At 68.5% G+C, this 56,940-nt stretch carries 56 protein-coding genes and 1 pseudogene; 27 read left to right on the plus strand and 30 right to left on the minus strand.

Translation table 11 applies throughout. From position 1 onward, the window contains the following. From A5681_RS12570 to A5681_RS12585, 4 genes are all read left to right on the plus strand, one after another. Positions 1-385: DUF2867 domain-containing protein (locus A5681_RS12570; RefSeq protein ID WP_156737954.1), on the plus strand; the 385-nt coding region annotated here is incomplete at its 5' end. 12 nt (positions 386-397) lie between these two features. After that, positions 398-613, plus strand: coding sequence for a DUF2945 domain-containing protein (locus A5681_RS12575; RefSeq protein ID WP_067274634.1), 216 nt, complete (start codon positions 398-400; stop codon positions 611-613). A 3-nt stretch (positions 614-616) separates the two neighbouring features. Beyond that, the gene (locus A5681_RS12580) at positions 617-949 is read left to right on the plus strand and encodes a DUF3140 domain-containing protein (protein WP_067274637.1); all 333 of its coding nucleotides are present in this window, start codon (positions 617-619) and stop codon (positions 947-949) included. Between the two features lie 144 nt (positions 950-1,093). Continuing rightward, positions 1,094-1,675 carry a MarR family winged helix-turn-helix transcriptional regulator gene (locus tag A5681_RS12585; RefSeq protein ID WP_067274640.1) on the plus strand — a complete coding sequence of 194 codons (582 nt, stop codon included), beginning with the start codon at positions 1,094-1,096 and terminating at the stop codon, positions 1,673-1,675. On the opposite strand, the gene A5681_RS12590 is transcribed toward A5681_RS12585, so the two are convergent. Then, entirely contained in the window at positions 1,672-2,922 is a 1,251-nt protein-coding gene (locus A5681_RS12590) for a glycosyltransferase (protein ID WP_067274641.1), read from the minus strand. The two genes, A5681_RS12585 and A5681_RS12590, sit on opposite strands and share 4 nt — an antisense overlap. A gap of 11 nt (positions 2,923-2,933) precedes the next feature. Further along, the gene (gene fni / locus A5681_RS12595; protein ID WP_197498590.1) at positions 2,934-3,959 is read right to left on the minus strand and encodes a type 2 isopentenyl-diphosphate Delta-isomerase; all 1,026 of its coding nucleotides are present in this window, start codon (positions 3,957-3,959) and stop codon (positions 2,934-2,936) included. A 158-nt stretch (positions 3,960-4,117) separates the two neighbouring features. Between fni and A5681_RS12600 the strand changes: the two genes are divergently transcribed. From A5681_RS12600 to A5681_RS12615, 4 genes are all read left to right on the plus strand, one after another. Continuing rightward, positions 4,118-6,217 carry an MMPL family transporter gene (locus A5681_RS12600; RefSeq protein WP_067274643.1) on the plus strand — a complete coding sequence of 700 codons (2,100 nt, stop codon included), beginning with the start codon at positions 4,118-4,120 and terminating at the stop codon, positions 6,215-6,217. Next, positions 6,214-6,693: a TspO/MBR family protein gene (locus A5681_RS12605; protein WP_067274644.1), complete on the plus strand. Its 480-nt coding sequence runs from the start codon at positions 6,214-6,216 to the stop codon at positions 6,691-6,693. Before A5681_RS12600 ends, A5681_RS12605 begins: the two co-directional genes overlap by 4 nt. Positions 6,694-6,708: 15 nt before the next feature. Beyond that, complete coding sequence (locus A5681_RS12610) at positions 6,709-8,037, plus strand: cryptochrome/photolyase family protein (protein WP_067274646.1); 1,329 nt, start codon at positions 6,709-6,711, stop codon at positions 8,035-8,037. Positions 8,038-8,156: 119 nt separating this feature from the next. Then, on the plus strand, positions 8,157-8,708 hold the full coding sequence (locus A5681_RS12615) for a DUF4333 domain-containing protein (RefSeq protein WP_067274650.1): 552 nt from the start codon (positions 8,157-8,159) through the stop codon (positions 8,706-8,708). Positions 8,709-8,718: 10 nt separating this feature from the next. Here A5681_RS12615 and A5681_RS12620 read toward each other — a convergent pair whose 3' ends face one another. Further along, positions 8,719-9,456, minus strand: a complete 738-nt coding sequence (locus A5681_RS12620) for an acyltransferase (protein WP_067274653.1) — start codon at positions 9,454-9,456, stop codon at positions 8,719-8,721. Positions 9,457-9,558: 102 nt separating this feature from the next. Between A5681_RS12620 and A5681_RS12625 the strand changes: the two genes are divergently transcribed. Together A5681_RS12625 and A5681_RS12630 are read left to right on the plus strand one after the other, a co-directional pair. Continuing rightward, a complete protein-coding gene (locus tag A5681_RS12625; protein WP_419866320.1) occupies positions 9,559-10,917 on the plus strand; it encodes a PQQ-binding-like beta-propeller repeat protein in 1,359 nt (452 codons plus the stop codon). Between the two features lie 18 nt (positions 10,918-10,935). Further along, positions 10,936-11,325 (plus strand): DUF6264 family protein, encoded by a 390-nt coding sequence (locus A5681_RS12630; protein ID WP_067274655.1) that lies wholly within the window; start codon positions 10,936-10,938, stop codon positions 11,323-11,325. 171 nt (positions 11,326-11,496) lie between these two features. Here the strand turns inward: A5681_RS12630 and A5681_RS12635 are convergent, their stop codons facing one another. The 8 genes from A5681_RS12635 to ctaD form a co-directional block, all read right to left on the minus strand. Further along, positions 11,497-12,180: an esterase gene (locus tag A5681_RS12635; protein WP_067274657.1), complete on the minus strand. Its 684-nt coding sequence runs from the start codon at positions 12,178-12,180 to the stop codon at positions 11,497-11,499. A 71-nt stretch (positions 12,181-12,251) separates the two neighbouring features. Then, positions 12,252-13,550 (minus strand): THUMP-like domain-containing protein, encoded by a 1,299-nt coding sequence (locus tag A5681_RS12640; protein ID WP_231996301.1) that lies wholly within the window; start codon positions 13,548-13,550, stop codon positions 12,252-12,254. Further along, complete coding sequence (locus A5681_RS12645; protein WP_067274661.1) at positions 13,451-14,425, minus strand: class I SAM-dependent methyltransferase; 975 nt, start codon at positions 14,423-14,425, stop codon at positions 13,451-13,453. The genes A5681_RS12640 and A5681_RS12645 overlap by 100 nt, the downstream gene beginning before the upstream one ends. A 10-nt stretch (positions 14,426-14,435) precedes the next feature. Next, positions 14,436-15,200, minus strand: coding sequence for an enoyl-CoA hydratase (locus tag A5681_RS12650; protein ID WP_067274765.1), 765 nt, complete (start codon positions 15,198-15,200; stop codon positions 14,436-14,438). Beyond that, positions 15,197-16,030 carry an NUDIX hydrolase gene (locus A5681_RS12655; protein WP_067274664.1) on the minus strand — a complete coding sequence of 278 codons (834 nt, stop codon included), beginning with the start codon at positions 16,028-16,030 and terminating at the stop codon, positions 15,197-15,199. The genes A5681_RS12650 and A5681_RS12655 overlap by 4 nt, the downstream gene beginning before the upstream one ends. Next, entirely contained in the window at positions 16,027-16,890 is an 864-nt protein-coding gene (locus tag A5681_RS12660; RefSeq protein ID WP_082968339.1) for an ABC transporter ATP-binding protein, read from the minus strand. Before A5681_RS12660 ends, A5681_RS12655 begins: the two co-directional genes overlap by 4 nt. A gap of 155 nt (positions 16,891-17,045) precedes the next feature. Then, on the minus strand, positions 17,046-18,284 hold the full coding sequence (serB, locus tag A5681_RS12665) for a phosphoserine phosphatase SerB (protein ID WP_067274670.1): 1,239 nt from the start codon (positions 18,282-18,284) through the stop codon (positions 17,046-17,048). 15 nt (positions 18,285-18,299) lie between these two features. Further along, positions 18,300-20,060: a cytochrome c oxidase subunit I gene (gene ctaD, locus A5681_RS12670; protein WP_067274769.1), complete on the minus strand. Its 1,761-nt coding sequence runs from the start codon at positions 20,058-20,060 to the stop codon at positions 18,300-18,302. A gap of 186 nt (positions 20,061-20,246) precedes the next feature. On the opposite strand from ctaD, the gene A5681_RS12675 reads away from it, so the two are divergent. Together A5681_RS12675 and A5681_RS12680 are read left to right on the plus strand one after the other, a co-directional pair. Then, complete coding sequence (locus A5681_RS12675; RefSeq protein ID WP_419866321.1) at positions 20,247-21,341, plus strand: iron-siderophore ABC transporter substrate-binding protein; 1,095 nt, start codon at positions 20,247-20,249, stop codon at positions 21,339-21,341. A gap of 79 nt (positions 21,342-21,420) precedes the next feature. Beyond that, positions 21,421-22,461 carry an NAD(P)-dependent alcohol dehydrogenase gene (locus A5681_RS12680; protein WP_067274675.1) on the plus strand — a complete coding sequence of 347 codons (1,041 nt, stop codon included), beginning with the start codon at positions 21,421-21,423 and terminating at the stop codon, positions 22,459-22,461. Here A5681_RS12680 and A5681_RS12685 read toward each other — a convergent pair. After that, positions 22,456-22,893 (minus strand): DUF3349 domain-containing protein, encoded by a 438-nt coding sequence (locus A5681_RS12685; protein ID WP_067274772.1) that lies wholly within the window; start codon positions 22,891-22,893, stop codon positions 22,456-22,458. The genes A5681_RS12680 and A5681_RS12685 overlap by 6 nt on opposite strands. A gap of 154 nt (positions 22,894-23,047) precedes the next feature. On the opposite strand from A5681_RS12685, the gene A5681_RS12690 reads away from it, so the two are divergent. Beyond that, positions 23,048-23,623, plus strand: coding sequence for a restriction endonuclease (locus tag A5681_RS12690; protein ID WP_067274677.1), 576 nt, complete (start codon positions 23,048-23,050; stop codon positions 23,621-23,623). 605 nt (positions 23,624-24,228) lie between these two features. Here A5681_RS12690 and nrdF read toward each other — a convergent pair. Beyond that, positions 24,229-25,203: a class 1b ribonucleoside-diphosphate reductase subunit beta gene (nrdF, locus tag A5681_RS12695; RefSeq protein WP_197498588.1), complete on the minus strand. Its 975-nt coding sequence runs from the start codon at positions 25,201-25,203 to the stop codon at positions 24,229-24,231. A gap of 204 nt (positions 25,204-25,407) precedes the next feature. Here nrdF and A5681_RS12700 point away from each other — a divergent pair, with 204 nt between their 5' ends. Both A5681_RS12700 and A5681_RS12705 read left to right on the plus strand, forming a co-directional pair. Further along, on the plus strand, positions 25,408-25,854 hold the full coding sequence (locus tag A5681_RS12700) for an SRPBCC family protein (RefSeq protein ID WP_067274680.1): 447 nt from the start codon (positions 25,408-25,410) through the stop codon (positions 25,852-25,854). Continuing rightward, positions 25,838-26,380, plus strand: coding sequence for a TetR/AcrR family transcriptional regulator (locus tag A5681_RS12705; protein WP_067274683.1), 543 nt, complete (start codon positions 25,838-25,840; stop codon positions 26,378-26,380). The genes A5681_RS12700 and A5681_RS12705 overlap by 17 nt, the downstream gene beginning before the upstream one ends. Before the next feature lie 6 nt (positions 26,381-26,386). Here A5681_RS12705 and A5681_RS12710 read toward each other — a convergent pair whose 3' ends face one another. Then, complete coding sequence (locus A5681_RS12710) at positions 26,387-26,962, minus strand: TetR/AcrR family transcriptional regulator (protein WP_067274686.1); 576 nt, start codon at positions 26,960-26,962, stop codon at positions 26,387-26,389. Positions 26,963-27,054: 92 nt separating this feature from the next. On the opposite strand from A5681_RS12710, the gene A5681_RS12715 reads away from it, so the two are divergent. Continuing rightward, positions 27,055-27,963, plus strand: a complete 909-nt coding sequence (locus A5681_RS12715) for an SDR family oxidoreductase (protein ID WP_067274689.1) — start codon at positions 27,055-27,057, stop codon at positions 27,961-27,963. A 20-nt stretch (positions 27,964-27,983) separates the two neighbouring features. On the opposite strand, the gene A5681_RS12720 is transcribed toward A5681_RS12715, so the two are convergent. The 7 genes from A5681_RS12720 to A5681_RS12750 form a co-directional block, all read right to left on the minus strand. After that, entirely contained in the window at positions 27,984-28,442 is a 459-nt protein-coding gene (locus A5681_RS12720; protein ID WP_067274691.1) for a universal stress protein, read from the minus strand. Between the two features lie 92 nt (positions 28,443-28,534). Further along, entirely contained in the window at positions 28,535-30,082 is a 1,548-nt protein-coding gene (locus tag A5681_RS12725; protein ID WP_067274693.1) for a flavin-containing monooxygenase, read from the minus strand. Positions 30,083-30,186: 104 nt separating this feature from the next. Then, positions 30,187-30,921, minus strand: coding sequence for a TetR/AcrR family transcriptional regulator (locus A5681_RS12730; protein WP_156737955.1), 735 nt, complete (start codon positions 30,919-30,921; stop codon positions 30,187-30,189). 79 nt (positions 30,922-31,000) lie between these two features. After that, positions 31,001-33,166 carry a class 1b ribonucleoside-diphosphate reductase subunit alpha gene (gene nrdE / locus A5681_RS12735; protein ID WP_067274696.1) on the minus strand — a complete coding sequence of 722 codons (2,166 nt, stop codon included), beginning with the start codon at positions 33,164-33,166 and terminating at the stop codon, positions 31,001-31,003. Next, positions 33,136-33,582 (minus strand): class Ib ribonucleoside-diphosphate reductase assembly flavoprotein NrdI, encoded by a 447-nt coding sequence (gene nrdI / locus A5681_RS12740; RefSeq protein ID WP_067274699.1) that lies wholly within the window; start codon positions 33,580-33,582, stop codon positions 33,136-33,138. Before nrdI ends, nrdE begins: the two co-directional genes overlap by 31 nt. Positions 33,583-33,621: 39 nt before the next feature. Continuing rightward, positions 33,622-33,861, minus strand: coding sequence for a redoxin NrdH (locus tag A5681_RS12745; RefSeq protein ID WP_067274703.1), 240 nt, complete (start codon positions 33,859-33,861; stop codon positions 33,622-33,624). A 527-nt stretch (positions 33,862-34,388) separates the two neighbouring features. Next, positions 34,389-34,949 (minus strand): NAD(P)H-dependent oxidoreductase, encoded by a 561-nt coding sequence (locus A5681_RS12750; RefSeq protein ID WP_197498589.1) that lies wholly within the window; start codon positions 34,947-34,949, stop codon positions 34,389-34,391. Positions 34,950-35,040: 91 nt separating this feature from the next. Here A5681_RS12750 and A5681_RS12755 point away from each other — a divergent pair, with 91 nt between their 5' ends. Together A5681_RS12755 and A5681_RS12760 are read left to right on the plus strand one after the other, a co-directional pair. Then, positions 35,041-35,655, plus strand: coding sequence for a TetR/AcrR family transcriptional regulator (locus A5681_RS12755; RefSeq protein WP_067274707.1), 615 nt, complete (start codon positions 35,041-35,043; stop codon positions 35,653-35,655). A 4-nt stretch (positions 35,656-35,659) separates the two neighbouring features. Then, the gene (locus A5681_RS12760) at positions 35,660-36,703 is read left to right on the plus strand and encodes a DNA polymerase IV (protein WP_067274710.1); all 1,044 of its coding nucleotides are present in this window, start codon (positions 35,660-35,662) and stop codon (positions 36,701-36,703) included. On the opposite strand, the gene A5681_RS12765 is transcribed toward A5681_RS12760, so the two are convergent. Next, positions 36,638-37,561 (minus strand): SDR family oxidoreductase, encoded by a 924-nt coding sequence (locus tag A5681_RS12765; protein ID WP_067274713.1) that lies wholly within the window; start codon positions 37,559-37,561, stop codon positions 36,638-36,640. The genes A5681_RS12760 and A5681_RS12765 overlap by 66 nt on opposite strands. A 27-nt stretch (positions 37,562-37,588) precedes the next feature. Continuing rightward, entirely contained in the window at positions 37,589-38,224 is a 636-nt protein-coding gene (locus A5681_RS12770; protein WP_067274716.1) for a TetR/AcrR family transcriptional regulator, read from the minus strand. A 114-nt stretch (positions 38,225-38,338) separates the two neighbouring features. Here A5681_RS12770 and A5681_RS12775 point away from each other — a divergent pair, with 114 nt between their 5' ends. Beyond that, positions 38,339-39,817: a cytochrome P450 gene (locus A5681_RS12775; RefSeq protein WP_067274718.1), complete on the plus strand. Its 1,479-nt coding sequence runs from the start codon at positions 38,339-38,341 to the stop codon at positions 39,815-39,817. Positions 39,818-39,820: 3 nt separating this feature from the next. Here the strand turns inward: A5681_RS12775 and A5681_RS12780 are convergent, their stop codons facing one another. Beyond that, positions 39,821-40,324 carry a homocitrate synthase gene (locus A5681_RS12780; RefSeq protein ID WP_067274721.1) on the minus strand — a complete coding sequence of 168 codons (504 nt, stop codon included), beginning with the start codon at positions 40,322-40,324 and terminating at the stop codon, positions 39,821-39,823. Between the two features lie 315 nt (positions 40,325-40,639). Between A5681_RS12780 and A5681_RS26525 the strand changes: the two genes are divergently transcribed. Further along, on the plus strand, positions 40,640-40,825 hold the full coding sequence (locus A5681_RS26525) for a hypothetical protein (RefSeq protein WP_082968337.1): 186 nt from the start codon (positions 40,640-40,642) through the stop codon (positions 40,823-40,825). 45 nt (positions 40,826-40,870) lie between these two features. Here A5681_RS26525 and A5681_RS12785 read toward each other — a convergent pair whose 3' ends face one another. The 3 genes from A5681_RS12785 to A5681_RS12795 all read right to left on the minus strand — a co-directional run bounded on the left by A5681_RS12785 (position 40,871) and on the right by A5681_RS12795 (position 44,627). Beyond that, entirely contained in the window at positions 40,871-41,860 is a 990-nt protein-coding gene (locus tag A5681_RS12785; protein WP_067274724.1) for a sensor histidine kinase, read from the minus strand. Between the two features lie 109 nt (positions 41,861-41,969). Then, complete coding sequence (locus tag A5681_RS12790) at positions 41,970-43,400, minus strand: FadR/GntR family transcriptional regulator (RefSeq protein WP_067274727.1); 1,431 nt, start codon at positions 43,398-43,400, stop codon at positions 41,970-41,972. Between the two features lie 33 nt (positions 43,401-43,433). Next, a complete protein-coding gene (locus A5681_RS12795; protein ID WP_067274730.1) occupies positions 43,434-44,627 on the minus strand; it encodes a thiolase family protein in 1,194 nt (397 codons plus the stop codon). Positions 44,628-44,676: 49 nt separating this feature from the next. Between A5681_RS12795 and A5681_RS12800 the strand changes: the two genes are divergently transcribed. After that, the gene (locus A5681_RS12800) at positions 44,677-45,012 is read left to right on the plus strand and encodes a Zn-ribbon domain-containing OB-fold protein (RefSeq protein ID WP_067274733.1); all 336 of its coding nucleotides are present in this window, start codon (positions 44,677-44,679) and stop codon (positions 45,010-45,012) included. 9 nt (positions 45,013-45,021) lie between these two features. Here A5681_RS12800 and A5681_RS12805 read toward each other — a convergent pair whose 3' ends face one another. Together A5681_RS12805 and A5681_RS12810 are read right to left on the minus strand one after the other, a co-directional pair. Continuing rightward, entirely contained in the window at positions 45,022-47,184 is a 2,163-nt protein-coding gene (locus A5681_RS12805; RefSeq protein ID WP_067274736.1) for an acyl-CoA dehydrogenase, read from the minus strand. 110 nt (positions 47,185-47,294) lie between these two features. Continuing rightward, on the minus strand, positions 47,295-48,053 hold the full coding sequence (locus A5681_RS12810; RefSeq protein ID WP_067274739.1) for an SDR family NAD(P)-dependent oxidoreductase: 759 nt from the start codon (positions 48,051-48,053) through the stop codon (positions 47,295-47,297). 122 nt (positions 48,054-48,175) lie between these two features. Between A5681_RS12810 and A5681_RS12815 the strand changes: the two genes are divergently transcribed. From A5681_RS12815 to A5681_RS12840, 6 genes and pseudogenes are all read left to right on the plus strand, one after another. Further along, positions 48,176-49,705, plus strand: coding sequence for an ATP-dependent DNA ligase (locus A5681_RS12815; protein WP_067274743.1), 1,530 nt, complete (start codon positions 48,176-48,178; stop codon positions 49,703-49,705). Between the two features lie 42 nt (positions 49,706-49,747). Then, positions 49,748-52,015, plus strand: coding sequence for a carbon starvation CstA family protein (locus A5681_RS12820; protein WP_067274746.1), 2,268 nt, complete (start codon positions 49,748-49,750; stop codon positions 52,013-52,015). Between the two features lie 144 nt (positions 52,016-52,159). Beyond that, complete coding sequence (locus tag A5681_RS12825) at positions 52,160-52,468, plus strand: hypothetical protein (protein WP_067274749.1); 309 nt, start codon at positions 52,160-52,162, stop codon at positions 52,466-52,468. A 179-nt stretch (positions 52,469-52,647) separates the two neighbouring features. Further along, on the plus strand, positions 52,648-54,177 hold the full coding sequence (locus A5681_RS12830) for an Hsp70 family protein (RefSeq protein WP_067274751.1): 1,530 nt from the start codon (positions 52,648-52,650) through the stop codon (positions 54,175-54,177). A 7-nt stretch (positions 54,178-54,184) separates the two neighbouring features. Continuing rightward, positions 54,185-54,850: a nitroreductase family protein gene (locus tag A5681_RS12835; RefSeq protein WP_067274754.1), complete on the plus strand. Its 666-nt coding sequence runs from the start codon at positions 54,185-54,187 to the stop codon at positions 54,848-54,850. A gap of 8 nt (positions 54,851-54,858) precedes the next feature. After that, positions 54,859-55,690, plus strand: a pseudogene (locus tag A5681_RS12840) (oxidoreductase). 12 nt (positions 55,691-55,702) lie between these two features. Here the strand turns inward: A5681_RS12840 and A5681_RS12845 are convergent. Further along, a complete protein-coding gene (locus A5681_RS12845; RefSeq protein ID WP_067274757.1) occupies positions 55,703-56,809 on the minus strand; it encodes an NDMA-dependent alcohol dehydrogenase in 1,107 nt (368 codons plus the stop codon). Positions 56,810-56,940: the final 131 nt, after the last annotated feature.

The following is a 56,940-nucleotide window of genomic DNA, read 5'->3' on the forward strand; positions in this document are numbered from 1 at the left end:
GGAATGGCCACTGCGCGGTTGGGTCAACGGCGCGCTCGGGGCCGTGCGGCCGCGACGCCGGCCGCGCGACGGGCAGGAGTTGCACGAAGGCGAGGCGCTGGACTGGTGGCGGGTGGAGCGCATCGACACGCCCCGGCTGCTCCGGTTGCGCGCCGATATCCCCCTGCCCGGGCGGCTGTGGCTGGAGCTGTCGGCGAGCGCTGACGACAATGGCGGCTCCCGGTACCGGCAACGGGCGCTGTTTCAGCCCTATGGGCTTGCGGGGCAACTTTTTTGGAGCGCGTCGGCACCGTATCGCGATGTGGTGTTCGGCGGCATCGCGCGCGACGTCACGGGCACCGCCCGTGGCGGCGTGATCCGAGAGGCGGCACCGTCGCATTGCTGAAGGGAGAGCGACATGAGTGACAAGGAATTTCACAAGGGCGACAAGGTCGAGTGGAAGAGCCACGGCAGCACCGTCCGTGGGACGGTGGAAGCCGAAATCACCTCCGACACCGAGGCCGCCGGGCGCACCGTGCGGGCATCCAAGAACGAGCCTCAATACCAGGTTCGCAGCGACAAGACCGGCGCTGACGCGGTGCACAAGCCGAGCGCGCTACGCCGAGCGGACTGACCGATGGCCGACGACGACGAAGCCACCTGGGATCGCTTCAAGCAGACGGTCAACATGACCGCGGGCGAGCTGGAGAAATGGCTTGCCACTGATGAGTCGCGGAGCGTGGGACAAAAGCGGGGCGGCGACGAGTCGACCGGGCACGCCAGTGGGCGCCGCATTGTCGCGATACTCAAGACCAAACGGAGCGAGCTCGGGTCCGACGACTACGCGCACATGCGCAAGGTCGTCGGTTACGCCAAGCGCCACCTGGCCCAACGCCCCCACGGGAGCATCCAGCAGAGCGCCTGGCGGTACTCGCTGATGAACTGGGGTCACGACCCGACGAAGTCCTGAAGCGTCGACGCGCGGTGCGCTCGGCGTTCGCGTGTTTCGCGGGCTAATTCGGTGCGAATGCGGGACACTTATCGGGGTTCGCGGGCCGCGTGTGGCGGTCGCCGATACGCTGGTCGGCGAATCTCGCAAGAAGGACACCGTTAAGTGACCAAGCGCGGCGCCGCAGACCGGCGATTGGATCGAGCCGAACTCGAGAAGTTGATGTCGGCCGACATGCGCGCACTGACAGCGCAATCGGATCGCATAGGCCGACACTTCGCCCGCCAGAACGACGTCGGTGGCACCGACTTACACGCCTTGTTGCACATCATGGTCGCCGAGACCGCCGGAACGCCGCTGACGCCGGCGCAGTTGCGCCAGCGCCTGGACGTGTCGCCCGCCGCCATCACGTACTTGGTGGACCGGATGATCGACTCGGGCCACCTCCGGCGCGAGCCGGATCCCGACGACCGGCGCAAGACGCTGCTGCGCTACGAGGAGTCGGGCATGGCCCTGGCCCGCTCGTTCTTCACCCCGCTCGGCGCGCATCTGCACGAGGCCCTCGCCGACATCTCCGACCGTGACTTGACGGCGGCCCACCGGGTTTTTCAGGCGATGATGGCGGCGATGTCCACCTTCGAAACGCAACTCGCCACGCCGGACCCCACACCGCCGCAGACGGACGGAAAGCGCGCGACCACCAGGGGCCGCCGGCGCGCGGTGCACACCGGCGATCAACCCGGCTAGGACACTGGCCGCCGGGCCGCGGAGCCAAGCACTTGCTGCTCGATCAGCTCTGCCCCGCGCCGCACTCCGCCCGTCGCGGCGAATCCGGCGGCCACCCGACGGGCGCCCTCGGTCATCGTCATCGCCGCGCGCACCTTCGCCCTCAACCGTGCGGGCGTGAGGTTTTTGGCCGCCAGGCGGGTGCCGCAGCGAGCGACCTCCACGCGCCGGGCGACTTCCGCCTGGTCGCGCGCGAACGGCACGACGCAGACCGGCACGCCGCGGTCGAGGGCCTTCAGCGTCGTGCCCATCCCGCCGTGCGTGATCGCGCAGCTGGCTCGTTGCAACAGGGCCGCGTGCGGGACGAAGCGACAGACGGTCGCGTTGGCCGGCCTCGGCAGGTCCGGCGGGATACCGGCCGGAAACGTCGCCACCACGTGGACGGGCTCGTCGGCCAGCGCCCGCAACGCGATTCGTCCGAGGGCGGCGTCTGGCTGCCTGATCGACGACGTGTTCACCAGCACCACCGGTCTGTTGATCTTTTCGACCCAGTCGGGTGTGGACGCATGCGTGGGTTCGAATACGCAGGCGCCGATGTGGTGGACCAAACCGGCCCATCCCGGATGGGGATATTCGAAGGGCTCGCCGCCGACGGCGAGCAACAGCGGCGCGCGCCGCACGAAGTCGTCGACCGACACGACCGGCGATACCCCAAGCTGGGCACGAATCGCGTTGATGCGCGGCACCATTGGCCGGTCGAACAGATGCCGGACGATCGGGCGGACCGAGGCGTCGCGCAGTTCACCGAGGATACCCGGCAGCGGGCGCATCCCGGGACCGAACGGCGGCACCCCGCGGGACCGTAGGTAGGGCGTGAACGGCGAGAACACCAGCCACGGCGTATCGCCTGCCTCCGCGGCCGACATCGCCCCCCAGCAGTTCGCGTCCACGATGATCGCGTCCGGCCGGACGGCGGACACCGCGCGTCGTAGATCATCGATTTCGAGTGCCGCGCGCCGGCACAGCACGTCGATGGTTAACTTCAGCACCCCCAACGCGTTTCGGGCGCGCCAGTCCTCACCGACGATGGACTCGATCGCCGGGTCGACCGGTTCGGCGTGGATGCCGACCGCGCGCATCGTCGCGACGCCACCCGCCATGGTGCGCGCGTGCACCTCGTGACCGCGGCCCGCGAGCTCGGCGAGCAGCGCGCCGGCGGGCAACAGGTGCCCCAGGGCCGGCGACCCGTAGGCCAGTATCACCGCCATGTCGCGCGCGGCTATGGGTCGGCAGTCAGGTCGACGGCGCGCAGGCCGGACAGGCTTGCGGCGCCGCAGCCGTGTAGGCAGACGCGAAGTTCATCGATGAACGGTTGCAGCCAATCGACCACGGCCGCAGCGGAATCGATCGCGGCCGGAAGCAGGGGCCGAGCCACCGCCACGACGTCGGCGCCCAACGCTATCGCCTTCGCCGCGTCCATACCGGTGCGGATCCCGCCGGAAGCGACCAGCGGGATGTCCGGCAGCGCCTCACGCACCTCCACGATCGCCCTCGCGGTCGGGATACCCCAGTCGGCGAGATGCGGATAACGCAGCTCGCCGTAGCGGACGAATTGCTCGACCCGTGACCACGAGGTGCCGCCGGCGCCCGCGACGTCTATTCCAGCGACAGGCAGATCTCCTTCGGCGCCAACCAATTCCGCGGCGGCCGCCCCGCCGATGCCGTGGCCGACCTCCTTGAGCAGCACGGGGCAATCTATCGCGTCGGCCGCGTCCCGCAGCCGGCCCAACGAGCCGGAGAAGTCGGTGTCGCCGTTGCGCTGAATCGCTTCCTGCAACGGATTGGTGTGCACCGCAAGCGCATCGGCGCCCACCCTGTCCAGGGCCTTCGCCAGATCGGGCACGGCGGACTTGGTCACTTGGGCCAGGCCGATGTTGCCGAACAGCAAGACATCCGGGGCCACGTCACGCACGGTGAAGCTGGCCGCGGCCCGTTCGCCCAACGCGCTGTCCAGCATGATTCGCTGGGAGCCGAGCATCATCCCGATGCCGAGCTGTTGAGCGGCGGCGGCCAAGTTCCGGTTGATGGTCGCCGACAACTCGGCGCCGCCGGTCATCGCGCCGATCAGGATCGGAAAGCGCAGGTCCGCGCCGAAGAATCTGGCCGACAGGTCGATGTCGTCGAGGCTGGTCTGGGTCAGTGCGTTGTAGGGCAACCGGTAGCGCTCCAGCCCGGTGGTGACATGCTCGTAGTTGACCGGCTCGGTGAGGCAGACGTCGATGTGCCGCCGTTTGCGGGTCGTCATCCGGGCCTGGTCTGCCGTCACGGCCGGCACCCCGGCGCGACGAAGCCGCGCCCGCTCGCATCCATAATGTCCATAGTGCCCCTTGTTGCGTGCCGCCAATGTGCAACGGTGCGTAATTTCAGTTGATTAATGTTTAACACACTGAAAGACTTCACATCGTGGTGTGGAATCGGGTGGCCTCGGCCGTGACGGGACGGCGCTCGTGGCTGATCGCGCTGGCCGCCGTCGTCCTCGGCGGCGTGTTCATGGCGCTGGTCGGCGAAAACGCGGCGGCGGGGCAGGCGCCGCTGTCGGTGCCGACCCGGTCCGACTCGGCGAAGGTCGACACCATGGCCCGCCAATTTCCGGGCGGAGACCGCGTCCCGTTGATCCTGGTGGTCAGCCGCAGCGACGGCGCCGCGCTGGATGCCGCCGAAGTAGCCGCCGCCCAAGCGGCTCGGGACCGCATGCAGGCCGCGGCCCCTGCGGGCGGGGCCACCGGCGCGGCGCCGGTCCAGGTGTCGGCCGACGGCAAGGCGGCGATCGCGATCGTGCCCGTCGGCGCCGATCTGTCGGGACTCGACTTGAGCGCCGCGGTCGCCAACCTGCGCAAGGCCGCCTCCACCGGGCTGCCGGCGGAGCCGGCGGCCCACGTCACCGGCGGCCCGGCGTTCGGTGCCGACATTGCCGGCGCATTCACCAATGCCAACATCACCCTGCTCGCGGTGACGGCATCGGTGGTGGCGCTGCTGCTGATCGCCACCTACCGCTCCCCCGTGCTGTGGCTGGTGCCGCTGCTGGTGGTCGGGTTCGCCGACCGGGTCGCGGCGGCGGTGGGCACCGCGGTGGCGTCCCTGACCGGGCTGAGCTTCGACGGCGCCACCTCGGGGATCACCAGCGTGCTGGTCTTCGGGGCGGGCACCAACTACGCCCTGCTGCTGATCTCCCGGTATCGGCAGGAGCTTCGGCGCCACTCCGAGCACCGGGATGCGTTGCGCCGCGCCGTGCGGATGGCAGGTCCGGCGATCGTCGCCAGCAACGCCACGGTGGTGCTGGCGCTGCTCACCTTGCTGTTCGCCTCGACCCCGAGCACGCGCAGCCTGGGCGCGCTGGGGGCCTGCGGATTGGTGGTCGCCGCGGTGTCGGCCCTGACGATTCTTCCCCCGCTGCTGGTGCTGTGCGGCCGGCGATTGTTCTGGCCTTTCGTTCCGCGCCCCGAGGACGCCGTCACCGCGGATTCGGGCGCCTGGCAGCGCATCGCCGAATGGGTCAACCGGCGCCCGGCGGTGGTCGCGGCGGTCGCGATCGCGGGCCTGGCGGTGCTCGCCACCGGCCTGCTGGGCACCCGAATCGGCTTGTCGCAGACCGAGCAGTTCCGGGTCCACGCGGATTCGGTCTCCGGCTACGACGTCGTGGCGGCGCACTTTCCCGCCGGACTGGTTAACCCCACGCTGGTCATCGCCCCCACCGCATCGCGGGTGCCGGAGGCCATCAGGGCAACCCCCGGCGTGGTGTCGGCGACCGAATCGGGCCGCTCGTCGTCGGGCCTGATGAAATGGTCGGTAGTGATCGATGCCCCACCGTCCTCCGACCGTGCCTTCAATATCGTTGCCGCACTGCGTGACACGACGAAGTCGGCGAGTCCGTCCGCGCTGGTCGGTGGGGCGGACGCGCAGGCACTCGACGTGCGCGATGCGGCCACCCACGACCGGCATCTGCTCATCCCGGCGATCCTCGTGGTCATCCTGCTCGTGTTGTACGTCCTGCTGCGGTCCGCGCTGGCCCCTCCCACCCTGCTGGCGGCGACGATCCTGGGGGCGCTGGCCGCGCTCGGCATGGGCGGCTGGGCCAGCAGCCACGTCTTCGGCTTCCCGGCGCTGGACAACAGCACCCCGCTGTTCGCCTTCCTGTTCCTGGCCGCGCTCGGCGTGGACTACACCATCTTTCTGGTCACGCGCGCCCGCGAAGAGTCCGCGGAGAGCGGCGCGCGCGCCGGCATGGTCGCCGCGGTGTCGGCCACCGGCGGCGTCATCACCAGCGCGGGAATCGTTTTGGCCGCCGTCTTCTGTGTGCTCGGCGTGCTGCCGTTGATCGTGCTGACCCAACTGGGCATCATCGTCGGGTTGGGCATCCTGCTGGACACCTTCGTGGTCCGCACCCTGGTCATCCCCGCGCTGTTCGCCCTCCTCGGCGACCGCATCTGGTGGCCCTCGGCGCCGAGGCACGTCAAAGCCGTTGCAGCACAGGCACAAAACCAACCAGAACGGAGCATCCCGTGAACAGGTCAACCCTCGCCGCGACCAGCCTCGCTGTCGCCGCCGCCGCGGTGACCGGCAGCGTCGCCAACGCCAAGGCCGCACCCGCCTGGTTTGCGCGGCTGCGCAAACCGCCGTACCAACCCCCCAACAGCGCCTTTCCGGTGGCCTGGACCTCGCTCTACGGCGACATCGCGGTCACGTCGGCGGTGGCCATCGACCGGTTTCGGGCCGCGGGACGGGAGGACGAGGCGCGCCGCTACGCCGCTGCGCTCGGGGTGAACCTCGTGCTCAACGCCGGATGGAGCTGGCTGTTCTTCGGTCTGCACAAACTCGGCGCGTCGGCGGCCGGCGCCGCCGTGCTGACGGCCAGCAGCGTCGACCTCGCGCGGCGGGCCGCCCAGGCCGACCCGCGGGCCGGACTGGCCCTGTCGGCGTACCCGCTGTGGTGTTCGTTCGCGACCGTCCTGGCCACCCACGTTTGGCGATTGAATCGCTGAGGAATCCGTCGAATCATGCCGACGCTCTTGTGGTTCCGGCGCGACCTGCGGTTGGGCGACCATCCGGCGCTCAATGCCGCGGCCCACGACGGGGATGTGCTCGCCTGCTTCGTGCTGGATGCGACGCTCGAGGCCTCGTCCGGCCGCCGTCGGCTCCAGTTTCTCGGCGACTCGCTGCGGCGCTTGCGTGACGACCTGGACGGCCGGCTACTGGTGACCCGCGGGCGGCCCGACCAGGTGATCCCGCGCATTGCCAAGGAGATCGCCGCGTCGGCGGTGCACATCTCCGAAGATTTCGCGCCGTACGGTAAGCGCCGCGACGAAAAGGTCCGAGCGGCATTGGGTTCCGTCCCCCTGGTGGCCACGGGTTCGCCGTACCTGGTCTCGCCGGGCCGCGTCGCCAAGAAGGACGGCTCGCCCTACCAGGTCTTCACACCGTTCCTGCGTCAGTGGCGCGAATCCGGATGGCGGTCGCCGGCGAAATCGGGCGCCGGGTCGGCGCGCTGGCTCGATCCGGCGGGGCTGCGGATTGACCGGGTGGAGATTCCCGATCCCGGCGCCACGCTCGACATCGATGCGGGCGAGGCGGCTGCACGCAAACAGTGGAAGTTGTTTGTGGACAACGGTTTACAGCGATACGCCGACGAGCGGAACCGCCCCGACCTGCACGGCACCAGCCGCATGTCGGCACACCTGAAGTTCGGCAGCATTCACCCCCGCACCCTGGTCGCCGGACTTGACCTTCGTGACGCCGGGGCGCAGGCGTACCTGCGCGAGTTGGCATTTCGCGATTTTTACGCCGATGTGCTGCATCATTGGCCGGCCAGCGCCTGGCGCAACTGGAACCGTCAGTTCGACGGCATCCGCACCGACACCGGCGCCGAAGCGAAACGCCGCTACGAGTCCTGGAAAGCCGGCGAGACCGGCTTCCCGATGGTGGACGCGGGAATGCGTCAGCTGCGGGAGACGGGCTTCATGCACAACCGGGTGCGGATGATCGTCGCCTCCTTCCTGGTGAAAGACCTGCACCTGCCGTGGCAGTGGGGCGCCGAGTGGTTTCTGGATCAACTGGTCGACGGCGACATGGCGAACAACCAGCACGGGTGGCAGTGGTGCGCGGGCTGCGGCACCGACGCCGCACCGTACTTTCGGGTGTTCAACCCGACCACCCAGGGCGAGAAGTTCGATCCGTCCGGGGATTACATCCGGCGGTGGGTGCCCGAGCTGCGGTCCGCGGACGACGCGCACCTGCGAAAGGGCGAGCGGCCGGCGGGCTATCCCGCGCCGATCGTCGACCACGGCGCCGAGCGTGCCGAGGCGCTGCGCCGTTACCAGAGCATCTGACGGAGCCCGTCGCCCGAATTGTCGCGCGCGTGAATGTTTGCTCAATCGCCCGCCCCCGAGCTCGTTGGCATGCAATCATCAGCCGATTCACAGTTGTCAAGCCGCTCGGGAGGCAGTAAATGACACCCTTCATCGTTCGGACGTTGCTGGCCTCGGGTGCCGCCGCGGGGTTGCTGGCCGGCGTGGGCGCATGTTCGTGTTCCGTCGGTTCGTCGCACTCGGTCAGCAAGAGCGATGTCGCCGGCCAGATCACCTCGAAGTTGACCGACGCCGCCGGCAACAAGCCCGATTCGGTGAACTGCCCGGACGACCTGCCGGCGAAGGTTGGGGCGCAACTCAATTGCGAGATGAAGGTCAAGAACCAGACCTTCAACGTGAACGTGACCGTGACGAGCGTGGACGGCAAGGACGTCAAGTTCGACATGGTCGAGACGGTCGACAAGAACCAGGTCGCCAGCATCATCAGCAACAAGCTGGCCCAGCAGGTGGGCAGGAAGCCGGACGCGGTGACCTGCCCCGACAACCTCAAGGGCGTTCAGGGCGCGACGCTGCGCTGCCAACTCGTCGACGGCACCGACAAATACGGCATCGCGGTGACCGTCACCAACGTCGACGCCGGCGACGTCAACTTCGACTTCAAGGTCGACGACCACCCCGAGCCGGCGTCCTAGCGGCTTTCGATCAGCGAGCGGCCTTCTTGCGTTCGATGTCGGCGAGCGCGGCCGCCAGTTCCGCCCGCTGGGCGGCCGAGCTCTCCCATGCAAGCTGCCGGTTCTTGACCACCTTGGCCGGCGCACCCACGGCGATGGAGTAATCCGGGATCACTCCGCGGACCACCGCGTGCGACCCCAGCACGCAGCCGCGCCCGACGGCCGTGCCGCGCAACACCGTCACCTTCACACCCACCCAGGTGTCGGGCCCGATCCGCACCGGCGACTTCACGATGCCCTGATCCTTGATCGGCAGGGTGATGTCGTCCATGCGGTGGTCGAAGTCGCAGACGTAGCACCAGTCGGCCATGAGCACCGAGTCGCCGAGCTCGATGTCGAGGTAGGCGTTGATGACGTTGTCGCGGCCCAGCACCACCTTGTCGCCGAACCGCAGCGAGCCTTCGTGGGCACGAATGGTGTTCTTGTCGCCGATGTGCACCCAGCGGCCGATCTCCAGCTGCGCCAGTTCGGGCGTCGCATGGATCTCCACGCCCTTGCCCAGGAACACCATCCCGCGGGTGATGATGTGCGGGTTGGCCAGCTTGAACTTCAGCAGCCGCCAATAGCGCACCAGGTACCACGGTGTGTATGCGCGGTTGCGCAGCACCCATTTCAGCGAGGCCACCGTGAGGAACTTGGCCTGGCGCGGGTCCCGCAGATTCGATCCCCGCCAGCGGCGATGGATCGGTGCGCCCCACATGCTCGTCATGGCCGGACAGCCTAGCGCGCCCTGGCGGCGGCCGAGAACGGCGGGCAATCCGCCGGTGCCGGGTCGCCACGGGTTACCCTCACCTGTACTCACTGGCCGCTCATGCCGAACGCCGTGGAAAAGGATCTGGGATTCGAGGTGCTTGACCGACATCTCCCGCGTGGCCTTCGGCGTTGGTCATCCGCGCTGCTGGCGGCCGGGATCACGGTCGGGCTTGGCGGGTGCGCCAACACCGACTCCTGGGTGGAGGCGTCCGCCTCGGCCGGGTGGCCCGCGCAGTACGGCGACGCCGCCAACAGCGGTTACACCGGCACCGACGGCGCCTCCAAGCTGTCGCTGCGGTGGACACGCTCGGTCAAGGGCAGCCTGGCGGCGGGCCCGGCGCTGAGCGCGCGCGGTTATCTGGCCCTCAACGCGCAGACCCCGGCGGGATGCTCGCTGATGGAGTGGGAGAACGACAACAACGGCCGGCAACGCTGGTGTGTGCGGCTGTTCCAGGGCGGTGGCTTTGCCGGCCCCCTCTTCGACGGGTTCGACAACCTCTACGTCGGCCAGCCCGGCGCGTTCCTCTCCTTCCCGGTGACGCAGTGGACGCGGTGGCGGCAGCCGGTGATCGGAATGCCCACTACCCCAAGGTTTGTCGGGCACGGTCAACTGCTGGTCGCGACGCACCTGGGCCAGGTGCTGGTTTTCGAGGCCCACCGCGGCGCGGTGGTCGGCAGCCCGATGGATTTGGTGGACGGCGTCGATCCCACCGATGCGACGCGCGGGTTGGCCGATTGCGCGCCGGCCCGGCAGGGCTGTCCGGTGGCCGCCGCACCCGCATTCTCGGCGAACAGTCAGATGGCGGTGTTGGGGGTCTGGCAGCCGGGCGCCCCGGCCGCGGGGCTGGTCGGGCTGAAGTACCACCCCGGGCAGACGCCGCTGCTGTCCCGCGAGTGGACCAGTGACGCCGTCGGCGCCGGCGTCATCGCCAGCCCGGTGCTGTCCGCCGACGGGACGACCGTCTATGTCAATGGCCGCGACCAACGGCTGTGGGCATTGCGCGCCGCCGACGGGAAGGTGAAATGGTCGGCGCCGCTGGGATTCCTGGCGCAGACGCCGCCCGCGGTCACCCCTGGGGGCCTCATCGTGTCGGGCGGAGGCCCCGACACCCGGTTGGTGGCGTTCAAGGACGCGGGCGACCACGCGGATCAGGCGTGGCGCCGCGACGACGTCGTCCCGCTGTCATCCTCGAGCCTGGCCGGCGCCGGTGCCGGCTACACCGTCGTCAGCGAACCGGCCCCGAACGGCGCACCTGGCATGTCGCTGCTGGTGTTCGACCCCGGCAACGGCCACACGCAGGGCAGTTACCCCCTGCCGGCCGCCACCGGCTATCCCGTCGGGGTGTCGGTCGGCACCGATCGCCGCGTGACGGCCGCCACCAGCGACGGCCAGGTGTACGGTTTCGCGCCGGCGTGACCGGGACATACTGAGCCCATGTCCACCGACGACGACGAGATGCAGACCGCGGTCGACGCCTACTCGGAGCGGGGCCAGCGCCACGCGACGGCGGACCGCCTCGCGACCGTGCTGCTGCTTGGCGTCCAGGCTTTCTTGGTCGCGGCAACGATAGGCCTGCTCAGCGTCTATGTCATGGCCACCGACCCGTGCGGCTACCAGAAGTGTGGCGACCCGGCGTGGATCGATCGCGCCATGGTGCTGGGCATCGGCGGTGGCGGCGTCATCTTCTTCGCCGCGCTGTTCGTCGCGCTCCGCCGCCTCGCCCGGCGCCGGACCGCCTTCTTTGTCCCGATCATCGGTTGTCTGGCGCAGGCCGCGCTGGCCGCCGGCGCCGTCGCGATGGAGTTTCAGGCCGGCCCCGTCTAGGCGGCAATCATGGTGGCGACCCGCTTCGCCCGGCTACGCCGCGCTTGCGATCGCCACTTAGACCCGGTGGTGGCGACCCGCTTCGCCCGGCTACGCCGCGCTTGCGATCGCCACTTAGACCCGATGGTGGCGACCCGCTTCGCCCGGCTACGCCGCGCTTGCGATCGCCACTTAGAGGGCCAGCGGCGGGATGGCGTTGCGGGGCACCTGGGCCTGGACCGGCCCGGCGAACGCCGGCAATATCTCGCCGGGCGCGAAATAGAAGATCAGCTCGTCGTCGGTGATGGCGAAGTTCTGGTAATGGGTCGGATCGTGCCCGGTCGACGGCAAAATGGCTGCGCCCAATGGGGTTTGGCGTTCCAGGTCGCGCTGCACGATCGGGAAGATGCTGTCCAGCGGCGTCGTGCCCGGCGCGAACAGATTGTCGAAGGTAATGGGCTGCTTCGTCCCGAGGTTGTAGTTAAAGGCCTTGTACCAGATCGAGGGATGCGCCCCGCCGAGGTCCTGGAAGAACTTCAGCACCACGCTGCGGGTGTTGTGCGGCGGCTGACCCGAGCTGTGTTGCTCGGTGGTGGCCTCCAATTGGTAGGGCTGGTCCCGCGACCCCGAACTCTGGGCGACGTTGACGAAGCCGTCCCGGTTCTGCGTGATGGTGTCGGCCAGCGCTTGCTCGTCGGGGTAGTCGGCGGGAAACACCATGTTCAGCGTGTAGGTGGGGCCGGTGGCGCGCAGGCGACACATCTGGCCGTCCTCGGTGGTGCCGCCCAAGCTGGCACACGACGGTGGGGCTGCGGCCGCCGGCCAACCCAACAGGGCCGCCGATGCGAGCACCACGGCCGCTATCAGATAACGCATTCTTCTATTGTCCTTGCAGGTTAGGCGGGGGCTGGGCGCCTGGCAGAGCGATCGCACCAGCCTACCCGGCGCTACCGTGACGGCCGGCAGACGAAGGCCGCCGCACGTGCGGCGGCCTTCGAGCCGATGCGGGTGATGACCACCGACAGGGGCCGGGTGCCGCGCGGCCGCATCCGTCGCCGCAACGCGTCGGGGTCCACCCGCACGCCGCGAACCAGGATTTCCAGCGTCCCGCAGTCCAGCGCCGAGAGGGCCTGGCGCAGCCGCCGCTCGTCGAACGCCAGCTGCTCGAGCACCTCGAACCCCCGGACCGCCGCCGGCAGCTCGTCCCCCGACAGGTAGGCGATGTCGGGGTCGAGTTGCCACAGCCGGTGCCGCGCGCCGTAGTGGCGCACCAGCCCGGCCCGGACCACCGCGCCGTCGGGGTCGATGATCCATCGCCCGGCCGGCCGCACGGGGCAGTCGTCCGGGTCGGCGTCGGTGACCTGCTCGCCGCGATCGAGGACGCTGGCGCGGCGTCGGACGCCGCGCTGGGTCAGTCCGGGCGACCAGAGGCATGCTTCGCGCACCGCGCCGCGGTAGGACGTCACCTCGATCTCGCCGTAAAAACCCAGTCGACCCAGGTCATCGAAATCGATTCCGGGAGAGCATTTTACGACGAGGTCGCGGTCTCGGTAGGTGTCGATCAGGGCGCCCAGCGCCGGCCGGTAGTCGTCGAGGCGGAAGCGGCGCCGCCCGCCGAGGCGCCGCGCGGGGTCCGCGAGCACCGCGGCGTCGCGAGTCACCGGAGCCAGGGCGTCGGCGCGGCAGAGCACAGCGGACTCCCCGAGGTTGTGCCGGGCCATCGCCAACCGCACGGCATCGAGGTCGCTGCCGACCGCCCGCACCCCCGCGCAGCGCAGCGCGGCCAGCTCGGTGCCGATCGAGCAGGTGACGTCGTGGACCTCGGCTCCGGCCTCTGCGAGCCGCCCGGCGCGGTGCAGCGCCACCGGCGCCGCGGTGGCTTGCTGCAGCGCCTCGTCAGTGAATAGCCAGTTCGACACGGGGATTTCGGTGTCCAGGCCGCCCAGTTTCTCGGCGGCGCGCCGGCGCAGCAACACCGTCTCCACCAACACCGCCGCCCGGTCCCCGAATCGCGCGCGCGCCGCCGCGACATCGGCGACCAGGGTCGCGTCGGTCAGCTCGAGCTCGCCGACCGCCCCCAGCGCGGCGGCACCGGATTCCGACCGCAGGTACCGGACGTCCTCAGCGGTGAAGGCGAGGCCGTCACTCAGGAGGGCTTGACCCCGGTGATCATCACGTTGTAGAACCAGCCCTTCGGCGCCACGTGCCGCAAGACGTTCGCATCCAGCCAGCTCAGCGTCTTCCAGCTGTTGAACGCGAACTTCGCCCAGCCCCAGCCGAGCCGTCCGGGCGGCACCGCGCATTCGAACGTGCGCAGCGGCCACCCCAGCATGGCGGCGGTGAATTCCACTGTGGCCGTCTGCACTTCGGCCGCACCGGCGTTGCCCGCCATCCGCTCCAGGTCGCCCGGCTCAAAGGTGTGCAGGTCGACGACCGCCTCGAGCGCCGCGGCGCGGGAGGATTCGTCGAGTTCGGCCTGCGGCCGCCGCCAGCCGTCCAGGCCCGGCAGCTTGGTGACGTTGGTCGCCACGCGCCAGGTCAGGGTCGACAACGTGCGGGCATAGGTGTCCCCGACGGTGGTCGGCTCGCCGGCGAACACGAACCGCCCGCCCGGGCGCAGCACCCGGACGACCTCCCGCAGCGCCAACTCGACGTCGGGGATGTGGTGCAGCACGGCGTGCCCGACGACCAGGTCAAAAGTGTTGTCCTCGTAAGGGATTCCCTCGGCGTCGGCGACCCTGCCGTCGATGTCCAGCCCGAGGGATTGCCCGTTGCGGGTGGCCACCTTGACCATCCCGGGCGACAGGTCGGTGACCGATCCACGCCGGGCCACCCCGGACTGGATCAGGTTGAGTAGGAAAAAGCCGGTGCCGCAGCCCAATTCGAGGGCACGGTCATAGGGCAGCTCGCGCTGCACCTCGGCGGGAACGATGGCGTCGAAGCAGTCCCGGGCGTAGTCCACGCAGCGCTGGTCGTAGGAGATCGACCACTTCTCGTCGTAGGACTCGGCCTCCCAGTCGTGGTAGAGCACCTGGGCCAGCTTGCTGTCGTGCCGGGCCGCTTCCACCTCTTCGGCGGTGGCGTGCGGGTTGGGAACGGCATCGGTCGAACTCGTCGTCATGCAGGGCAGCCTAACGGGCGCCGGGTTCGGCGTCGTCGTCACCGGTCTGACCAGCGGCGAACACGTCGACGTACCGGCGCCGCTCGGCGACGTCCCGCTCGGAGGGACCCAGCTCGAACACGTCGTTGATGCCCGCCTTCGCGGCGGCCAGGGCGTCTCGCGGACCGTCGAGAAAGCGGCGGGCCCACCCGGCGGCGGCGTCGTAGACGTCGTCGGGGGCCACCATCTCGTCGATCAGCCCCAGCGTCAGCGCCTCCTCGGCGTCGAAGAACCGGCCGCTGAACACCAGCTCCTTGGCCCTGCTCGCCCCGGCCGCGCGGGTCAGGCGGGCCATGCCGTCGCCGCCGGGGATCAGGCCGGCCAGGATCTCGGTGGCGCCGAACTTGACGTTGTCGCCGCTGACGCGCCAGTCGGCGGCCAGCGCCAGCGTGAGCCCGGCGCCCAGCGCGTAGCCGGTGATCGCGGCCACGGTCGGCTTGGGGATGGCCGCCACCGCGGCGATGGCCCGCTGCCGCGCCCGGGCCGCGGTCTCGGCCTCCGGCGCGCTGAGCGTCCGCAACTCGGGCATGTCGTCGCCGGCCGAAAAGATCTCGTGGCCACCGAACAGGATGACCGCGGCCACGTCGTCACGCTCCCCCAGCTCGCCCGCGGCGGCCACGATCTCGCGGTAGACCTGCCGCGTCATCGCGTTCGTCGGCGGCCGTGACAGCAGCAGCATGGCCAGGCCGGCGTCCCGCGTGCCGTCGCTGACCACGGTGCTGACGAACTCGCTCAATGCCGCCACCCCATCCCGCCGGCCTCGCGTGCCTGGTGGTAACGGTCGGAGTCGAAGAACTCGAACACCCAGTTCTCGCCCTGGATCTCCAGGTGCGGCTGCACGGGCACGATCTGCCGCTCGACGGCCAGCACGTCGGCGACGGTCCGCCCGGCCAGCGAATCCAGCTGGGTCCAGGTCGGCGGCAGCAGGAAGCAGCGCCCGGCGGAGAAGTCGTCGATGGCGGCCTGGGGCGTCGTCCAGCCGGCGCGATCCGATTCGGTGTTCTCGCCGTCGGCCCGCTGCCCCGCCGGCAGGGCCCCGACGAAGAAATAGGTGTCATAGCGGCGGGTGCGCTCGGCTTCGGGGGTCACCCAGTTGGCCCACGGCCTCAGCAGGTCCGCGCGCAACTCGAGGTTTTCTCGGCGCAGGAAATCCGCGAACGACAGGGTGCCGTCGGCCAGCGCGCGGCGGGCGTCGGCGTACACCGACGCGTCGCCCACGATCCCGTCCGGGTCGCCGGCCGGCCCCGCGAACAGCACACCGGATTCTTCGAACGTCTCCCGGGCCGCGGCGCACACCAGCGCCTCGGCCAGGTCGGGCTCGATGCCGAAGCGCTCCGCCCACCACTGCGGCGGCGGGCCGGCCCAGGCCCCGATCCCACCCAAGTCGGCGTTGCGGTCACGATCGTCCACGCCGCCGCCGGGGAACACCATCGTGCCCGCGGCGAACTCCATCTTGGCGTGCCGGCGCATCAGAAAGACTGCGATGCCGTCGGGGTCGTCGCGGATCAGCATCACGGTCGCCGCCGGCCTCGGAACGAGCGGGGCCTCTTCGGTCGGTGACGTCATAGCTGCCTCCGGTGGGCTGCGCGGGTGCGGACGCGGCGGGCGAAATAGCGGCCGTCGACGACGTCGAGCGCGATCGACTGGCCGAAGGCGGTGGACAGGTTCTCCGCGGTGAGCACGTCGGTCAGCAATCCGGCGGCGACCACCTTGCCCTCGGACAGCAGCATGCAGTGGCTGAAGCCGGGCGGTATCTCCTCGACGTGGTGGGTGACCAGCACCAGCGCCGGGGCGTCGGGGTCGGCGGCCAGGTCGGCCAGCCGCGCCACCAGCTCCTCACGGCCACCCAGGTCCAGCCCGGCGGCGGGTTCGTCGAGCAGCAGCAGTTCGGGATCGGTCATCAGCGCGCGCGCGATCAACACCCGCTTGCGCTCGCCTTCCGACAGCGTTCCGTAGGCACGGTCCGCGAGGTGCTCGGCGCCCAGGCTCTCCAGCATGTCGACGGCCCGGCGGTAGTCGACGTCCTCGTAGCGCTCGCGCCACCGGCCCAGCACCGCGTAGCCGGCCGAGACGACCAGGTCGCGCACCACCTCGTCGGTGGGTACCCGCTGCGCCAGGGCCGACGAGCTCAGGCCGATCCGGGACCGCAGCTCCGACACGTCCACCCGGCCCAGCCGCTCGCCGAGCACGAAGGCGATCCCCGACGACGGGTGCTCGGCCGCCGCTGCGATCCGCAGCAGCGACGTCTTGCCGGCCCCGTTCGGACCGACGATCACCCAGCGCTCGTCGAGCTCGACCGCCCAATCCAACGGCCCGACAAGCGTGTTACCGCCGCGGCGCAGCGACACGTTCCTGAAGTCGATCAGCAGGTCGGGGTCGGCTGCCTCGTTCGTTTGGTCGGCGGGCACCCGCCCATCGTGCCGTATCCCTTGCGAGGCAACGCACAAGCCCCCAATTCCCGCCCGTCGCGGGTTGCGGGCCCACTCGGGCGTGAAACGTCGGCGTTGACCGTGACGCCATGGCGGCCCCCCTCGGCGTGTCGCCGCCCTGAGCGCACACCCAGCGCGACGGCGAGTGCTCGCTACGCGTCCGGCGGGATCTCCACCCGGCGGACCTCGCCGGTCACCGCGTCGGCGGCCTCGATCTCGCCGCGCGTGACGCCCAGCAGAAACAGCACCGTGTCCAGGTAGGGGTGGCTCAGCGAGGCGTCGGCCACCTCGCGCAGCGCGGGCTTGGCGTTGAACGCCACGCCCAGCCCGGCCGCGGCCAGCATGTCGATGTCGTTGGCGCCATCACCGACGGCGACGGTCTGCGCCATCGGCACCCCGGCCCGCTCCGCGAAGTCCCGCAACGCCGTGGCCTTGCCGGCGCGGTCGACGATCGGCCCGACGACCCGCCCGGTGAGTTTGCCGTCGACGATCTCCAGCTCGTTGGCCGCGACGTAGTCCAGCATCAGCTCCTCGGCCAACGGCTCGATGATCCCCCGGAAGCCACCGGAGACCACACCGCAGTGAAAACCCAAGCGGCGCAACGTCCGCAGCGTGGTCCGCGCGCCGGGCATCAACTCCAGCTGCTCGGCGACCTCGTCGATCACGCTGGCGGGCAGGCCCGCCAGCGTTGCCACCCGCTGTTCGAGCGACTGCGCGAAGTCCAGCTCGCCCCGCATGGCCGCCTCGGTGATGGCGGCGACCTTGCCCTCGGCGCCCGCGCGGGCGGCCAGCATCTCGATGACCTCGCCCTGCACCAGCGTCGAGTCCACGTCGAACACGATCAGCCGTTTGGCCCGCCGCTCCAGCGTGTAGTCCTCGACCGCCACATCCACCCGCTCCTCGGCCGACACCTGGTTCAGCGCCGTCCGCAGCGCGGCGTCGGATCCCGGCGGCACCGACACCCGCAGCTCGAGCCCGGTCACCGGGTAGTCGGAGACACCGCGGATGAGGTCGATGTTGACCCCCAGGCCGGCCACCGCCCGGGCCACCGCCCCGAACGCGCCGGCGGTGATGGGCCGGCCCAGCACGAAGATGGTGTGGGTCGAGGGATCGCGGATGATCGGCACGTCATCGCTGCGCTCGATGCTGACGTCGAGGCCCACCCCGCGGATGGCCGATTCGACGTCATGCCGCAGGGCGGGGCCGTCGGCGACGTCGGCGGGACAGCACACCAGCACGCCCAGGGTCAGGCGGTGCCGAATCACCACCTGTTCGACGTTGAGCAACTCGACGCCGTGCCGGGAGAGCGCCTCGAACAGGGCCGACGTGACGCCCGGTTGGTCCACTCCGGTGACGGTGATCAGCACCGACACCTTCGGTGGTGAATTCACCTGCGGCTACCGCCGCTACTGGTCAGGAGTCGAGCGATCGGGTTCGGTGCGCGGCCCGAATCCCTTCGGCGATTCCAGCGCCGTGGCGTGCCGTCCCACGTGCGCCTCGGCGCGCAGCCGCTCCACCATGTGCGGGTAGTGCAGCTCGAAAGCCGGGCGCTCCGAACGGATTCGGGGCAGCTCGGTGAAGTTGTGCCGCGGCGGCGGGCAGCTGGTCGCCCACTCCAGGGAGTTGCCGTAACCCCAAGGGTCGTCGACGGTCACGACCTCGCCGTAGCGCCAGCTCTTGAACACGTTCCAGACGAACGGGAACATCGACGCGCCCAGGATGAACGCACCAACGGTCGAGGCGATGTTGTACGGCTGGAAGCCGTCCGAGGGCAGGTAGTCGGCGTAGCGGCGCGGCATGCCCATGTCACCCAGCCAGTGCTGCACCAGGAAGGTGGTGTGGAAGCCGATGAACGTCAACCAGAAGTGCAGCTTGCCCAGCCGCTCGTCGAGCAGCCGGCCGGTCATCTTGGGGAACCAGAAGTAGACACCGGCGAAGGTGGCGAACACGATCGTGCCGAACAGCACGTAGTGGAAGTGCGCGACCACAAAGTAGGTGTCGGTGACGTGGAAGTCCAGCGGCGGGCTGGCCAGCATCACGCCGGTCAGACCGCCCAGCAGGAAGGTCACCAGGAAGCCCACCGAGAACAGCATCGGTGTCTCGAAGGTGATCTGGCCCTTCCACATCGTGCCGATCCAGTTGAAGAACTTGATACCGGTCGGCACCGCGATCAGATACGTCATGAACGAAAAGAACGGCAGCAGAACGGCTCCGGTGGCGAACATGTGGTGCGCCCACACCGCGACGGAGAGCGCGGCGATGGACAGCGTCGCGTAAACCAAAGTGGTGTAACCGAAGACGGGCTTGCGGGAGAACACCGGGATGATCTCGGTGATGATCCCGAAGAACGGCAGCGCGATGATGTACACCTCGGGATGGCCGAAGAACCAGAACAGGTGCTGCCACAGCAGGACCCCGCCGTTTGCGGCGTCATAGACGTGCGCTCCTAGATGCCGATCGGCGGCCAGGCCGAACAGCGCGGCGGTCAGGATCGGGAACGCGATCAGGATCAGGATCGACGTCACCAGGATGTTCCAGGTGAAGATCGGCATCCGGAACATCGTCATGCCGGGCGCGCGCATGCACACCACGGTGGTGATCATGTTGACCGCACCCAGGATGGTGCCCAGACCGGCGACGATCAGGCCGGTGATCCACAGGTCCCCGCCGGCGCCCGGAGAGTGGACGGCGTCGGAGAGCGGCGTGTACGCCGTCCAGCCGAAGTCGGCCGCGCCACCGGGGACGATGAAGCCGGCCGACGCGGTCAGGCCGCCGAAGAGGAACAGCCAGAACGAGAACGCATTCAGTCGCGGGAACGCCACGTCGGGAGCGCCGATCTGCAGCGGCAGCACCAGGTTGGCGAACCCGAACACGACCGGCGTCGCGTACAGCAGCAGCATGATCGTGCCGTGCATGGTGAACAGCTGGTTGTACTGCTCGTTGGACAGGAATTGCAGTCCCGGCGCGGCCAGCTCGGTGCGCATCAGCAGGGCCATCAGTCCGCCGATGAAGAAGAAGACGAAGCAGGTGACCGTGTACATGATGCCGATCATCTTGTGATCGGTGGTCGTGATCAGTTTGTAGACGAGGTTCCCTTTGGGACCGGTCCGGTCCGGGTACGGGCGAACGGCCTCGAGTTCTCCCAAGGGGGGCGCTTCGGCTGTCAACAGCTTCTCCAAACAGTTAGGACAGGGGCCCAAAAAACAGAGCTGACACGAATCTTAACCGCCGATCATGGCGACGTCAGGGCTGGTCCTACAAACTGTCGTAAACGGCTCGGCGGTGCGGCGTGTCGTTTCGGCGTGCCGGACGCGGGGCGCGCGGGTGTTAGCGTCTGACGCGTGCTTTTCGGCATGATCAGAACCGCTTTCCTGCGCGCGGTCGCCGCGCTGGCGGCGGCCGTCGCCGTCACCTGCAGCGGCTGCGGATCCGGCAAGCCCGCCACCTCGGCGACGACCCCCGCCCTGGTCACCCCCACCACCCAGATCGCGGGCGCCGGGGTGCTCGGCAACGACCGGCGACCGGACGATTCGTGCGCGCGGGATGCCGCGGCGGCCGACCCAGGACCGAAGACGCGGCAGGCCCACAACGCGGCCGGCGTGACACCGGACGTCGTGGAGGTTCCCGCGGAGCCGCAGCGCATCGTGGTGCTGTCCGGCGACCAGCTCGACGCCCTGTGCGCCCTGGGCCTGCAGTCGCGGGTGGTGGCCGCCGCCCTGCCGGACGGATCCGCGAGCCAGCCCGCCTACCTGGGCAATGCCGTGCATCCGATCCCCGGCGTCGGCACCCGCAGCAACCCGGACCTCGCCGGGATCGCGGCGAAACACCCCGACCTCATCCTGGGGTCACAGGGGCTGACTCCCAAGCTGTATCCCCAGCTCGCCGGGATCGCGCCGACGGTGTTCACCGCGGCGCCCGGCGCCGCGTGGCAGGAGAACCTGCGCGGCGTGGGCGCCGCGACGTCGCGCGGCGCTGCGGCCGACGCGCTGCTCAATGGCTTTTCGCAGCGGGCGAGCGACATCGGCGCCCGGCATGACGCATCCCATTTCCAGGCGTCCATCGTGCAGCTGACCACCGATAAGATCCGCGTCTACGGCACCAACAACTTCCCGGCCAGCGTCCTGGGCGCGGTCGGGGTGGACCGGCCCGCGGCCCAGCGGTTCACCGACAAGCCCTACATCGAGATCGGCGCCACCGACGGCGACCTCGCCAAGAACCCGGACCTGTCCGCGGCCGACGCCGACGTCATCTACGTGTCGTGTGCGTCACCGGCGGCCGCCCAGCGCGCCGCCACCGTGCTGGACAGCAACCCCTGGCGCAAGCTTTCCGCCAACCACGACAACCGCGTCTACGTCGTCAACGACGAGGTCTGGCAGACCGGCGAGGGCCTGGTCGCCGCCCGGGGCATCGTCGACGACCTGCGGCTGGTGAACGCCCCGATCAACTAGCGGCCGCCCGCCAGGTGGCCGCAGAACATTACCTTAGCTAAACTTCTTCAGGACGCATCGACATCGAAGAGGGATATCAATGAGCACTGTTTCGGCCTATGCCGCCGCGTCGGCAACCGAACCGTTGACCAAGACCACCATTACCCGCCGCGACCCGGGCCCGCACGACGTCGCGATCGACATCAAATTCGCCGGCATCTGCCACTCGGACATCCACACCGTCAGGGGCGAGTGGGGCGAGCCGCACTACCCGCTGGTCGTCGGCCACGAGATCGCCGGCGTGGTGACCGCCGTCGGCCCCGAGGTCACCAAGCACAAGGTGGGCGACCGCGTCGGCGTGGGCTGCATGGTGGGCTCGTGCCGCGAATGCAGTAGCTGCCGGGCCGGGCTCGAGCAGTACTGCGAACGGGGCATGGTCGGCACCTACAACGCCATCGATCGGGACGGCACCGTGACGCAGGGCGGCTACAGCCAGGCGATCGTCGTCGACGAGAACTACGTCGTGCGCGTCCCCGACGCCCTGCCGCTGGACAAGGCGGCGCCGCTGCTGTGCGCCGGGATCACGCTGTTCTCGCCGCTGCGGCACTGGAAGGCCGGCGAGGGCACCCGCCTGGCGATCATCGGCCTGGGCGGGCTGGGCCACATGGGCGTCAAACTGGGTGCCGCGATGGGCGCCCACGTGACCGTGCTGTCGCAGTCGCTGAAGAAGATGGAGGACGGGCTGCGCCTGGGCGCCAGCGAGTATTACGCCACCTCCGACCGCGAGACGTTCCGCAAATTGCGCGGCAGCTTCGACCTGATCCTCAACACCGTCTCGGCCAACCTGAACTTGGCCGACTACCTGAAGCTGCTCAAAGTCGACGGCACGCTCGTCGAACTCGGCATCCCCGAGCACCCCATGGAGGTGCCGGCGTTCGCTCTCGCGTTGGCGCGCCGCAGCCTGTCCGGGTCGAACATCGGCGGGATCGCCGAAACCCAGGAGATGCTGGACTTCTGCGCCGAGCACGACGTGACGCCCGAAATCGAGCTGATCGAGCCGGATTACATCAACGAGGCCTACGAGCGCGTCCTGGCAAGCGACGTGCGCTACCGCTTCGTCATCGACATCTCGAAGCTATGACGCGACCTCGGACGGCGCGTCGGGTGCGCAGTCACGGGCGATGACCTCGGCCGCCTCGGCGTGCTCGTCGTCGGGGACGACCTCGCTGACGTCGATGCCGGCCAGCGGCCATCCGGCCGCGGCCAGCGTCGCGGCCACCCGGATGACGTTCTCCTTGCCGGCGTCGAACTGCGTCATGTCCGAGATGAATTCGGCGATCTCGTCGCGATCGATCGGGTGATCGATCGTCTCGGGTGACCCTTCCTTGGCGGTGATGTTGCGCACCACCTCCCGAATTTGGTCTTCGGTCAGCGGCGTGCTGCGGAGCAGGGCCATCAACGGCACGCGGTCCGGGCCGGGCACGCCGTTCGGGTAGCCGACCTGCAGCCACCGAATGACGGAACGGCAGAAGTGGTGGCGGTGATCCTTCTCAGCGGAGGCGGGTTTCGTCACCAGAACAGTGTCGGGCAGTGGCAGCACCCGCGCTAGCGAGCCGTCCCTGGATCCCCACTATTCACTGGCCGTTCATGGCCCGAACACCTGCGCGTCGGGCCCGGCGCTTGCGGTTAAAGACCACTTTGTCGTCGCCCCTCCCTACGATCGAGGCGTGCTCACCGCACTCGTCGTGATCCCGCTTGCCTGCGGACTGTTCGTCGGCGTCGCCGAACACAGCCCGGGAATGGGGTTTCAGGCGTTCTACCTGATGCTGCTGCTCGAGGTGCTGGTCGGCTGGTCGACCAAGCGCCGATGGCCGCGTGGCGGGCGCGCCGACGCCTCCATGCGGGCGATCGACGCCATGGATGGGGTCGAGTTCGAGGGCTATGTGGCCGCACGCCTGCGCCGGGCAGGCTGGCGGGTGACGTTCACCCCGCCGGTCGGCGACTATGGCGTCGACCTGATCGCCGAGCAGGACGGCCACTGCGTCGCGGTCCAGTGCAAGCGCTACGGCAAATCGGTGGGTGTCGCGGCCGTCCAGCAGGTGGTCTCCGGCGCACGCCACCACGGGTGCGCCAGGAGCATCGTGGTGAGTAATCAGGAATTCACCAGGGCCGCAAAGCTTTTGGCACACACCCACGGCTGCCAGTTGATCGGCCGCAAGGTCCTGCAGGCCTGGGTGCCGCCACCGGCGGGCAGCGCTAAGAGCTCGCCGGGAAGAAAATCCGCGCAGCCGGTGTCTGAATAGTAGATCGGGCCGGCCCCAGTCCCTCCCCCCCGACGGTGCGGCCGGCCCGATTCTCTTAATCGGGGACCTGACTCAAAGCCTGTAGGTGTGCCGATGCCCTTTCCGCGACGGCGGAGCCCAAGGCGAGTCGACCGTTTAAAGCTCGAGGTCAAGGTCAATCTTCTAGATCTGCAGGTTTCCTGATGGGAGGTCCTTCGATGAGCATGCTTATGCGCCGCATGGCGGGCGTCGTCATGATGGCAATAGCGCCCATGACCTACGTGGCAGCGGTGTCTGCGGGGACGGCTTCGGCTCAACCCCCCGATTGCGGCCCCGGCAACTGGTGGAACCCGGGAGCCAACGCCTGCCAACCATTAGGGACACCGCCACCCGATTGCGGCCCCGGCAACTGGTGGAACCCGGGAGCCAATGCCTGCCAACCGTTAGGGACACCGCCACCCGATTGCGGCCCCGGCAACTGGTGGAACCCGGGGACCAATGCCTGCCAGCCGTTGGGCACACCGCCCCCGGATTGCGGCCCCGGCAACTGGTGGGACCCCGGCGCTAATGTGTGCCGACCCGTCGCGCCACCTCCGCCGTCCTAAAGCCGGAGGCGACTGGGGGCCTTAGAAGTCCCAGTCCTCGTCTTCGGTGACGACGGCCTTGCCGATCACGTACGACGAGCCGGAGCCGGAGAAGAAGTCGTGGTTCTCATCGGCGTTGGGCGACAGCGCCGACAGGATCGCCGGGTTCACGTCGGTCTCGTCCCGCGGGAACAGCGCCTCGTAGCCCAGGTTCATCAGCGCCTTATTGGCGTTGTAGCGCAGGAACTTCTTGACGTCCTCGGTCAGCCCGACCTGGTCGTAGAGGTCCTGGGTGTACTCGACCTCGTTGTCGTAGAGCTCGAACAACAACTCGTAGGTGTAGTCCTTGAGCTCGGCGCGCTTGGCCTCGTCGACCAGCGCCAGCCCACGCTGGTACTTGTAGCCGATGTAGTAGCCGTGCACGGCCTCGTCGCGGATGATCAGCCGGATCATGTCGGCGGTGTTGGTCAGCTTGGCCCGGCTCGACCAGTACATCGGCAGATAAAAGCCGGAGTAGAACAGGAAGCTTTCCAGCAGCGTGGAGGCCACCTTGCGCTTGAGCGGCTCGTCTCCCTTGTAGTACTGCATGACGATCTCGGCCTTGCGCTGCAGGTTGGGGTTCTCCTCCGACCAGCGGAACGCGTCGTCGATCTCGGCGGTCGAGCACAGCGTAGAGAAGATGTTGCTGTAGCTGCGGGCGTGCACCGACTCCATGAAGGCGATGTTGGTGTAGACGGCCTCCTCGTGCGGGGTCAGCGCATCGGGGATGAGGCTCACCGCGCCGACGGTGCCCTGGATGGTGTCCAGCAGCGTCAGCCCGGTGAAGACCCGCATGGTCAACTGCTTCTCGCCGGCCGTCAGCGTCGCCCACGACGGCAGGTCGTTGGACACCGGCACCTTCTCCGGCAGCCAGAAGTTTCCGGTCAGCCGGTCCCACACCTCGGCGTCCTTCTCGTCCTGCAGCCGGTTCCAGTTGATCGCCGAAACGCGGTCAATCAGCTTCATGTTTTCGGTCACCAGAACCCCACTTCACACGCCGTTTTGCCTGAGGGACGTCAGGCTCCAAACACTACCCCTGGGGTACGACAACGCGGCGGAACACAAGAAGTTGTGTTTGCGTGTCGTGCCGGGATTCCGCGTTCGGGTCACTCCCCCAAGTATGACGCGATCGCCGCGGACGGAAGCTACCCGAGCGCCCGGCCTGGATGTACCATTTGGTACATGTTTACCGAAGACAGTATCGAGATCGACGCACCGCCGCAGCGGGTGTGGGAGGTCTTCAGCGACGTCCAGCGCTGGCCCGAGTGGACCGCCTCGGTGACGTCGCTGGTCGGCCGGGATGGGCCCGCGCTCGAGGTCGGCAGGCGGTTCGCGATCAAGCAGCCCGGTATGGCGAAGCTGGTCTGGAAGGTCACCGAGATCGAGCCCGGCTCGTCGTGGACGTGGGTCCAGCGCTCCCCCGGTGCGCTGGTGAGCGCCCGGCACGACGTCATCGCGCTGCCCGGCGGCCGCACGTTGGTGCGTCAGCAACTGGATCAGCGCGGTGTGTTCGGCGCGCTGGTCGGCCGGCTGATGGCCAACAAGACCAAGCGATTCCTCAAGCTCGAGGCTCAAGGACTCAAGGCCCGGTCTGAGCAACTCAGCCGTGCCGATGGCGCGCACTCCTGACTCCGAACGGCGCCGGCAGTTGCTCGACGCGCTCGTCGCCGAGTTCGCGGCGGGCGGTGTCGGCGACCGATCGCTGCGCGACGTGGCCGCCGCGGTGGGCACCAGCCACCGAATGCTGTTGCATCACTTCGGTTCTCGCGAGGATATGCTGCTGGCGGTCGTCGAGGAGGTGGAGCGCCGCCAGATGGGTGTCCTGGCCGACTTGCCCCGCACCCCGGCGGAGGGCTTCGCGGCGATGTGGGCCGACGTCCGGCGACCCGAGTTGCGTCAATGGGAGCGCCTCTTCTTCGAGTGCTACGCCCGCGCCGCGCAGGGCGAAAGACCTTTCGCCCGAATGGTTCCCGGCGCGGTCGACGGGTGGCTCGCGGAAATCGCTGCGCTGGACGGTGATTCGGACCCCGCGCTGGCCCGGCTCGGGCTCGCCGTCATCCGCGGCCTGCTGCTGGATCTCGCCGGCACCGACGACCAGGCCGGCGTGGACGCCGCCGCGCACGCCTTCACCGAACTCCTCAGGCGCGAAAGCTGATCCGCATCACTTCCCCTTGGGCAACAGCGCGATGATCGTGTCCACAAGCTCTTCGGCGTCGGTGTGCCACTTGTCCAAATCGAGGTGGCCGCTGAGGTCCAAGCCGGTGATGCCGTGGGCGGTGGTGAGCAGCAGCGCGCCGTAGAGCCGCGCCCGGCTGGGACCGGTGATGCGGCCCACGATGCCCAGGAACAGGTCCTGTGTCCGCTCGGCGGCCCGCACCGCCGCCTCGGGGGGCTCACCCGGGGGCGGGGTGAACATCAGTCGGTAGAGATGCGGCCGGTCGCGGCCGAGGGCGATCAGCGAGAGCAGACCGGAACGCAAGGTGACCTCGGGCGGGTCGTCGCTGGCGGCCAACACCTCGAGAGCATCGCCCAATTCGCTCAGCGCGTTCGTGGCGAGGACGGTGAGCAGCGATTGCTTGTCGGCGAAGTGGCGGTATGCGGCCGAGCGCGACACGCCGCTGCGGGCCCCCACCTCGCGCAGCGTCACGGCCTCGACTCCGCCGAGGTCGAGCAGCACCTCCGCGGCCTCGAGGAGCGAACGGCGAGTGGCCGCCGCACTCTCCGCACGTGTCGTCACCCGCCGAGCATATGACGGCGGTTGAGTTGACAACGTCAACCAAGCTGTTAGGTTGAGATGACAGCGTCAACTCAACCGTTCTGGAGACCGCCATGACTTCCCCGCATTCCACCGACCGCAACCAGCTGATCGTCGTGACCGGCGCATCGACCGGCATGGGCGCCGCAACCGCAAGGCTATTGGCCCGCAATGGTTTTCACGTTCTCGCCGGTGTGCGTCGCGACGTCGACGCCGACGCGCTGCGGGCCGACCGCATCGAACCGCACATCCTGGATATCACGGTCGAGTCGGACGTGGCCGCAATCGCCGAGCGCGTGGCGAACGATCCACTGCACCGTCCCCTGCGCGCGCTGGTCAACAACGCCGGGATAGCGATCAATGCGCCGGTGGAGACGTTGCCGGTGGCGCAGTGGCGCAAGCAGTTCGAGGTCAACCTGTTCGGACACATCGCGATGACTCAGGCGCTGCTGCCGGCGCTGTTGGCCGGCAAAGGCACCGTCGTGAACATCAGTTCCGTCGGCGGGAAGGTCGTCTTGCCGACCTACGGCGCATACGCCGGTTCGAAGTTCGCGCTCGAGGCGGTCAGCGATGCGCTGCGCCGCGAGGTCGGCGATCTCGGGCTGAAGGTCGTCGTCGTCGAACCCGGCGCGGTCAGAACCGAAATGGCCGAGCGGGGAATCGCCACCGCGCAGGCACTGATGGCCGACATGACCGCCGCCCAGCTCGAGCGCTACGACGCGCTCGCGGCAGCCGTCACCGCCCAGGCCCGATCGTTCGGCCAGGATGGCGTCTCCGCCGAACACGCCGCCAGGGTCATCGTCAAGGCGGCGACCACGCCCCGTCCCAGGACCCGATACACCATCGGTCGCGACGCCGCGATCCTCACGCGGGTCAGCCGGGTCGTCTCCGACCGGGTGCTGGATCGCATCGTGCGAATGAGCCTTCGCTCATTCGCGAAAGGCTCGCAGTCAAGCGAATGGCAAAGCGCCGCAACCGCATAGCGGCGGCTACGGCTCGCCGATCAGCCGGAGGTGTGGACGATCAGGACGTCGGTCTTGGCCCTGCGGGAGACTTCGGATGGGACCGATCCCAGTAACCGCCCGGCGACGCTGCTGAGCCCGACGTTGCCGACGACCAGAAGGTCGGCATTGACCTCCTCGGCGAGCTGCACCAGCGCGTTGATGGGCGGACCGACGATCGCCCTCTCCTCGACGTCCTTGGCCCCGGCCTGGTGCGCCCGCTCCCTGGCGTTCTGCAGGATCGCATAGACGGGGGCATGGCCCAACGTGCGGTAGTCCTGACCGTGGTCGCTCCCCGGCGGGATGGCGTAGCGGCCGCGTTCCTCGTGGACCGGGAGATGCGCCGTCGCAACGATCAGGGTCGCGCCGTGATCCGCGGCCGTGGCGGCGGCGCGTTCCACGGCACGGAGCGACGAGTCGGAGCCATCGGTGCCGACCACGACGATCTGATAAGCGCACATTGCCCATTCAGTGTAAGAGCTGCACCGCGGCTCACATCCCGAATGAACACAAACGACGAATCGGCCCGAGCGACCGACGCCTTCTCGCCGGCTCAGCCCTGCGCGGTCGCCGCGGCCACGCGCTTGGCGTCTGCCCCGTTGCCGAAGAACTCGTACTCCTCCGGCTTGACCGAGCGCGTCTCCCGCCAGTACTCCCAGGTGTAGCCACCCCACAGCACGGTGTTCTTGCCGTGCTCGTCGAGGTACCAACTGGCGCAGCCACCGCTGTTCCACACCGACGGCCCCAGCCTGCGCTGCAACTCGTCGTTGAAGGCGTCCTGGGCGGCGCGCGTGGGGGCGAGCGCCTGCACGCCCAGCTTGTCGCAGGTCTTGATCGCGCTGGCGACGTAGCGGATCTGGGACTCGATCATGAACACCACCGAGTTGTGTCCCAGGCCGGTGTTCGGTCCCAGCAGGAAGAACAGGTTGGGCATGTCGGCGACGGTGATGCCGCGGTGAGCCGCGATGCCCTCCCGGTTCCAGCGATCCACCAGGTCCTCGCCGTTGTGGCCCTTGATCTGAACGTAGGTGTAGGAGTCGGTGACGTGGAATCCGGTGCCGTAGACGATCACGTCGACTTCGCGCTCCGTGCCGTCGGCGGTGACGATTCCGGTGGGCGTGATCCGCGCGATGTGTTCGGTGATCAGCTGGGTCTTCGGGTCAGCGACCGCGCGATAGTACGTGGAGGAGTTCAGGATTCGCTTGCACCCGATCCGGTAGTTCGGGGTCAGCTTGCGACGCAACTCCCGGTCCTTCACCGAACGGCGGATGTTGTATTTGACGTAGGCCTCGATGAACTTCAGCGCGTTGGGGCGCTTGGTCATCCCGATGGCGAGTGCCTCTTGCCCCCAGTAGATCGCGACTCGCACGAGCGCCCGCAGGCCGGGGACGTTCGCCATGGCCCGGCGCAGCGCCACCGGAATCTCGGGGTTGGAGCGCGGCACCACCCACGGCGGGGTGCGCTGGTAGAGCTGAAGTTCGGCGACCTGCCCGACGATCTCCGGCACGATCTGGATCGCGCTGGCGCCGGTCCCGATCATCGCCACCCGCTTGCCGGTCAAATCGACGCCGTGATCCCACTCCGCGGAATGGAAAGCGGGACCGCGGAATTCGTCGCGGCCCTCGATGTCGGGCAGCGACGGGATGTGCAGCGCGCCCGCGCCCGAGATCAGGAACTGCCCGACGAATTCGCGGCCGTCCTCGGTGAAGACGTGCCAGCGCTGTTCGTCGTCGTCCCAGTGGGCTCGATCGACGTGCGAGTTGAACTTGATGTAGCGACGCAGCCCGTATTTCTCGGTGACTCCCTTGAGGTAGTCCCAGATCTCGGGCTGGTAGGAGAACGGGTTGCGCCAGTCGGGCTTGGGCTCGAACGAGAACGAGTACAGGTGCGAGGGGATATCGCAGGCGCAGCCGGGGTAACTGTTGTCACGCCAGGTGCCGCCGACGTCGTCGAACTTCTCCAGGATGACGAAGTCCACGCCCTGCTGCTGTAGGCGGATCGCCATCCCCAGGCCGGAGAACCCGGTCCCGATGATGATGGCGCGGGCGTGCACGGGCTGGTGTGCGGATGTCGGTTCGGCGCGTGTCACAACGTCGGTCACGGTGGATCGATCTTCCTGTTAGCTCTCCAGATACCCAGTACCCAGGGTATCGAATGGCACGAGTGTTGACGATCGCCGCAACGATGTCAACGTGCCGAAAGTCCTCAGCTCGCCGCGGGGTTGCTGGGCACCACGCTGTGCACCGGCTGGTCGGGGTCCATCGCGATGCCGAGCGCTTCGGCGGTACCGACGATGACCCCGACCATGATCGTCGTCAGATGGGCGACGAACTGGTCGCGCGGCATGCGGCGCGCGCTCTGCGGGTCAGGGCCCAGCCACCATTCGGTGGCCGAGGCGGCCGAACCGAAGGCGGCATGTGCGGCCAGCTCGAACGCCGCGTGGTCCAGCTCCATTTCGCGCAGCTCGTTGTCGAACAGGTCGGCCATCGCCAGCGTGATCCCGCGGCCCTCGTTGAGGATCTGGGGGCTGGCCGCCGAGCGGCCCTGGATGAAGACCCGCAGCACGTTGGGGTGCAGGTCGACCAGGTTGACGTACTCGTCGACGGCGCGCCGGATCACCTCGCGAGCCGAGTCGGTCTTCAGGTCGATCGCCGCGAAGATCGCCCCCCAGAGCATGTCGCGCAGCCGCTCCCCGATGGCCTGGAACAGATCCGACTTGTCGTGGAAATGCCGATAGATCTTCGGCTTGGCGGTGCCGGCCTCCTCGGCGATCTCCCGCACGCTTAGCTCGGGGCCCAGGCGGTCGATGGCGCGGAAGGCCGCGTCCACGATTTCGCCGCGCACCTTCTTGCGGTGTTCGCGCCAGCGTTCGCTGCGAGCGTCGACCTTCGCCCCAGGCGGCTTAACGCTGGGGTGCGGCGGTCGCGGAATTCTCACCACGTCATGCACCATACCCCTCCGGGTGCCTGCCGAGCCCCTGACCTGGGCAGACTAGGCACCCGGATCCCCGACGGCGCGGTCAGAGCATGCAGGACACGCAGCCCTCGACCTCGGTTCCCTCCAAAGCCATCTGCCGCAGCCGGATGTAGTACAGCGTCTTGATCCCCTTGCGCCAGGCGTAGATCTGCGCCTTGTTCACGTCGCGGGTGGTGGCGGTGTCCTTGAAGAACAGCGTCAGGCTCAGTCCCTGGTCGACGTGCTGGGTGGCGGCGGCGTAGGTGTCGATGACCTTCTCGTAGCCGATCTCGTAGGCGTCCTGGAAGTACTCCAGGTTGTCGTTGGTCATGTAGGGCGCCGGGTAGTAGACGCGGCCGATCTTGCCTTCCTTGCGGATCTCCACCTTGCTGGCGATCGGGTGGATCGAGCTGGTCGAGTGGTTGATGTAGGAGATCGAGCCCGTCGGCGGAACGGCCTGCAGGTTCTGGTTGTAGATGCCGTGCGCCTGCACCGACTCCTTCAGCCGCTTCCAGTCATCCTGAGTGGGGATGCGGATGTCCGCGTCGGCGAACAGCTGACGCACCTTGTCGGTCTGCGGCTCCCACACCTGCTCGGTGTACTTGTCGAAGAACTCGCCCGAGGCATACTTCGACTTCTCGAAACCGCCGAACGCCTGGCCCCGTTCGATGGCGATGCGGTTCGACGCCCGCAGCGCGTGGTAGAGCACCGTGTAGAAGTAGATATTGGTGAAGTCGATGCCCTCTTCGGAGCCGTAGAAAATGCGCTCCCGGGCGAGGTAGCCGTGCAGGTTCATCTGTCCCAGCCCGATCGCGTGAGACTCGTTGTTGCCCTGCTCGATTGACGGCACCGACGTGATGTGCGTCTGGTCGCTCACCGCGGTCAGCGCGCGGATCGCCACCTCGATCGTCTGGGCGAAGTCCGGCGAATCCATCGCCTTGGCGATGTTCAGCGAACCGAGGTTGCACGAAATGTCCTTGCCCACCTTGGAATACGACAGATCGTCGTTGAACTCCGACGGCGTGGACACCTGCAGGATCTCCGAGCACAGGTTCGAGTGGGTGATCTTGCCCTCGATCGGGTTCGCCCGGTTCACCGTGTCCTCGAACATGATGTAGGGGTAACCGGACTCGAACTGCAGCTCGGCCAGCGTCTGGAAGAACTCCCGCGCCTTGATCTTCGTCTTGCGGATGCGCGCGTCGTCGACCATCTCGTAGTACTTCTCGGTCACCGAGATATCAGCGAACGGCACGCCGTAGACCCGCTCGACGTCGTACGGCGAGAACAGGTACATGTCCTCGTTCTTCTTGGCCAGCTCGAAGGTGATGTCGGGGATCACCACGCCCAGGCTCAGCGTCTTGATCCGGATCTTCTCGTCGGCGTTCTCCCGCTTGGTGTCCAGGAAGCGGTAGATGTCGGGGTGGTGCGCGTGCAGGTACACCGCGCCGGCGCCCTGGCGAGCGCCCAGCTGGTTGGCGTAGGAGAACGAGTCCTCGAGCAGCTTCATGATCGGGATGACGCCCGAGGACTGGTTCTCGATGTTCTTGATCGGCGCACCGTGCTCGCGAATGTTGGTCAGCAGCAACGCAACCCCGCCGCCGCGCTTGGACAGCTGCAGCGCGGAGTTGATCGATCGCCCGATCGACTCCATGTTGTCCTCGATGCGCAGCAGAAAGCAGCTCACCGGCTCGCCGCGCTGCTTCTTGCCCGAGTTCAGGAACGTCGGGGTGGCCGGCTGGAACCGGCCGTCGATGATCTCGTCCACCAGCTTCTCGGCCAGGGCGGTGTCACCGGCCGCAAGGGTGAGCGAGACCATGACGACGCGGTCCTCGAAGCGCTCCAGATAGCGCTTCCCGTCGAACGTCTTCAGCGTGTAGGAGGTGTAGTACTTGAACGCGCCCAAAAACGTCGGGAACCGGAACTTCTTGGCGTAGGCGCGGTCCAGTAGCGACTTGACGAAGTTGCGCGAGTACTGGTCGAGAACCTCACGCTCGTAATAGTTCTCGCGGATCAGGTAGTCGAGCTTCTCGTCCTGATTGTGGAAGAAGACGGTGTTCTGGTTGACGTGCTGCAAGAAATACTCGCGCGCCGCCAACACGTCCTTGTCGAACTGAATCTTGCCGTCCGCGTCGTACAGATTCAGCATCGCGTTCAGCGCGTGGTAGTCCGTCTCCCCGGGCAACGCGTGCGCGCCGGACGTTACAGGCTCTGCAGTGACGGTTGGTGGCACGTCTGTTCCTTCCAGAATTCTTCCAAGCCCGCGCGGACGGCTTCCACGTCGTCCGGGGTTCCCATCAGTTCGAAGCGGTAAAGGTACGGAACGCCGCATTTGCGCGAGATCACGTTGCCCGCATAAGCGAATTCGGCGCCGAAGTTGTTGTTGCCCGCGGCGATGACACCGCGGATCAACGACCGGTTGTGTTCGTTGTTCAAGAAAGCGATGACCTGCTTGGGGACGTAGCCCCCGGCATTGAGGTCCGGGGTGGCCCGGCCGCCGCCGTACGTGGGCACGATCAGCACGTACGGCTCGTCGACCTCGATGCGCCCGTGCAGCGGTATCCGCGTGGCGGGAACACCCAGCTTCTCCACGAAGCGATGGGTGTTCTCCGACACCGAGGAGAAATAGACCAGGTTGCGCGAGTGCACCGCAACCTCCTTCTTTGCCTAACGTCCGTCGCTAACTGCTCAAGCGCTGAGCGCCGATTCCGCGAGCGCCTTGATGCGGTCCGGCCGGAAGCCCGACCAGTGGTCGTTGCCCGCCACCACCACGGGGGCCTGCAGGTAACCCAACGCCATCACGTAGTCGCGCGCCTCGTTGTCGAGCGTGATGTCGACCTTCTCGTAGCCGACGCCCTGCTTGTCGAGGGCCTTGAACGTGGCGCTGCACTGCACGCATGCCGGCTTGGTGTACACGGTGATGCTCATGGAAGCCGCTCCTTTGCGGAAGGTGGGACTGGTAACGGACTGGCAACTACTCGGGTACTGCAACAAATGCTTTCTGCGCTGTGTTTCAGCGGCCCGTCAAGCACCCACGTTCCCGTCCTGCGGCCGTCGGGGTCGATGACCTGGTGAGCCGATTTCGGGTGGTGAACCAAGCCCCGGTCGGCCTGGTGAACCTGGGATCTGCCGGTGCTCGAAACACTACACCTAGTGGCTGACAAGATGTCGAGATACAACATGTTCGGAATAACAATTCTGAAATTCGCTGGTCGTAAGGCCTCCGCGGCGGACACGCCCGGCGTGTCGCAGGTCACATTCTGCGTCGTAGGCGTACATGCTGACCGTTGTATCACCGGCCACCGACAAACCCGGCCGACGCGCTTCGATGCCGCCCCGATCGGCGCCGCCTACCCCACCACTAGCAAAGCCGCCAGCGAGGGCTGGCGGCTTTGGCTATGCGGTTGCGGCAACCTGGCTGGTCGCCCGGCGGTCGGCTTGTCGACTTCTGCCAATCAGGCGACTTCGGCGGCCAACTTCCCGAGGGCATCGCGCACGTTGCCCGAGAGCTCGCCGTGTTCCGCGGGGGCCTTGCCCTCCAGGGTTTTGAACGGCACCGAGAGCTTGATCGACTCGACGACGCGGGCGCCGGCGATCCCGAACGACTTACGGGTTTCGTCGTGGGCCCATACCCCGCCGTATTGGCCGAAGGACCCACCGATCACCGCCAGCGGCTTGCCCTTCAGCGCGCCGTTGCCGAACGGGCGGGACAGCCAGTCGATCGCGTTCTTGATGACGGCTGGGATGCTGCCGTTGTATTCCGGCGTGACCACCAGGGCGGCGTCGGCGCCGGCCGCCGCGGACCGCAGCGCGACCACCGGGGCCAGCGGCGGAGCGTCGGCGTTCATCGCGTCGTCGATCTCCTCGTTGTAGAACGGCAGGTCCGCCAGCCCGTCGAACACCGTCACGGTGACGCCGTCGGGGGCGATGTCGGCCGCCAGTTCGGCGATCTGCCGGTTGATCGACGCCGTGCGCAGGCTCCCCACTAACGCCAAGACCTTGATGTTGTCTGCCACCGTTCCGTTTCCCTTCAGTCGTTGGACTCCATCCTCGCACACACAACCGGACTACAGTCCGGTTGTATTCCCGCCGCGTTAAAGTACAGGAATGAGCAGTGCCGAGCGGTCGGGTGAATTGCCCGTCTACCCACTCCAAGCGGCCCAGCCGGAGCGGGGCGACGCGGCGCGCAACCGTGCCCTCCTGCTGGATGCCGCCCGCCGCCTAATCGCCGAGCGCGGCGCGGACGCGGTCACCATGGACGACGTCGCGGCCGCCGCCGGGGTCGGCAAGGGCACACTGTTTCGCCGGTTCGGTAGCCGCGCCGGCCTGATGATGGTGCTGCTCGACGAGGACGAGCAGGCCAGCCAGCAGGCCTTCCTGTTCGGGCCGCCGCCACTGGGACCCGACGCCCCGCCGATCGACCGGCTGGTGGCGTTCGGCCGGGAACGCATCTGCTTCGCCCACACCCATCATGAGCTGCTGTCGGAGGCCCACCGCGATCCGCAGACCCGCTACAGCGCGCCCGTCCTGGTGCACCACACCCACATCCGGGTATTGCTCCAGGCGGCGCAGACCACCGGCGACCTCGACGCTCAAACCGACGCCCTGCTGGCCCTCCTCCAGGTGAACTATGTCGAGCACCAGCTCAACGAACGCGGCCACACCCTGCAGACGTTGGGTGACGCATGGGAAAGCTTGGCGCGCAAGCTTTGTGGGCGATAGCGGAATGACCGCGCCGGCACCGCTGTGGGTCCTGCACGTCGACCTCGATCAGTTCCTGGCGTCGGTCGAGTTGCGCCGTCATCCCGAGCTAATTGGGCGGCCGGTCATCGTCGGCGGCAGCGGCGATCCGACCGAACCGCGCAAGGTGGTCACCTGCGCGTCCTACGAGGCCCGGGAATTCGGCGTTCGGGCCGGCATGCCGCTGCGGGCCGCCGCCCGCCGCTGCCCCGAGGCGACCTTCCTGCCGTCGGATGCCGCCGCCTACGACGCGGCCTCCGAACAGGTGATGGGGGTGCTGCGCGACCTGGGACACCCGGTCGAGGTGTGGGGTTGGGACGAGGCATACGTCGGGGTCGCGGGGGCGGACCCGACCGACGTGGCCGAAGAGATCCGGACGGTCATCACGTCGGAAACCGGGCTGTCCTGTTCGGTGGGCATCAGCGACAACAAACAGCGCGCCAAGGTCGCGACCGGCTTCGCCAAACCGGCGGGCATCTTCACGCTCACCGACGCGAACTGGATGACCCTGATGGCGGACCGTCCGGTCGACGCGCTGTGGGGCGTGGGTCCCAAGACGGCGAAAAAGCTTGCGGCGCTGGAGATAACGACGGTGTGGGAACTCGCGAACAGCGATGCCGAATTGCTGACCTCGGCGTTCGGCCCGCGCACGGGTTTGTGGCTGCTGCTGCTGGCCAAGGGCGGCGGTGACGCGCGAGTCAGCGCCGAGCCGTGGATCCCGCGCTCGCGCAGCCACGTCGTCACCTTCCCGCGCGACCTCACCGACCGTGCCGAAATGGATTCGGCCATAACACAATTGGCCGACCAAGCGCTGGCGGATGTGCTGGCGTCGGGCCGCATCGTGACCCGGGTCGCGGTCACGGTGCGAACCGCGACGTTCTACACCCGCACCAAAATACGCAAACTCGAGGCCCCCACCACCGACCGGGACACCATCGTCGCCGCGGCGCTGCGCGTGCTGCACCTATTCGAGCTCAACCGCCCGGTCCGGCTGCTCGGGGTGCGCCTCGAACTGGCCATGGGCGACTAACGGTGCCGGGGAGGGCCGCAGCGCCCGGGTGAACACGATGTTGACCTGACGCATCGCCACGCTGTAGGGCCACCAGGCCAGCCGCTTGAACGCATACAGCGCCCGGATGTCCGGCGACGTGTAAATGAGGTAGCGGTTCTTGGCCACCCCGGCCAGGATCTTCTGGGCCGCCTTCTCCGGCGACACGGCGTGCCCGCTGAAGCGGTTCACCCAGCGGGCGACCTTCGGGTCTTCGCGGTTCACGCCGGCGATCTCGACGGTTTGAACCAGCGGGGTGTTGACCGCGCCCGGAACCACCACCGACACCCCGATGCGGTGCCGGGCCAGGTCGAAGCGCAGCACCTCCGACAGGCCGCGCAGCCCGTATTTGCTTGCGCTGTAAGCCGCATGCCATGGCAACGCCACCAATCCGGCCGCCGACGACACATTGACCAGGTGCCCGCCGTTGCGGGCCGCCACCATCGGCGGGACGAAGGTCTCGATGACGTGGATCGGACCCATCAGATTGATCGCGATCATCTTGCTCCACTGATCGTGGGTCAGCCGGTCGACGGTGCCCCAGGCGGACACTCCGGCGACGTTGAGCACGACGTCCATGCTCGGGTGGTCGCGATGGATGTCGGCGGCGAACGCCGCCACCTGGTCGTAGTTCGCGATGTCGAGGGCGCGGTGCGCGGGCACTTCCGCACCGAGGGCGCGGGCGTCGGCCACGGTCAGCTCCAACCCGTCGCGGTCCCGGTCGGTCAGATAGAGCTCGGCGCCGTCGGCGGCCAGCCGCAACGCGGTTGCGCGGCCGATGCCGCTGGCCGCGCCGGTGACCAGACACCGTTTGCCTGCGAAGTACCCCTGCTGCCCCATTGCCGTGACGATACCGGCGGTAGCGCCCTACGGACGCCCGCCCCAGAGCGCGTGCAGCCACAACCGCTCGAGGACGCGCACGCGGCGGTCGAGATCGCTGTCGCGGCCGGCCAGGATGGGATCACCGGTCAGCATCAGCGCGGTGGTACCGGCGAGGGTGCGGATCAGGGTGGGCAGGTCGTCGCTGATCGGGTGAGCGGTCCCCGCCTTCATCTCGGCCTCCACGATCGCGACGATCTGGGCCAGCACCACCTCGAATTGCCGGTCCATCAGGTTGCGGATCTCGACGTCGGTGTTGCGGGCCTCGTTGCAGGCGGTCATCACCGGGTCGTTGTGCGCGTAGACGGCCGCCGCGCTGCCGACCATGCGTTTGGCGAACTGCTCAGGGGACTCCCCCGGCTCGCGCGGGGCGAAATCCTGGGTGAGCTCTTCGAGTTCCTCGGCGGCCTCGGCCATCAACTGGGCGAGAACGGCGTACTTGGAATCGAAATAGAAGTAGAAGCCGGACCGGGCCACCCCCGCCCGCACGCTGATGGTGCTGACCGACAGCTCCGCGAATGGCTTCTCCTGCAGCAGTTCCCGCACCGCATGCAGGATCGCCTGGCGCTGTTTGTCGCCGCGCCGTTGCCCGCCCGGCTCCGGGGTGGCGGGGTGGCTGCTCATTCCCCGACCTTGCACCACGCCGCTGAAAAAGCAAACTTGACAGCCGTCAAGTTTTTCCCGAAGGTTATTAGACAGTGACGGCTGTCACCTCGGAGGGAACGCGAAGGAGCGTCTATGACCGCCACCATCAGTACGCCGCAATACCTGTTGGACCAGGCGCGGCGCCGGTTCACCCCGACGCTGAACACGATCCCGGGGATGGGTGCGGTGGAAAAGCGCCTGCTCGCCCACGACTTCGAAACCAAGGTGCTGGCCGAACCGCCCGCCGGCAGCGGCCTCAAGCCCGTGGTCGGCGACGCGGGCCTCCCGATCCTTGGCCACATCATCGAGATGTTCCGGGGCGGCCCGGACTACGCGTTGCACCTGTATCGCACCCGCGGCCCCCTGCACTACCTCGACTCGCCGATCATGCCCGCGGTCACCGCGCTCGGCCCCGACGCCACGCAGGCCGTGTTCTCGAACAAGAACAAGGACTTCTCGCAGAAGGGCTGGCACCCGGTGATCGGGCCCTTCTTCAACCGGGGCCTGATGATGCTGGACTTCGACGAGCACATGTACCACCGCCGCATCATGCAGGAAGCCTTCACCCGCACCCGCCTGACCGGCTACGTCGAGCACATCGACCGAGTGGCGAGCGACATCGTCGCCAACTGGCCGACGAACGACGCCCGATTCCTGTTCCACCCAGCGATGAAGGAACTCACCCTGGACATCGCCTCCTTGGTGTTCATGGGGCACGAGCCGGGCACCGACCACGAGCTGGTGACCAAGGTCAATCAGGCGTTCACGATCACCACGCGCGCGGGCGGCGCGATCATCCGGCAGCCCATTCCGCCGTTCAAGTGGTGGCGCGGGCTGCGGGCCCGCAAGCTGCTCGAGGACTATTTCATCGAGCGGGTTCAAGAACGCCGCCACGCGACCGGGACCGACATGCTCACGGTGCTCTGCCACACCGAAGACGACGACGGCAACAGCTTCACCGACGCCGACATCGTCAACCACATGATCTTTTTGATGATGGCCGCGCACGACACGTCGACGTCGACGACCACCACGATGGTCTACAACATGGCCGCCAACCCGGAGTGGCAGGAGCGGGCGCGCGAAGAGTCGGCGCGGCTGGGCGACGGCCCGCTGGACATCGAAGCGCTGGAGAAGCTGGAAACGCTCGAACTGATCATGAACGAGTCGCTGCGCATGGTCACGCCGTTGCCGTTCAACATGCGGCAGGCCGTTCGCGACACCGAGCTGCTCGGTCACTACATCCCGGCCGGGACCAACATCACCATCTGGCCTGGCATGAACCACAGGCTGCCCGAATTGTGGACGGACCCAGACAAATTCGACCCCGAGCGCTTCGCCGAGCCCCGCTCCGAGCACAAGAAGCATCGATACGCCTTCGCGCCGTTCGGCGGCGGGGCGCACAAGTGCATCGGCATGGTGTTCGGTCAGCTGGAGGTCAAGACCGTCGTGCACCGGTTGCTACGCCGCTACCGGTTGGAGCTGGCGCGGCCGGGCTATCAGCCGCACTGGGACTACGGCGGCATGCCCATCCCGATGGACGGCATGCCGATCGTCCTGCGCCCGCTGTAGGGCTCAGGCGAGCAGTCGGTTGGCGCAGGCGATCACCGCGCGCAACGCCGATTGCGTCGAATCGTCCGACCAGCCCATCCCCCATTCCGCGCGGGCCCCGTTGCTGCCGCAGACGAACGTGAGGGTGCACCCTCCGGATTGCACCTGATGGAACTTGACGATCTCCACCGGCATTCCGCGCTCGTGCAGCATCGCGCTGAGCGCCGCGATCGGGCCGGTCGCGGCGGCGGTCGAGGTGCTGATGCGGTCGCCGACGGCGATGACGGCTTCGAAGTTGCGGGCCTGCGGCCCCGGCCGCCGGGCGGTGTCCATGCAGGCCCAGCTGCCCAGCCGGACGGGCCCGCCCGCGTGGGCGTAAGTCGTGACGAAATCTTCCCAGCACATCGCGCCCGCCTGTTCCCGCAGCCCGCGGGGCAGTGGGGCGCCGAACTGCCGGGTGAACCACGCCGTGGCGGGGCACGGGCCGGTCTGGTTGGTGGACGGATCGAGCCGCTCGGGAATGGTCATGGTGCCGGTCTTCTTCGGTCGAAAGGAGTGACCGACGGCAGTAGCTTCCGACCCACAGCGGGGGGTCGGTCTAGGTCAGACCCCGCTGCGGGTGCTAGCTACTACGGCTCGATCGAGAAGACGCACGAGCGCAGACTCTAGCCCCATAGGGCGCTGACGTGCAAGTTCCGCCCTGCGGCATAACGGGGCGATCCGTCGCGAAATTGATCGGAAATTTTGGTTTACGTGTGTGCAACAGGGGGTATGAGGCGAGGGCAACAGTCGTTCAACGGCTGTGCAACAACCCCTCGAAGGAATGATGAAAGAAGGCTCATCATGAAGGCAAAAAGCACCATGAAAACCCTTAAATCGGTCGCGGCGGCCACCGGGGTGGCCGCGGTGTTGTTACTACCGACCGGATGCGCTTCGGCAGCGGCCGGCAGCGGCGGCCTTATCGGTGGGGCCACCGGTGGCGGTGTCGGCGGCATTGTGGGCGGCATTACCGGCGCCCTAGGCCTTTAGCTGATTTTCAAGCGGCCCTCGGGACCCTCCCGGGGGCCGCTTGCTTTATCCGGTCGGCCCGGCCGGCGGCTCGAACCGGAGATAGGCCTGGATGGTCGTTCCGCTCGGCGTGGTGTGGGTGCGCACCAAATCCGAAATCGCGTTGACCAGATACAGGCCCCGGCTCGCGGGACCGCATGGCCCAGGGTCCAGGCGGCCCACCAACGGATCCTCGAAACACCCGGTGTCGCGCGCCTCGCAGACCAGATATCCGTCGTCGCGCCAGAAGGCGAGCTGGCAGGCCCCGTCGGTGTACATCAAGCTGTTGCTGGCCAGCTCGGTGGCGACCAGTTGCAGATCTTCGATTGCGTCCTGGGACAAGCCAATCCAGCCCGCGTAGTTGACGGCGAACGACCGCGCGGGGCTGAGGTCCGACGACTTCCGCACCGTGTAGGTGACGGCCCCCGGATTGGCGGGCAGCGGTCGGTTGCACCGCTGCAAGACGGCGTCGGGCGCGTAGTCGGCGCTGCGCTGCAGGGCGCCGCCCCGCCACAACAGCGGGTGCGTCGCCCTGGCGTCCGCGAGCACGTCGTCGTCGAGCCGGCTCCCGTCGTAAAGGCACAGGCCGGTCACCTGGTAACCGTCCATGGCCCCGTTGAGCAGCGCCTCGTGCTCCACGCAGGCGACCAACTCTTCCTCGGTGCGGCCCGGCCACGCGAGTTGACTGACGATCCGCACCCGCCGGTCGGGGTGGTCGTCGACGAAACACCCCTCCATCGCCATGAACCGGCTCGGGTTACGCCCCGCCTCCGTGATGTCGACCAGTTGGAGATCGGCCGGCACCTCGCCCGGGCCGAGCGCGTCGCGCAGCAAGGCCAACTTCTCGGACGGGACCGCGACCAGCACCGCCTCGTCCATCGCCAGGCCATCACCGATGAAGCGGGTCACGAAATCCAGGTACTCCTGGTGGGATTGGTAGATGAGTGCGGAGTGGACGAAACCGAGCCGGCCTACTTCAGTGCCCGTCGTCACTCCAGCACTCCCACTTTCGATCACTGAATGCCAACCCCCTGCTGGACCGGCCGTCTACGTTCTCACTCCCCAATACCCGCAGCGGGCCTTCGCTATACCGCGCTGCAGATCACATCTGAGAACTCAGTATTCGCTAGAGCCACCAGGAGGCGGCGGCGTCCAAATGGCGGCGAACGCGGTAGCGGGCCAGGCTCTCGTCGGCCGCCTCGATCGCGTCGGCAATCCGCAGGTGGGCGTGGTGCACGGCCAGGACGTCGGCCCAGGTCGGCGGCGCCTGCCCGCTGCTCGACCAGTGCCGCCGGAACAGCTCGACGATGATGCGCAGGAACAAATCGAGCAGCGCGTTGCCGGCCAGCTGGGCCAGTCCGACGTGAAAACGGAACTCCTCCACCGCGGCATCCGCCACATCGCCGGGCGCTTCATCGACCTCGGACCGGTGGGCGGCCAGGAACGCCGCCACCTCGGGTTCGCCGCACCGCTTGACCACCTTGGCGACGTTGTCGATTTCGATGGCATCCCGGACGCAACGGAGGTCCTCGCGGCTCGGGTCGCGGTATTGCAGGTACAAGGCGATCGTGTCGATGCTGGCCTGCGCCTGAGGCCTGGCGATGACGAGGCCACCGCCGGGACCGCGGCGCATGTGCGCGATCGAGTGATACTCGAGCAGCCGCACCGCTTCGCGAAACACCGCCCGGCTCACCCGATACCGCTCGAGAAGGGACGCCTCGGTGCCGAAGACGGAACCGACCTGCCAGCCGCTGGCCGCGATGTCGTCACCGATCGTGGCCGCGAGCATCTCCGCCAGCTTGCCGCGGAGCGCCTCGACGTTGAGCGGCCGCGGCCTGCGCCGCCGGCCCGGGGTGCCGGGGTGGTGGTGCTGTAACCAGGCGGTCACCGCCTCGACGTGCCGCTGGCTGAGCGTCTTGGCGCGCGCCGAGTCACCGGCGGTGACGGCCTCGACCAACTCGGAGTGGTCGATGTGCATCCGGTCGACCGCCTCGATGGCCTCGGAGGCCGAGTCGGTCCGCGACTGTAGGGCATACCGGGTGGTGAGCCGCATCAGCACGTTGACAAACAGTTGCAGCACCGGGTTTTTCGATTGCTCGGCCAAGGCGATGTGGAACTCGTCGCGAGGCTTGGGGTGGCCGGGACGCCACTCCTCTTCGCCGCGCAACACCGCCCGCAACCGGGCGATGCCCGCCTCGTCGATCCGTTCGGCGGCCAGCGAAGCCGCCAACGGTTCCAGCACCAGGCGCGCGTTGAGCAGGTCGCTCAGCGTCGTGCCGCGGTGTTCGAGATAGATCACCACGGCGCGGGTGGCGGGCCCGGCGTCGGGCTCGCAGATGATCAGGCCGCCGCCCGGCCCGCGGCGCATTCGGGCGACCTGATGGTGTTCGACGAGCCGGACGGCCTCGCGCAGCACCGAGCGACTCACCCCGAAGCGCTCCTGCAACGCGTGCTCGGAACCCAGCGATTCGCCGATGGCCCAACCGCGGCGAACGATCTCCGCCTCGAGGTCCCGCGCGATTTGGGAAGCCAGTTTGTTCGCCAGGCCGGTGCTCATGTCAGGCCCAACGACGTTTGGGCGCAGGCATTTTCAGCATGTCAGCAACATGCAGCCGGCGACGGGACCGCCCCCGACGGACACCACGCCGACGTCCGGGCGACGCGACACCTGTCGCTCCCCCGCGTCGCCGCGCAGCTGCAGACAACCCTCGTGCAACGCCCAGTAACCGTGCATGCGCCCGGCCGACAGTTGGCCGCCGTAGGTGTTCAGCGGTAGTTCACCGTCGCGGGCGATCCGCGCGCCGCCCTCGACGAACGGGCCGGCCTCGCCGTCGCCGCAAACGCCCAGCGCCTCCAGCCACGCGAGGGTGAGATAGGTGAAGCCGTCGTACAACTCGGCGACCTTCAGGTCGGCCGGCTTGAGGTCCGTGCGCGACCACATCTGCGCCGCCGCGTCCGACATCGCCATCTTCGGGTAATCGTCGCGGTGGAACCAGCCCCCGGCACCGTCGGATCCGCCGACCGCCTCCACCGCCACCGCGCGGTGCGGGCAGTCACGGGCGTAGTCCGCGTGCGAGACCACCACCGCGATCGACCCGTCGATCGGGACGTCGCAGTCCAGCAGCCCAAACGGGGTGGACACCGGCCGCGCGCTCAGGTAGTCGGCCATGGTCATCGGGTCGCGGTACACGGCGCGCGGGTTCAGGGCGGCGTTGCGCCTGCCGTTGAGGGCCACCCAGCCCAGCTGTTGCTTGGTGGTGCCGTACAGCTCCATGTGACGCCGGCAGTTGAGCGCCAGCCAGTTAGCCGCGGAGTAGGCGTTGGCCGCGACCAGGTCGTTGACGTCGTCCATCGCGCCGACGGCGGGCCGCTCCGCACCCTCCGGGGTTTCGAACATCCGGGCCAGTGGCGGCGCGGGAGCGTTCTCCTGCGGCTTCACCGGGACAGTGCCGCCGAGCATTTGGATGGTCCGGTACACCACCACGTGCCGGGCGCGACGCTCGGCGACCGCGCGGCACGCCGACATCACCGGGCTCAGCAGGCCGCCGGTGCCGAAGCCGGACCCGCAGTCGGCCGCCTCGATCCGCAATTGGGCGTTGACCTCCCCGGCGGGGGTGTCGCCCAGCGTCGCGATGCCGTCGATGTCGGAGGCGGCCAACCCGGCGTCCTCGATGGCGGACCGCACCGCTTCCATGGTCAGGTCCAGCCCCGCGATGCCGGTGCGCCGGCCGATCCGCGAAATGCCGATGCCGGACAGGATCGCGTCCTTCTCGAAATGCGTCATCCACACCGCCCGTCAGACCATCGAATCAATTGAGTGTACTGTATTCGTCGTGTCGGACGAGCCGCTGCTCATCGAATACTGCGAGGACTGTGCGCGCTGGGTGCATCCGGCGGCCGGGCAGTGCCGCGCCTGCGGGGGCCAACTGGTGGCGCGGCCGGTGTCCGGGCGTGGCACCGTGTTCACCTACACCGTCAACCACCACCCGTACAACCCGGAGATCCCGGTTCCGTACGTGATCGCGATCGTCGAGCTCGCCGAACAAAAGGGCCTGCGGGTGGCGGCGAATGTCGTTGACTGCGAACCGGATTCGGTGAGGTGTGGCATGCCCGTCACCATCCGGCCGGAACGGGGCAGCGGCGGGGCCCCGCTGTTCGCGCCCGCCTGACCCGGGCCGCTAGTTGATCAGCGGGTCGCGCGGCATGCCGAGGATGCGCTCGGCGATCTGATTGCGGGTGACCTCCGAGGTGCCGCCGGCGATCGCCATGCCGCGCGCCCCCATCGCCAGCCGGCCCACCACCGCGCCGGGCCCGTCCATCAGCGCGACCTCCGGGCCGGCCAGCGCCGCCCAGATCGCGGCGCCGTCGACCATATGCTCGGCCAGCCTCAGCTTGGTGATGTTGCCTTCCGGGCCGGGCCCCGCCCCCTCGACGCTGCGGGCCGCGCGACGCAGGTTCAGCAGCCGCAGCGCGTGGTCGTCGGCGAGGAAGTTTCCGATCCGAACCGGCGCCCCCGCCAAGCGATCCGACTGCTGCGCGAGCTGCACCAGGGTGGGCGCGAGACCCTCGTAGAACGACCCGCTGCCACCGATGCTGACCCGCTCGTTGCCGAGCGTCGCGCGGGCGACCGTCCACCCCGAGTTGGGCGCCCCGACGACGTCCTCGTCGGGGACGAACACGTCGTTGAAGAACACCTCGTTGAATTCGGAACCGCCGGTGATCTGCCGCAGCGGCCGCACCTCGACGCCCGGGCCCTTCATGTCGATGATCACGGTGGTGATGCCGGCGTGCTTGGGGGCGTCGGGGTCGGTGCGCACGGTGGCCAGGCCGCGCGCGCAGTACTGCGCGCCGCTGGTCCAGACCTTCTGCCCGTTGATCTTCCAGCCACCGTCCACGCGGGTGGCGCGGGTCTTGACCGACGCCGCGTCGGAGCCGGCCTCGGGCTCGGAGAACAGCTGGCACCAGATCTCTTCCTGGCGGAGCGCCTTCTCCACGAATCTTTCGATCTGCCAATCGGTTCCGTGCTGAATAAGGGTGAGGATCACCCAGCCGGTGATCGAGTAGTCGGGGCGCTTGATGCCGGCCGCGCGGAACTCCTCCTCGATCACCAGCTGCTCCACCGCGTCGGCGGCGCGGCCCCAGGGTTTGGGCCAGTGCGGCATGACGTAGCCCGTCTCGATCAGCTTGTCGCGCTGCGCCGCCTTGTCCAGGGTGGCGATTTCGGCGGCGTCGGCGTGGATCCGGGTGCGCAACTCCTCGGCCTCGGGCGGCAGGTCCAGGCTGTTCTCCCGTTTGGCGCCAGCCGCGGTGCGCTCGAAGACATCCCGGGCCGGCGCGTCACCACCGAACAGCGCCGCGATCACCAGCGCGCGGCGCAGGTGCAGATGCGCGTCGTGTTCCCAGGTGAATCCGATGCCGCCGTGCACCTGGATGTTCAGCTCGGCGTTGCGCGCGTAGGCGGGGAACGCCAGCGCCGCCGCCACCGCGGCGGCCAGCTGGAACTGGTCCTCGTCCTCCGACGCCGCACGCGACGCGTCCCACACCGCGGCCACGCCCGCTTCGGCGGCCACCAGCATGTTGGCGCAATGATGCTTCACCGCTTGGAAAGTGGCGATGGTGCGCCCGAATTGCTGGCGCACCTTGGCATAGTCCACGGCGGCGTCGACGCAGTCCGCCGCGCCGCCCACCGCCTCGGCGGCCAGCAACGTCCGGGCGCGGGCCAGTGCACCGGCCCGCCCGCCGGTCAGGATGTCGTCGGCGCTGACGCTGACGTTCTCCAGGCGGACGCGCCCGGAGCGCCGGGTCGGGTCGAAGTTGTTCGGCACCTCGACCGATACGCCGGCCCGGCCGCGCTCGAGCAGCAGCACGTCCTCGCCCGCGGCGATCAGCAGCAGCTCGGCCAGTCCGGCACCGAGCACGATCCCGGCGTCCCCGTCGGCGACGCCGTCCTTGAGCCGCACCCCGCCGTTAAGCCCGACCCCCGCGGTGACGGTGCCGTCGATCAATCCGGGCAGCAGCCGCGACTTCTGTTCGGCGCTACCGTCTTTGGCGATCACCGCCGACGAGATCACGGTCGGCACGAACGGCCCCGGCGCCACGGCCCGGCCGAGTTCTTCGACGACCACCACGAGTTCGGGCAGCCCGAATCCGGACCCGCCGTGCTCTTCGTCGACGTGCAGGCCGAGCCAGCCCAGCTCGACGAGGTTCTGCCAGAACGGCGGGCGGGATTCCTCGGCGGCGTCGAGCAGTGACCGCGCCGCCCAACGGGCCTTCTGCGAGGTCAGAAACGCGCGGGCGACCTCGGCGAGTTCGCGGTGGTCGTCGGTCAGTGCGATACCCATGAGGGCCCTCCTCGCTACCGGCTGGGTAGCCTGCCCCGCTTCGAGGGGAAGCGGGGCGGCTGCCTAAAGAGTGTACTTAATGCGAGGAGGGCGCCCCGTGGGGGTGGCTGCTATTTCGGCGCGAACCGCTGGCCGGCGTCCAGCCGAAGGCACTGGCCGTTGAGCATCGGGTTCTCCACGATGGCAGCGGCCAGCTTCGCGTACTCGATCGGCCGGCCGAGACGCTTGGGGAAAGCGGCGTCCTTGGTGAGGGCTGACGCGAACTCGTCCGGAATCCCCTGGGTCAATCCGGTGGCGAACAGGCTGGGTGCGATCGCCAGCACGCGAATGCCCAGCGAGCCCAGGTCGCGGGCCATGGTCAGGCACATGCCGGCGACGCCGGCCTTGGCGGCGGTGTAGGCGACCTGCCCGATCTGGCCCTCGAAGGCCGCGATGGACGCGGTGTTGATGATGACGCCGCGCTCCTCGTCCTCGGGCTCGTTCTTGGCCATGTGCGCGGCCGCGAGCCGGCTGATGTTGAAGGTGGCGATGAGGTTGAGGTCGATCACGGATTGGAAGGACTCGAGGTCGTGGGGGCCGGACTTGGTCATCGTCCGCTTGGCGATGCCGCCGCCCGCGGTGGTGATGACGACGTGCAGGCCGCCCAGTTTGTCGACGGCGGTCTGCAGCGTCTCCTCGGTGCCCTTGAAGTCGGTCACGTCGACCGGATAGAACGCGCCGCCGACGGCTTCGGCGACGGTCTTGCCGTCGGAACCCTCGCGGTCGAGGATGGCGACCTCCGCCCCGCGCTCGGCCAGCAGCTCCGCTGAGGCGCGACCCATTCCCGACGCGCCGCCGATGACGACGACCTTCTTCCCGTTGATCTCCATCCGGACCCTTCCTTTCGGGGTTGTCAGATCCCTAGCAATCTGTAACGTTACGTGGGCACGCTAGCGTGTGCGCCGCCCAGGGTTGACCCCGCCTTGTTCAAGAGCCGTGCCAAGCTGATTTCGTGCTCCTTCTCGACGTGGCGACCACCTCACTTGACGTGGGCGGCACGTCGTCGCGGTTGAGCAAGGTCGCCCACATCGCCGAGCTGTTGCGCCGCGCGGCCGACGAGCCCGACACGGTCGCCATCGTCGTCTCCTGGCTCTCGGGTGAGCTGCGCCAGCGCCAGATCGGGGTGGGCTGGGCCTCGCTGCGGTCGCGGCCGCCACCGGCGTCGCATCCGACGTTGACCGTCACCGGGGTGGACGCCGGCTTCTCGGAGATCGGTGCGGTGTCGGGCAAGGGGTCGCAGGGGCGGCGCGCCGAGCTCATCGCCGGCCTGTTCGCCGCGGCGACCGACGCCGAGCAGACCTTCCTGCTGCGGTTGCTGGGCGGGGAGCTGCGCCAGGGGGCCCTGGCCGGGATCATGGCCGACGCGGTGGCCAAGGCCGCCGGCATTCCCCTCGCGGCGGTACAGCGCGCGGCGATGCTGGGTGGGGATCTGCCCGGTGTCGCGGCCGCCGCCATGGGCGGCGGCGCCCAAGCGCTGGACGCGTTCGCCCTGCGCGTCGGTCGGCCGGTCGGCCCGATGCTGGCGCAGGCCGCGGCCGGGGTGTCCGACGCTCTCGAACGCCACGGTGGCACAACGATTTTCGAGGCAAAGCTGGACGGCGCCCGGGTGCAGATCCACCGGTCCGGCGACGAGGTCACCGTCTACACCCGAAGCCTCGACGACGTCACCGCCCGGCTGCCCGAGGTGGTGGAGGCGACGCTGGCGCTGCCGGTGCGTGACCTCATCGCCGACGGCGAGGCGATCGCGCTGCGGCCCGACAACTCACCACACCGCTTCCAGGTCACCGCGTCGCGGTTCGGCCGATCGGTCGACGTGGCCAAAGCCCGAGCAGTGCAACCACTTTCGGTGTTCTTTTTCGACATCCTGCACCGCGACGGCGCCGACCTGCTCGACGCACCGACCGCCGAGCGGCTGGCCGCCCTGGACGCTCTGGTGCCGGCCACGCAGCGGGTCGACCGGCTCGTCACCGCCGACGCCGCCGAGGCGGCCCGATTCCTGGAGGCGACGCTCGCCGCCGGCCACGAGGGCGTCATGGCCAAGGCGCCGCAGACCCCGTACCAGGCGGGCCGCCGCGGCGCGGGCTGGCTCAAGGTCAAGCCGGTGCACACGCTCGATCTGGTGGTGCTGGCGGTGGAGTGGGGATCGGGGCGCCGACGCGGCAAGCTGTCCAACATCCACCTGGGGGCGCGCGACCCCGACACGGGCGAATTCGTCATGGTGGGAAAGACTTTCAAGGGCATGACCGACGCGATGCTGGACTGGCAGACCGCCCGGTTCAGCGAACTCGCCGTCGGCGGGACCGACGGTCACGTCGTGCGACTGCGACCCGAGCAGGTGGTCGAGGTGGCCTTGGACGGCGTCCAGAAATCCTCGCGCTACCCCGGCGGTGTGGCGCTGCGGTTCGCCCGCGTGCTGCGCTACCGGGACGACAAAAGCCCGTCCGAGGCCGACACGATCGAGACGGTGCGGGCGCTGTACTGACAAACCGAGCGCTGGTCGTTTCGCGCGCGTAGGGTTTCGGCCGTGGCCGTGAAAGCGCACGACAAAGACGTCAGCTACATCCACACCGACGACCAGCTGCCGCCCGTCGCGATCGTCGACCGCTCCCCCATCACCGTCCGGCACAAGGTCGTGTTCGCGGCCGTCGCCGTCCTCGGTGCCGTCGCGTGGGCGATCATCGCGTTCGCGCGCGGCGAGACGGTGAACGCGGTCTGGTTCGTGGTCGCGGCGATCTGCACCTACATCCTCGGGTTCCGGTTCTATGCCCGGCTGATCGAGATGAAAATCGTTTGCCCGCGCGACGATCACGCGACCCCGGCCGAAATCCTCGACGACGGCTCCGACTACGTGCCGACCGACCGGCGGGTGCTGTTCGGCCATCACTTCGCCGCGATCGCCGGGGCCGGTCCCCTCGTCGGCCCCGTGCTGGCCACCCAGATGGGTTACCTGCCGTGCAGCATCTGGATCATCCTCGGTGCGGTGTTCGCCGGCGCGGTGCAGGACTACCTGGTGCTGTGGATCTCCACCCGGCGCAGGGGCCGGTCGCTGGGCCAGATGGCGCGCGACGAACTCGGCGTCACCGGCGGTGCCGCCGCCATGGTCGGCGTCCTCGTCATCATGGTGATCATCATCGCGGTGCTGGCGCTGGTGGTGGTGCGCGGACTCGCCCAGAGCCCGTGGGGCGTGTTCTCGATCGCGATGACCATCCCCATCGCCCTGTTCATGGGGTGCTACCTGCGGTTCCTGCGACCCGGGCGGGTCGCCGAGGTCTCACTGATCGGGTTCGCGCTGCTGATGCTCGCCGTGGTCTCCGGCAACTGGGTTGCCGAAACCTCCTGGGGCGCATCGTGGTTGAACCTGTCACCGGTGACTGTGTCCTGGCTGATCGTCAGCTACGGCTTCGTGGCGTCGGTGCTGCCGGTGTGGCTGCTGCTGGCGCCGCGCGATTACCTCTCGACGTTCATGAAGGTCGGTGCGATCGCCCTGCTGGCGCTCGGCATCTTCATCGCACACCCGGTTATGCAGGCGCCCGCTGTCTCGGGGTTCGCCGCCCGCGGCGACGGGCCGGTGTTTCCCGGATCGCTGTTCCCGTTCCTGTTCATCACCATCGCGTGCGGCGCGCTGTCCGGCTTCCACGCGCTGATCTCCTCCGGCACGACGCCCAAGCTGCTGGAGAAGGAAAGCCAGATGCGCTTCATCGGCTACGGCGGCATGCTCACCGAATCGTTCGTCGCGGTGATGGCGTTGGTCAGCGCGTCGATCCTGAACCAGCACCTGTACTTCGCGCTCAACGCCCCGGCCGCGCAGACCGGCGGCACCGCGGCCACCGCCGCGCATTACGTCAACGGCCTCGGCCTGTCGGGGACCCCGACGACCGCTGACCAACTGACCCAGGCCGCGGCGAGCGTGGGCGAGAAGTCGATCGTGTCGCGCACCGGCGGAGCCCCGACGCTTGCGGTCGGCATGTCGGAGGTGCTCAACCGCGTCTTCGGCGGAGCGGCCCTCAAGGCCTTCTGGTATCACTTCGCGATCATGTTCGAGGCGCTGTTCATCCTGACCGCCGTCGACGCCGGCACCCGCGTCGCGCGTTTCATGCTGTCGGACACCCTGGGAAATTTGGGCGGACCGCTGGCCAAGCTGCGCAACCCGAGCTGGCGCCCGGGTGTCTGGGCGTGCAGCCTGGCCGTGGCCGCCGGCTGGGGCGGCATCCTGCTGATGGGCGTCACCGATCCGCTCGGCGGCATCAATACGCTCTTCCCGCTGTTCGGCATCGCCAACCAGCTGCTCGCGGCGATCGCGCTGACCGTCATCACCGTCGTCGTCATCAAGAAGGGGCTCCTGCGGTGGGCCTGGATTCCGGGGCTGCCCCTGGTGTGGGATCTGGCCGTCACGCTGACCGCCTCGTGGCAGAAGATCTTCTCGGGCGACCCGAACGTCGGCTACTGGACGCAGCACTTCCAGTACCTCGCGGCGCGCAACGCGGGCCGCACGTCGTTCGGTTCGGCCAAGAACCCGCATCAGCTCGACGACGTCATCAGGAACACCTTCATCCAGGGCACCCTGTCCATCTTGTTCGCGCTGGTCGTCGTCATCGTGGTGATCATCGGCGTGATCGTGGCGCTGGGCGCGATTCGGGGTCCGGGCCGGCCGCTCACCGAGGAGGCCCCGGTCCCGTCCAGGCGGTTCGCGCCGTCGGGCCTGATCGCCACCGCCGCCGAGCGCGAGGTGCGGAAGAGTTGGGACGCGCTGCCGGCATCGACGCCGAGCGGCGTTGCCGCCCGCAAGCATTGACCGCCTGACGGCTCATACCTGCGTCACCGGGCTTCGCGAAAGCAGGTAGCGCACTACGCATGTCAGGGCGTGACCCCGGCCGTACCGTGACCGTATGGGGAAGAAATACCTGGTCGACGGGCCGGCGGTACGGAAGGCATTCCCATGATCGTTCCATCAACGGGACTCCCCACCACCCCAACCGTCGATGCGACCGCGGTTCAACCGTCCACGGCGGCGCGCGAGCCTGCGGTGTCATCGACCGACGTCCTGATCACCCCCCAGCAAGTGCTGTTCGGCAGTGCGGCCGCACTGGCCGCCCGCCGGGACGGCATCGGCGCCCGGCTCGTCGCGACGGCGCGCCGCGTATTCGCTCCCCCGCCGCACGCCCCGGATCGACGGCCCCGGCACTACCCGCGGCAGCACGGATTTCTCGACGATGCCCTGATGGCTCGCGAAATGGGAAGACTATGAACGGCCTCGCCCTCGGGGCCGGTGCTGCGCTGATGATGCTCATCGCGACGGGCACCTACAACCTGCAGTGGTGGCTCGAGCGCTGCGACTACGAACGCCATTTCGAGGACTGAACCATCAGCGGCACGCCGCGACAAATGGTTGCCCCAAAGGCCCCGGCGCGGTCCTAAAATTGCGCGATGAGAGTCGGCATCGACTTTGGCACCACACACACCGTCGTTGCGGCCGTCGACCGAGGCAACTATCCCGTCATCTCGTTTGACGGCCTCGACGCGTGGCCGTCGATCGTCGCGGCCAACGCCGCCGGGGACCTGCGATTCGGCGCGGACGCCGGCGCGGTACGGCACGACCCGGGCTGGTCGGTGCTGCGATCGTTCAAACGCCTGCTCAACGAGGCCGGACCGCAGACCGAGGTGAGCCTGGCCGGCCGCAGCCATCGCCTGGCCGATTTGCTCACCGGATTTCTGGCCCAGCTGAAGAGCGACCTGCTGCGCCGCTCCAACGCCAGCCTCACCGCGGGGGAAACCATCGAGGCCGCGATCAGCGTGCCGGCCAACGCGTCGAGCGCCCAACGCCTTTTGACGCTGGACGCGTTCGTGGCGGCGGGCTTCCACGTCGTCGCGCTGCTCAACGAGCCGTCGGCCGCCAGCCTGGAATACGCGCACCGCTACCGCTCCACCATCACCGCCAAGCGGGAGTACGTCCTCATCTACGACTTGGGCGGGGGCACCTTCGACGCCTCGTTGCTCAAGATGACCGGGCACGCGAACGAGGTCGTCATCAGTGAGGGCATCCAGCGCCTCGGCGGCGACGACTTCGACGACGCGATCGTCGAACTCGTCCTTCAACGGTCGCAACTGTCGGGCGTCGACGCGGCGGCCCGCGACCTGCTGCGGGAGGAGTGCGCCGCCCGCAAGGAAGGCGTGGGGCCGCAGACGCGCCGCTTCCTGGTCGACCTCACCGGCGTCGACGGGGCGGACCGGCCGCCGTTCTCCTGCGCCGTCGACGACGTCTATTCGGTGTGCGCGCCGCTCGTCGAGAAGACGATGAAGTTGCTCGACCGCGTGCTGCGCAATCCGGCCGACGGCGGCAAGGACGTGACGTGGTCGGAGGTCGCCGGCATCTACGTAGTGGGCGGCGCCGGGAGCTTCCCCCTGGTTTCGCGGATGCTGCGCACCACCTTCGGCGACAAGCGGGTCAAACGCTCGCCGCACCCGTTCGCGGCCACCGCGATCGGCCTGGCGGTCTTCCTCGACAAGGAGTCCGATTTCGCGCTCTCCGAACGCTTTTCGCGCAACTTCGGCGTCTTCCGCGAGGCCGAGGCCGGCGCCGGGGTGGTCTTCGACCCGATCGTGTGCAAGGACGTCTCCCTGCCCGCCGACGGTCACACCCCGCTGGTGGTGAAGCGGTCCTATCGCGCGGCGCACAACATCGGGCACTTCCGGTTCGTCGAATGCAGCCGTCTGGTCAACGGCCGGCCCGACGGCGACATCACGCCCTACGATCCGGTGCTCTTCCCCTTCGACCCGGCGCTGCGTGATCGCGACGACCTCGGGCGTCAGCCGGTCGGCCGATGGCGGGACGGCCCCGACGTCGAGGAGCGCTACGTCATCGCCCCCAGCGGCGCGGTGGAAGTCACCCTGACCACGCAGCCGGCCGGATTCGAGCGCACCTTCCGCCTGGAGCGCCGCGCCCCGGCGAGCGCGTGACGCGCCGATGGAGCTATATGACGTCATGCGAACGACGTTCGCGGCGCGCGAATTCACCGACGACCCAGTGCCCGACGAGGTGCTGGCGCGGATTTTCGACAACGCCCGGTTCGCCCCGAGCGGGGGCAACCGGCAGGGCGCCCACATCACGGTGGTGCGCGACCCGCAGGCCCGGAGCCGGCTCGCCGAGCTGGGCACGGGCGCGGCCCGCCGCTACTTCGCCCAGCTGCAGGCCGGTGAAAACCCTTGGAACCCCATTCATCCCAGCCAGGTGCCGCGGGACGTCATCGACCGGACCGACATTCCCGACACCTTCGTCGCGCCGATCGCGAACGCGCCTGTCGTCCTTGTCGTTTCGGTCGACCTGACCGTCGTCGCCTCGGTCGATCAAGACCTGGACCGCGTCGGGCTGGCCGGCGGCGCGTCGGTGTACCCGCTGATCTGGAACATCCTGCTGGCCGCCCGCGCCGAGGGGTACGGCGGCACCATCACCACCATGGCCATCGCGGCCGAGGACCAGGTCCGCGAATTGTTGGGCATTCCCGATCTGCACGCGGTTGCCGCGGTCGTGCCCCTCGGCAAGCCGGTGCGCCAGCTGACGAAGCTGCGCCGCCGGCCGGTATCGGATTTCATCACCCGTGACCGCTTCGACGGTCCGGCATTCGAAGGCTGAGGATTTCCATGACCACCTGGCTGATCACCGGATGCTCCACCGGGCTCGGACGCGCGCTCGCCGAAGCGGTCGTCGGCGCCGGCCACGACGTCGTGGTCACCGCGCGCGACGTCGCCAAGGTCGCCGACCTGGCGGCGGCCGCACCGGACCGGGTGCTCGCCGCCGCCCTCGATGTGACCGACCCGGCGCAGGTCGCCGCGGCCGTGCAGGCCGCCCACGACCGGTTCGGCCGCGTCGACGTGCTGGTCAACAACGCCGGCTACGGCTACCGCGCCGCGGTCGAGGAGGGCGACGACGCCGCGGTACGGACCCTGTTCGACACGCACTTCTTCGGCACCGTCGCCATGATCAAGGCCGTCCTGCCCGGCATGCGGGCACGCCGCGGCGGCGCGATCGTGAACATCTCCTCGATCGGCGCGACGGTGACCCCGGTGGGCTCGGGCTATTACGCGGCGGCCAAGGCGGCCATCGAGGGAATGAGCGGCGCGCTGCGCGGTGAGCTTGCCCCGCTGGGCATTTCGGTGACCATCGTCGAGCCGGGGGCGTTTCGCACCGACTTCGCCGGTCGCTCGCTGGTCCAGTCGGACACCGTGATCGACGACTACGCCGCGACGGCCGGGCAGCGGCGCAAGGAGAACGACACCATGCACGGCAACCAGGCCCGGCGACCCCGCCAAGGCGGCCACCGCGATCATCGCGGCGGTCGAGTCGAGCGACCCCCCGGGATTCCTGTTGCTTGGCCCCGACGCGCTGGCCATCTACCGCCACGTGGCCGACGCGCGGGCGGCCGAGATCGAGGAGTGGGAAAACCTGACGAGCGGCACCAACTTCTTGCCGTAACCGCCCTCCGGTTCAGAACCGAATCAGACCGCGGAGATTCACCCCGGCGCGCATGTCGTCGTAGCCCTGATTGATCTCGTCGAGCGTGTACTCGCGGGTGACGAGCTCGTCGAGCTTCAGCCGCCCGGCGTGATACATCTCAAGCATCCGGGGGATGTCGTGGCGGGGATTCGACGAACCGAAAACCGAACCGCGCAACTGCTTTTCGTACATGATCAAGTCGAACAGCGACATGTCGACGCAAGCGTCCGTCGGGTGCGGGATCGCGGTCATCACCACCCTACCGCGCTTGCCGACCAGGCTCAGCGCCTGCGCCACATAGCTTCCCTCGGCCGTGTCCGTGCTGACCACGCAGACATCGGCCATCTGGCCGCGCGTCAGGTCGGTGATCAGGGACTGGGCCTCCTCGACCGTCGCCGCGGTATGGGTGGCCCCGAACTCCGGCGCACGCCGGCGTTTGTATTCCACCGGGTCGAGCGCGACGATCACGCGTGCGCCCGCGATCCGCGCGCCCTGCACCGCGTTCATCCCGATCCCGCCCACGCCCATGACCACCACGGTGTCACCGTCGCGGGCCGCTCCGGTGCGCACCATGCTGCCGTAGCCGGTGGTGACTCCGCAGCCGACCAGTGCGGCGGTGTCCAGCGCCGTGGACGGATCGACCTTGATCACCGAGGCCATCGGCACCACGGTGTACTCGGAGAACGTCCCAAGGACGCACATTTGGCCCAGCGCTTGGCCTTTCGCGTGGAAGCGGAAGGTGCCATCGAGTTGCGGTCCGGCGATGATGGCCGCACCGAGGACGCACAGGTTGCTCATCCCGCGCGCACAGGGATCGCAGTGGCCGCAGGCCGGAATGAAACTCAGCACGACCTTGTCGCCCTCGGCAACTTCGGTCACGCCCGGGCCGACGTCGACGACGACACCGGCGCCCTCGTGGCCGCCGACCACCGGTAGCTGCATCGGCATGTCACCGGTGATCAGGTGGTCGTCGGAGTGGCACAGCCCGGCGGCGGCCACCTTGACCAGAACCTCGTTCTCCCGCGGCCCGTCCAGGTCGACCTCTTCGACTGCCCATTTCTGGTGCAGCCCCCACACCACCGCCGCCTTCGTTTTCATCGAAACCTCCTTGAAGTCAGCGCTTCTCGGGTGTCCGGGTCGCCGGCGGGCTGTTCACGCCATTGCTGGAGTTGGCAAGAGCATAGTTGGGCTCGGGCACCGAGATGCCCGGAATGCGCGGGGAGGCCTCG

Origin of the sequence: Mycobacterium scrofulaceum (genome assembly GCF_001667885.1) — a bacterium.
Classification (GTDB): domain Bacteria; phylum Actinomycetota; class Actinomycetes; order Mycobacteriales; family Mycobacteriaceae; genus Mycobacterium; species Mycobacterium scrofulaceum_C.

Coding starts and splice junctions, on each gene's coding strand:
- A5681_RS12575 (WP_067274634.1), top strand. CDS start 398: ATGAGTGACAAGGAATTTCACAAGGGCGACAAGGTCGAGTGGAAGAGC.
- A5681_RS12580 (WP_067274637.1), top strand. CDS start 617: ATGGCCGACGACGACGAAGCCACCTGGGATCGCTTCAAGCAGACGGTC.
- A5681_RS12590 (WP_067274641.1), bottom strand. CDS start 2,922: ATGGCGGTGATACTGGCCTACGGGTCGCCGGCCCTGGGGCACCTGTTG.
- fni (WP_197498590.1), bottom strand. CDS start 3,959: ATGACGACCCGCAAACGGCGGCACATCGACGTCTGCCTCACCGAGCCG.
- A5681_RS12610 (WP_067274646.1), top strand. CDS start 6,709: ATGCCGACGCTCTTGTGGTTCCGGCGCGACCTGCGGTTGGGCGACCAT.
- A5681_RS12615 (WP_067274650.1), top strand. CDS start 8,157: ATGACACCCTTCATCGTTCGGACGTTGCTGGCCTCGGGTGCCGCCGCG.
- A5681_RS12620 (WP_067274653.1), bottom strand. CDS start 9,456: ATGACGAGCATGTGGGGCGCACCGATCCATCGCCGCTGGCGGGGATCG.
- A5681_RS12625 (WP_419866320.1), top strand. CDS start 9,559: ATGCCGAACGCCGTGGAAAAGGATCTGGGATTCGAGGTGCTTGACCGA.
- A5681_RS12630 (WP_067274655.1), top strand. CDS start 10,936: ATGTCCACCGACGACGACGAGATGCAGACCGCGGTCGACGCCTACTCG.
- A5681_RS12635 (WP_067274657.1), bottom strand. CDS start 12,180: ATGCGTTATCTGATAGCGGCCGTGGTGCTCGCATCGGCGGCCCTGTTG.
- A5681_RS12645 (WP_067274661.1), bottom strand. CDS start 14,425: ATGACGACGAGTTCGACCGATGCCGTTCCCAACCCGCACGCCACCGCC.
- A5681_RS12655 (WP_067274664.1), bottom strand. CDS start 16,030: ATGACGTCACCGACCGAAGAGGCCCCGCTCGTTCCGAGGCCGGCGGCG.
- A5681_RS12675 (WP_419866321.1), top strand. CDS start 20,247: ATGATCAGAACCGCTTTCCTGCGCGCGGTCGCCGCGCTGGCGGCGGCC.
- A5681_RS12680 (WP_067274675.1), top strand. CDS start 21,421: ATGAGCACTGTTTCGGCCTATGCCGCCGCGTCGGCAACCGAACCGTTG.
- A5681_RS12700 (WP_067274680.1), top strand. CDS start 25,408: ATGTTTACCGAAGACAGTATCGAGATCGACGCACCGCCGCAGCGGGTG.
- A5681_RS12705 (WP_067274683.1), top strand. CDS start 25,838: ATGGCGCGCACTCCTGACTCCGAACGGCGCCGGCAGTTGCTCGACGCG.
- A5681_RS12715 (WP_067274689.1), top strand. CDS start 27,055: ATGACTTCCCCGCATTCCACCGACCGCAACCAGCTGATCGTCGTGACC.
- A5681_RS12720 (WP_067274691.1), bottom strand. CDS start 28,442: ATGTGCGCTTATCAGATCGTCGTGGTCGGCACCGATGGCTCCGACTCG.
- A5681_RS12745 (WP_067274703.1), bottom strand. CDS start 33,861: ATGAGCATCACCGTGTACACCAAGCCGGCATGCGTGCAGTGCAGCGCC.
- A5681_RS12755 (WP_067274707.1), top strand. CDS start 35,041: ATGAGCAGTGCCGAGCGGTCGGGTGAATTGCCCGTCTACCCACTCCAA.
- A5681_RS12760 (WP_067274710.1), top strand. CDS start 35,660: ATGACCGCGCCGGCACCGCTGTGGGTCCTGCACGTCGACCTCGATCAG.
- A5681_RS12765 (WP_067274713.1), bottom strand. CDS start 37,561: ATGGGGCAGCAGGGGTACTTCGCAGGCAAACGGTGTCTGGTCACCGGC.
- A5681_RS12770 (WP_067274716.1), bottom strand. CDS start 38,224: ATGAGCAGCCACCCCGCCACCCCGGAGCCGGGCGGGCAACGGCGCGGC.
- A5681_RS12775 (WP_067274718.1), top strand. CDS start 38,339: ATGACCGCCACCATCAGTACGCCGCAATACCTGTTGGACCAGGCGCGG.
- A5681_RS12780 (WP_067274721.1), bottom strand. CDS start 40,324: ATGACCATTCCCGAGCGGCTCGATCCGTCCACCAACCAGACCGGCCCG.
- A5681_RS26525 (WP_082968337.1), top strand. CDS start 40,640: ATGAAGGCAAAAAGCACCATGAAAACCCTTAAATCGGTCGCGGCGGCC.
- A5681_RS12790 (WP_067274727.1), bottom strand. CDS start 43,400: ATGAGCACCGGCCTGGCGAACAAACTGGCTTCCCAAATCGCGCGGGAC.
- A5681_RS12795 (WP_067274730.1), bottom strand. CDS start 44,627: ATGACGCATTTCGAGAAGGACGCGATCCTGTCCGGCATCGGCATTTCG.
- A5681_RS12805 (WP_067274736.1), bottom strand. CDS start 47,184: ATGGGTATCGCACTGACCGACGACCACCGCGAACTCGCCGAGGTCGCC.
- A5681_RS12810 (WP_067274739.1), bottom strand. CDS start 48,053: ATGGAGATCAACGGGAAGAAGGTCGTCGTCATCGGCGGCGCGTCGGGA.
- A5681_RS12825 (WP_067274749.1), top strand. CDS start 52,160: ATGATCGTTCCATCAACGGGACTCCCCACCACCCCAACCGTCGATGCG.
- A5681_RS12830 (WP_067274751.1), top strand. CDS start 52,648: ATGAGAGTCGGCATCGACTTTGGCACCACACACACCGTCGTTGCGGCC.
- A5681_RS12835 (WP_067274754.1), top strand. CDS start 54,185: ATGGAGCTATATGACGTCATGCGAACGACGTTCGCGGCGCGCGAATTC.
- A5681_RS12845 (WP_067274757.1), bottom strand. CDS start 56,809: ATGAAAACGAAGGCGGCGGTGGTGTGGGGGCTGCACCAGAAATGGGCA.